Here is a 57,671-nt window from a genome sequence, read left to right as displayed (position 1 = left end):
TGACGAACTACATAGCGCCTACAACCTAACAGAAAACAATCTTGAGCAAGCTCGCATCCAAGCTAGAATTGAACAATTTAAAGCTGCTGAGCAAGAACTCGAGTCGCTAAACTAGATGTATACAAGGAATAAGCATGTCTACTATTAAGATCCTTCATAACCCGCGCTGCTCTAAAAGTCGCCAAACCTTGCAGCTTCTTCAAGAAAAAGGCATCGAGCCAGAAATAGTGCTTTATCTAGAAACTCCGCCAAGCGAAGCGGATATCAGCAAGATGCTCGACATGATGCAACTTGAGCCTCGCCAGTTAATGCGCACTAAAGAGGCGCTCTACAAAGAATTGAATTTAGCTGATGCATCGCTCACTCCTGCTCAACTGGTAGCCGCTATGCACGCAAACCCTAAACTGATTGAGCGCCCAATTGTGATTAATCAAGATAAAGCACGCATTGGCCGACCACCAGAGCAGGTGTTAGAGATTGTCTAAGCTAAGCACATCTCAACTATTGCTAATTGCCAAGAGTAGTTACTTGGCGCTTCTTGCTTGGGTGCTGTTATGGCATTTATGGCTATCACCACCGGTTGATATTAGCCTAGGTTTAATGTTGATCTTTTGGGTCGTGCCATTGCTGTTCCCGCTAAAAGGCATTTTGAGCGGTAAACCTTATACCTATGCTTGGAGTTGTTTTGTGCTGCTGTTATACGTGCTTCACAGCACCACGCTGTTAGTAGTATCCGACACCGAACGCTGGTTAGCGGCAGTAGAGCTAGTATTAGTACTCAGTGCGTTTTGGTTTGGATTACAGTACGCGAAGTTTCGCGGTAAAGAGCTGGGGATAGGCTTAAAGAAGCTAAAAGATAAATCTAAAGACTAAAGCTCTAAGATCTCTTTAACAAAGGGTACGGTTAGCTTACGTTGAGCAGTGATTGAGGCTTGGTCGAGCAGATCAAGCTTGTTCAACAAAGTAGGCATATCACGAGATAATCGTTTCAATAAAAATCTGGCAACTTCTAACGGCATTTTCAAACCACGTAGTTCCGCGCGTAATTGCAAAGCACTTAGCTTTTGCTCATCATCTAGCTCATGCAACTTATAAGTTACGCCCCAATTTAAGCGAGACTGTAAGTCAGCCAAGGCAAAAGACAACTGAGGAGCTGGCGCATTGGCGGTAACAATTAAACGGGTGGTAGACGCTAATTCTTTACGGCGATTATAAAAATCAAAAATAGCCTCTTCCCAAGCCGATATCCCCACTATCGCATCAATGTTGTCTAAACAAACTAAGGCCATGCTCTCGAGACCCTCGAGCATTTTAGGAGACATTGCTGCGTGCATCTCGAGCGGTAAGTAAGCACTTGCCGCCCCCACATCTGCCATTTCGGTGCAGCTGGCATGCAACAAATGGGTTCTACCCGATCCCTCACTGCCCCATAAATAAAGCATCCTCTCGCCTTTATCTAAAGCAAGATTGCGCAGTGCACTTAGTAACTGTTGATTGTCGCCCGGGTAAAAACTTACCAAGGTTTCATCGTCAGGTAGCAGTACAGGAAGTGATAATTGCGGGGAAAAACTCAAAGTGATAAATCAAAGCTGATACAAGTCTAGAGGCATTGTACCAGCTCGTAATTAAGATGAAAAATTTTTGCTACTGGTAATAGTAGTACTTTGTTCGCGTTTCATCCGCTTGCAGGCGCGGAGCGATATCAAGTGAAGATTTAAGGTCTTCCCAAGGGCTAAGCAGTTGCACCTCAAAAGTAAAGGTATCTTGTTTTACATTGTGTAAGGTAACTCTTGCCACACTAGGTTGCTGGTTAAGAAAGCGCTCCAACTCAACATATTTGTTCATGCTGGTTATGTTGGCAAAACTAACTAACATCGCTTCATCAGCATTCTCGCCTAATATCACGCCATAACGCTCGGCCAAACTGGCACTTACCGCACTCATAGCGGCAGCGCTAACGTCTGCTAGTGGCGCTTGTACTTGGCCGCTATCAAGTTGAACTTGGCTTGCACTGTCTAACAATCGCCATTGGATCTGCCAATTTTGACCTTGAGGATATTGGCGAAAGCTCAGGATAAGTGGCACAGAGTAACGCTCGCTAGCCGCATACAATGGGCCATCAAAACCACCCCATACATCATTGACACTTACCGCCATGCTATCTTCTAAATCCATAACAGGGAGGCGAACAGGCAAACCTAGTAGCTGCGCCTGTTGGCGGCCAGCCTCTAACCAATCTTGTTGAGCACTATCAGCTAACAATTCTCGATTAAAATTCTGCTCGTTGGCATACCACAATACGATGTCTGGGCGTTGCTTCCCCCATAAACGCAATTGAGCTTGCATCAACAGTTGATTTACTTTTGCTTCGTTAAATAGCACCGAAATCGCATCGTCGCGATAAGCAAACTGTTGAATATACGGGTTAATATTGGCTCTTGCTTTGGCAACTAATGGATTAGCATTGCTAGCTTGCTCCCCAGTTAAGCGCAGTACCAATAACTCAAAAGCTTGTTGCTGATCTTGTTGGGTATCGCCAGTGGCTTGTGCTTCAACTCGGTAAAGTTCCTCTTGCAGCGAGGCTTGAACCGGCAACATCACAACTGCCAAACTAAGTACCAACAACCACTTTCTAATCACTGCGCTCTCCTAGAGATTCAATTAACTATTTTTGCGTACTATTTAGTACCAAAAATCTTATCGCCGGCATCACCCAAACCAGGAAGGATGTAGCCTTGCTCATTTAGCTTTTCATCAATTGACGCAGTATACAAGACCAAATCGGGGTGTGCAGCCTCCAAAGCTTTTAAACCTTCGGGAGCAGCAACTAATACTAATACTACAATGTCTTTACAGCCTTGCTCTTTAAGTAGGTCGATGGTGGCAATCATTGAGCCACCAGTAGCTAGCATAGGGTCTACCACAAGAGCCAAACGCTCATCAATTTGGCTCACTAGTTTGTGAAAGTATGGAACCGGCTCTAGAGTTTCTTCATCACGATAAATCCCAACCACACTGGTTTTTGCCGAAGGCATATGCTCTAACACACCATCCATCATACCAAGGCCTGCACGTAAAATAGGCACAACCGTAGCCTTTTTACCTTTAATTTGTTCAACCTTCACTGGGCCATTCCAACCGGCAATAGTCACTTCTTCAATTTCTAAGTTGGCTGTCGCTTCGTAGGTAAGTAATGCGGATACTTCGCGTGCTAATTCACGAAAACGCTTTGTGCTAATGTCTGCTTCGCGCATTAGGCCAATTTTATGACGAACTAAAGGATGCTTTACTTCAACAACTTTCATCTCTATTCCTTTGATTTACCGAATTGTGAGCCGCTAGTTTAAATCAGGCTCAATGGAGATATGTTAGCAAATATCAACAAAATGTCTTAGTTATCGTTTATTACTGTTACCGGACCGCTAACACTGCTAAAATATCGCGAAATTTTTTTCCATGTTCGTTGCAAGGTAATCCCGTGACCAAACAAAACACCCCTCTGAGTTATAAAGATGCTGGCGTTGATATCGAAGCTGGTAATGCATTAGTAGAACGTATCAAAAGTGTTAGTAAACGTACCCAGCGCCCAGAAGTAATGGGTGGACTAGGAGGCTTTGGTGCATTGTGTCAATTGCCAACTGGTTACAAAGAGCCTGTATTAGTTGCTGGCACCGATGGTGTAGGTACTAAATTACGCTTAGCGTTAGATTTGGAAAAACACGACACCGTTGGTATCGACTTGGTAGCAATGTGTGTAAACGACCTTATTGTACAAGGTGCTGAACCGTTATTTTTCTTAGACTACTACGCAACTGGTAAGCTTGAAGTTGATACTGCAGCAGACGTAGTTAAAGGGATTGGTCAAGGTTGTGAGCAATCTGGCTGTGCCTTAATTGGTGGTGAAACTGCAGAAATGCCTGGCATGTACCATGGCGACGACTACGACATCGCAGGTTTCTGTGTGGGTGTTGTTGAAAAGTCAGAAATTATCGACGGCACTAAAGTAGCAAGCGGTGACGCGTTAATCGCTTTAGCATCTAGTGGTCCTCACTCTAACGGTTACTCGCTAATTCGCAAGATCTTAGAGGTATCTAATGCCGATCCTAAACAAGTTTTAGGTGATAGCACGCTAGGTGAAACTCTATTAACCCCAACAAAAATTTACGTTAAGTCGGTACTTGCACTGCTTAAGCAATGTGAAGTACACGCTTTATCGCATATCACTGGTGGTGGTTTCTGGGAGAACATTCCTCGCGTATTGCCAGCTGGCGCAAAAGCAGTGGTTGATGAAAACAGCTGGCAATGGCCAGAAGTATTCAACTGGTTGCAAGAGAATGGCAACGTGGCTCGTGAAGAAATGTACCGCACCTTCAACTGTGGTGTAGGCATGGTTATCGCTTTACCAGAAGCTGAAGTAGACGCTGCTCTAGCCTTACTAGCAGAACACGGCGAAACAGCTTGGAAAATTGGCCACATTGAAGATGTAGCTGAAGGCGAAGGCCAAGTAGAATTTAAATAGGGTAAATAATGGCACGCAACATTGTTGTATTGATTTCAGGTTCAGGGACTAACCTGCAAGCCATTATTGATGCCTGTAAAGAGGGGCGTATCAACGCCTCTATTTCTGCTGTAGTAAGCAACAAGGCCGACGCTTATGGCCTTGAGCGCGCTAAGCAGGCAGCCATTAACACGGTAGTTGTAAACCCTAAAGAGTATAGCGATCGCGAAAGCTATGACATGGCCTTGGCCGAAGTGATTGAGCAGCATAAAGCTGACTTAATCGTGATGGCTGGCTTCATGCGTATTCTTAGCCAAGCATTTGTGGAACGTTTTAGCGGCAAGATGCTAAACATTCACCCCTCTTTGCTACCCAAGTACCAAGGTTTAAATACCCATCAGCGCGCCATTGATGCCCAAGACCTAGAACACGGTTGCAGCATTCACTTCGTCACCCCCGAGTTAGACGGAGGCCCGGTAATTTTACAGGCCAAAGTTCCTGTCTTTAGCGATGATGATGCCGAAACACTAGCAGCAAGGGTACAAGTGCAAGAACATGCCATATACCCATTGGTCGTTAATTGGTTTGTTGAAGGACGCTTGAGCATGGAAAATGACAGCGCCCTGCTCGACAGCAATATACTCCCTAGTAGCGGTTACGCTAACTCATAAAAAAAGCGCCTAAAGGCGCTTTTTTTCTATTTGTTTTAGCTTAAGAAGCTTTATTGAACTTCACCGTCTTTAAACAATACATAAGAGCCGCTAGCAATTTTTTGCCATTGCTCATTATTGGTTAAAGGCTGAGTTGCAATCATTGTCACTACATCATTTGGCGTAGTTTCTTTATAAAAGTCGATAGTAACATCGGCATCGGCCAGCTGAGCCTCTCCGAAAGGAGCACGGCGAGTAATCCAGTGCAGATTAGTAGAACAATAGGCCATCACAAACTCGCCGTTGCTCAGCAGCATATTAAATACGCCTTTTGCACGCAGCTGATCGGCTAGGCTCGCCACAAATTTAAACATGGCTTTCATGTTAGCGGGTTTACGTGGGTACTTAATGCGTAGCTGTTCGAGGATCCAACAAAAGGCACGCTCGCTATCGGTTGCGCCAATTGGCCTAAAGAAGCCAGTATCAAGCTGCTTGTATCCTTTTAATTGCCCATTGTGAGCATAGGTCCAATTTTGTCCCCATAACTCACGGGTAAAAGGATGGGTATTCTCTAGGGAGACACACCCGCGGTTAGCTTGGCGAATATGTCCTACTACTGCCTGACTTTTAATCGGAAAAGCCTGAACCAACTCTGCAATTTTAGATTTACAACTTGGTGCAGGATCTTTAAAACTGCGGCAGCCCTTACCTTCATAAAAAGTAATACCCCAGCCGTCTACATGCGGTCCAGTAACGCCGCCGCGCTGAACCAAGCCGGTAAAGGAAAAGCAAATATCGGTAGGAACATTGGCACTCATTCCTAGTAACTCACACATACAACTACTCGCTACTTACAATACTTAGGTAACAGGCTTTTCAGCCATGTATTTTTCGATCAACTGAATCAAAATATGAATCACTTTAATGTGGATTTCTTGAATGCGGTCAGCAAAACCAAAGTGCGGTACTCTAATCTCTACATCCGCTTGGCCCGCCATCTTGCCACCATCTTTACCAGACAAAATAATCACTTTCATGCCTTTGGCTTTTGCTGCTTCTATCGCCTTGATGATATTACCTGAGTTACCACTAGTACTAATGCCAAAGAGAACATCACCAGCTTGACCTAAACCTTCAATATAACGAGAAAATACATACTCGTAGCCATAATCATTGCTCACGCAAGATAAGTGACTAGGATCTGAAATAGCAATAGCAGGGTAAGCAGGGCGGTTTTCACGATAGCGGCCGGTTAACTCTTCGGCAAAATGCATGGCATCACAATGAGAACCACCATTACCACAAGATAATACTTTGCCTTGTTGCTTAAAGCTGTCGGCTAACAAGCGAGCCGCTTGTTCGATCGCGTCAATGTTTTTCTCATCGGCAATAAAAGCATTTAGAACAGTTACAGCTTCTTGTAACTCTTCAACTATCAAATTTTTCATCTAGGTTCCCTTATCTGGGCAAGGCTTATTAGCTGCACACTATAACTTTTTTTTTAGTAAGGATCAGCGTTCTATTCAGCGCATATCTCAATTTGTTAACTAAAAAATACAACTAAACTTATGTTGATATTTTGTAAAAGACTTGAAGTTTGTTAACCACTGCGTTACAAATACACAAAGAGGTCAGACCTCTTACAAGTCCAAGGAGAGATTGATGCAAAGTTACTTACCCCTTTTTGCTGCCATAGGTGGCCTATTATTAATGGGCGGGCTCGCTTATTTTAGAGCGTCGTTACTGGCATTTAGCCTAGTGCTAACCGCCTCACTGGCTGCTTACAGTTTTATCTCGCCATTTAGCGAGCTGTTCTGGCTAGCCTACTTGTTAATTGTTGGTGGGTTGAATTTTAAACCTTTGCGTCAACAGCTGATCTCTAAACCGCTGTTCAAAACCTTCAAAAAAATCATGCCCGAAATGTCGCGTACCGAAAAAGAAGCCATCGAGGCGGGTACCACATGGTGGGAAGGCGAGCTATTTCGCGGAGCGCCTAACTGGAAAAAGCTTCATAGCTACCCGGCGCCACGCCTAAGTGCAGAAGAACAAGCCTTTTTAGATGGCCCGGTTGAGCAAGTATGTGCGATGACCAGAGACTGGGAAATAACCCATGAATTAGCAGACTTACCCGAAGAAATTTGGGACTTTTTGAAAGAGCATAAATTCTTCGCCATGATCATCAAAAAGAAATACGGTGGTCTAGAGTTCTCTGCCTACGCGCAATCTTGTGTGCTACAAAAACTCGCCAGTATTTCAGCAGTATTATCTAGCACAGTAGGTGTGCCCAACTCACTTGGCCCAGGCGAATTATTGCAACACTACGGTACAAAAGAACAACAAGACCACTACCTTCCTCGCTTAGCAGAGGGTAAAGAAATTCCTTGTTTTGCCTTAACCAGCCCTGAAGCCGGCTCAGATGCCGGGTCTATTCCTGATGCAGGTGTGGTTTGTATGGGTGAATGGCAAGGTGAGCAAGTACTAGGTATGCGAATTACTTGGAATAAACGCTATATCACCTTAGCACCAGTGGCCACTATTTTAGGCCTAGCATTCAAATTATCAGATCCCGACAAACTACTTGGCGAGCAAGAAGAGCTTGGCATTACCTGCGCACTTATTCCAACCGACATCGAAGGGGTTGAAGTAGGTCGTCGTCACTTCCCACTTAACGTTCCCTTCATGAACGGCCCTACCCGCGCTAACGACCTATTTGTGCCTATCGACTTTATCATTGGTGGTAAAGAAATGGCGGGCCAAGGTTGGCGCATGCTTGTAGAATGTTTGTCGGTTGGCCGCGGAATCACCCTGCCTTCCAGTGCAACGGGCGGCATTAAAAATGCGGCTTTAGCTACCGGTGCTTACGCCCGTATCCGTCGCCAATTCAAATTACCCATTGGTAAAATGGAAGGTGTAGAAGAGCCTTTAGCTCGACTAGCAGGTAACGCCTATATGATGGGAGCGGCTTCTGACCTAACCGTAACCGCCATCGACCTTGGCGAAAAACCATCGGTTATTTCTGCCATAGTAAAATACCACCTAACCCACCGAGGCCAGCGTGCTAGCATTGATGCAATGGACGTTGTGGGCGGTAAAGGAATTTGCTTAGGTCCTAAAAACTTTTTGGCTCGCTCGTATCAAGGTGCACCAATTGCCATTACCGTTGAAGGCGCAAACATTCTAACTCGTAGCATGATTATTTACGGGCAAGGCGCCATTCGTTGTCACCCATACGTGCTTGCAGAAATGGAAGCTACTCAACACCCCGATTTTAACCAAGGCTTACAACAGTTTGATAAAGCGCTATTTAGCCACCTTGGTTTTGCCACCAGCAACTTTGTTCGCAGTTTTTGGTTTGGCCTAACTAGCAACAGTTTAATTAGCACTCCCTACTCCGACCAAACGGCTGCCTACTACAAACAACTAACTCGTTTTAGTAGCAATTTAGCGCTGTTGTCTGATGTTGCTATGGGAACACTAGGCGGTAACTTAAAACGTAAAGAACGCGTATCAGCTCGCCTAGGCGATATGTTAAGCCAGCTTTACTTGTGCTCGGCCACTTTAAAACGTTTTGACGATGACGGCCGCAAACAAGAAGATTTGCCTTTGCTGCACTGGAGCATGCAAGACTCTCTGTTTCAATTACAGAATGCCCTAGATGAGTTACTGCTTAACTTCCCCAATAAATGGGTAGGTAAAGCAATGCGCTTAGTGATGTTCCCGCTTGGCAAGCCCTTCCATGCACCAAGTGATGTGCTAGACCATAAACTTGCACGTATTCTACAAGAGCCAAGTGAAACTCGTAATCGTGTAGGACAAGGCCGCTTTGATAGCCGAGTAGAAGGCAATGTTTATGGTGAGTTAGAGCAAACTTTAGAGGATGTACTGGCTTGCGAAGCGCTATACGACAAAGTATGTAAAGCACTTGGCGAGAAACGCCCCTTCACTCAGCTAGATAAACTTGCCGACGAAGGTATAAAACTTGGTGTAATTAACGCTGAAGAAGCTGCCCTAATGCGCCGAACAGAGCAAGGCAGGTTGGCTGCAATTAACGTAGATGACTTTGACCATGAGCAATTAGAGAATCGCCCTAACCTAACCAAAACAGACGCAGCTGATTTAGACTCCGTCGCTTAATACAAAAATTCATCAATCAAAAATAAGCGAGCAACAATAGCTCGCTTTTTTTATCAGTATCAGAAGCAAGGCATTGAATTTGAGTCTAAAATACACTTAACTAAAAGAAAAACATAAGCAATGGATAGCGAATGAGCGACGACATCTTTTTACTAGATGACACAGCCACCGAAACTCAAGAGCAACAGGATCAATGGAAACTATTGGTTGTTGACGATGAGCCGGAAGTTCACCACATCACTAGCATGACGTTGTCACAGTTTGTTTTTGACAACAAATCGATATTGTTTCTACATGCCAACTCAGCCCAAGAAGCCAAACTTATATTGGCCGAACACAACGACATCGCCTTAATCCTATTAGATGTTGTTATGGAAACCGACGATGCAGGCTTATGTTTAGTTCGTCATATTCGCCAAGATCTGGATAACCAAAGCGTTCGAATCGTATTACGCACCGGCCAACCTGGGCAAGCTCCCGAAGATGAAGTGGTAGAAAACTACGACATTAACGACTACAAAGACAAAACCGAGCTCACCTCGCAAAAACTACGTACCCTTATTAGAGCCAGCTTACGCTCCTACCGAGATATTTGTTCACTTGAGAAACATAAACTGGGCCTAGAAAAAGTCGTTAAGGCTTCGCGCGGCATATTTGAAAAAAATGCCTTGTTTACTTTTGTGGAAGGCGCCTTAGAACAACTGGCCGTAATACTAAATTTAGAAGACAGCTGTATCTATCAAGTAGAACAATATGCTTATAAAGTTAACTCTACTCAATTGCAGTTATTAGCTTATCAAGGGCAACAACGCCCTAGTAAAGCGCATCAACATTTATCCGAATTCCCCAGTAATCAACAGCAAATATTCAGCCAAGCAATAGATCAAAAAACCAATGTTTTCCAAGATAATGCCTTGGCGATTTACTGTGAAAACAGCGCTTACAATTTATTGTTTTATATCACTAGGAATACGCCGTTTAACCAAGCAGATCAGCATTTCATTAACTTGCTTAGTGAAAACATCGTGGTTGCGTTAGAAAACATTCGGCTTAACGAAGTGATTAGCACCAACCAAAAAGAAGTGCTGTATCGCCTCGGGGAGATAGTTGAAACCCGCTCTAAAGAATCGGGCATGCACGTTCGCCGAGTTGCCCTTTTTACAGCTCTACTCGCCGAGTTACTTGATTTACCAGCCATGAAAGTTGAACAGTTAAAGCTGGCATCCCCTTTACATGATGTAGGCAAGGTGGCGATTCCCGACGCAATACTGCACAAACCGGGCAAGCTTACTCCCGAGGAATGGGAAGTAATGCAAACCCATGCAGCCATTGGCGAAAACATGCTTAAAGACTCAAATATTGAAGTAATGCAACTTGCTTCAGAAATCGCTGGCTCGCACCACGAGAAATGGGATGGTAGTGGATACCCAAGAGGCTTAAAAGGTGAAGAGATCCCAATTAGCGGGCGTTTAACCGCCATTGCTGATGTATTTGATGCCCTAGGCAGCATACGTTGTTATAAAAATGCCTGGAATGACCAAGAGATTATTGAGTATTTAGAACAACAACGAGGTAAACAGTTTGATCCACAGCTTGTGGATGCGCTGCTCAACAACTTTGCTCGATTTGTAAAAATTAGAGATAAGTATCAAGATTAAGCCTACCAATTAAGGCTTTGAGTAAACCTTAAGGCCTAATCACTCAAATTTCAGGCACAAAAAAACCTCGCTTAACGAGGCTCTTGTTTAGTAGTGGCGGAGTGGACGGGACTCGAACCCGCGACCCCCGGCGTGACAGGCCGGTATTCTAACCAACTGAACTACCACTCCGCATATACTAACGTCACGATTGTATTACTACTTTAATGCTGGCGGAGTGGACGGGACTCGAACCCGCGACCCCCGGCGTGACAGGCCGGTATTCTAACCAACTGAACTACCACTCCTACGCATTAAATTGTTTCGTCGTTGGCGGAGTGGACGGGACTCGAACCCGCGACCCCCGGCGTGACAGGCCGGTATTCTAACCAACTGAACTACCACTCCGCTACATCGAAACATTACACACAGACTAAACAGACTTGGCGGAGTGGACGGGACTCGAACCCGCGACCCCCGGCGTGACAGGCCGGTATTCTAACCAACTGAACTACCACTCCGCAGAACCATCTCGTCTGGTGCGGCGCAGATAATACGGTTATGCCTATTACGAGTCAACAAAGAATTGTCTTATTTCTTTAAAAATTCGTTCAAGCGCTGATGTTTTAGCCAAAGCGTCGAGCTTTTAGCCAAACCAGCTTATAAATCACTCCGATGGCATCTTTAAGCTACTGGCTTCATCCATTTTGGGTTCTGCGCTTGGCTCTGCTGCGGGAGCTTCTCTAGCGCCTTTTAATGCAGCCTCAAAGGCCTTACGTTTTCGCCACCATATAAAACCAAAAGCAGCGCCTGCTAACAGCAAAAATCCAAAGACATAAAGTAAAATAACTAGCCACAGCGACATTTCTGGCTCTGGAACAACCACCTCTTCTATTACCACTGGCTCTGGAGGCGGTGGCGGCGGAGGAAGGATCACAAAGTCTTCCTCAGGTAAGTCGATAACTATCTCGCGATTTTGAATAGTGGTCGCCAATAAGGTGCCCATAACACGATAGCGCCCTTGCTCGGTGGGTGTGGGAAGGTCTACGGTAAACTCATCACTTTCAGCATAAGTTTGGAAGTCTTGCTCCCAACCTACATTGTTATAAACCTTACCGCTAATCACTACCGACTCTGGCCTAATTTCGTCGGTATCTATCACCAAGGCCATCCGCGCTTGACGCTCTTCGTCTTTTGGCGACATAACCTTTATTTCTACAGGATTGGGATATATCAGCACCGGAGAGATTTGAGCACGAGTAAAAATCTGGTTTAAGGTGCTAACGATCATTTCGTACTTGCCGGGGCGAGCTTCTAACTTGATAAAAGTAGTGAACACGCCATCGTCGGCATACTCATCATAATCTTTGCCATCGTCAAAAAACTTACCTAACTCGTCGCGACGCACTTCTACAGTTTGGTCTTCGAGCAGTTGCTGACGCATTAATGCAACATTCATTAGTGCTTCTTGAAGCATGACTTCTAAGTCAATCCGCTCGCCTTTACTGCTTAGGCGCGCCGTTACACGCAAACGCTCTCCTTGATAGAGTTGGTGAGGGATTGGATCAACTGTTAAGTCTATATCACTGAGAATACGAATGCGGTTACGGCCTTTGTTTTCAGCCACCGCCTGCCAAGGGCCTCGCATCGGCTTTTCAATAGTTACAATGTCGAGTTCGTCAGTTTCTAACCAACTGACATTTTTGGGCACATCCCAAGCATAAATTTTGCTGCCATCGGGGCGCACCAAAATAGCGGCAGGAGAACCGGGAGAGCGGTATAAAAGAAAAGTCGCCTTATCAATAGTTTGATCGAGACGAAAACGATTATCGATTAAAGGAATATCTCGATTTTCGAAAATGGTTGATGCTTGTACAGGAATCACAATACACAACAACAGCCACAAAAGTTTTTTTATCATCAAGTTTAGTTGCGCCAGCGACACTGGCCTCCCTTTTTCTCGACAAGGTCTAAGCGCTCCTGGTGCTCGCTGAGCTCTTGTTCTGTTGCAAATACTACTTTTAGAGGGGCACGATTAGAATCAATCAAACGAACGCCAACTCCATCCCCACTGCCCTTTTGCTTTAAATTTAACTTATTTTGGCCACCGGTCATTTTTAAGAAAACGTCGGCCAGCAATTCGGCATCCAATAATGCGCCGTGGTAAGTCCGTGATGTGCGATCTACCCCATAGTAGTCACTTAAGGAGTCTAAGTTTTTACGTGAAGGTAAAGGCTTATTGCCCGCCATTTGTACTTCACGTTTATTGTATTCACCACGCCGCGCCACCAATAAAGAATCGGTGATAGTACAGATATCGGCACATTTAGGCATCGCTTGAGCCAAGGTTCGCGACATCATTTCAAACTCGTGATCTAGGAAGCTAATATCGAAGTTTGCGTTATGTGCCACCAACTCGCCACCACGAATAAACTCAACAAAATCATGGGCAATGTCTCTAAATAAAGGCTTATCTGCGACAAATTCATCGGTAATACCGTGAACTTGAATCGCCTCTTCATCAATCAACTGCTCAGGGTTGATATAAACATGAAAGGTATTGCCGGTTAGCTTTCGGTCGATAACTTCAACACAGCCAATTTCAATAACGCGGTGTCCTTGATAGATAGGCCCGCCACTATCATTCATACCGGTGGTTTCTGTATCAAATACAATTAAGCGATGGCTCTTGGATTGGTTCACAACAACTCCTATGCGACACTAAGCAGATAATCCTGCAAGTTTAACAAAAATATGGCAAAAGAAGTCCACTTGTTTACTGATGGCTCATGTTTAGGTAACCCAGGTCCTGGTGGATATGGAGCACTGCTAGTTTACCAAGCTCATCGCAAAGAGCTTAGCCAAGGCTACCGACTCACCACCAACAACCGGATGGAAATGCTAGCGGCCATTATTGGCCTAGAAAGCCTAACCCAAGCCTGCAAGGTGGTGTTAACTACCGATAGTCAATACGTTCGCCAAGGTATTACCCAATGGATCCACAACTGGAAAAAGCGAGATTGGAAAACCGCTGCAAAAGCCGAGGTAAAAAATGCCGATTTATGGAAGCGCTTAGATGCAGCCTGTCAACGCCATCAAGTTGAATGGCACTGGGTGAAAGGCCACGCTGGACACCCAGAAAACGAACGAGTAGACGACCTCGCCCGCGAAGCTGCCACTAACAACGCCAGCTTAATCGACGAAGTGTACGAACAACAAACCTAGCCACTAATTGACGAAGGCACCGGAATGCGTTGTTTCACTCTCCAGGCCTTTTTAACCGGGGTTAGCGGTGCACGGCGTTTACGCGCCACTATAAAATACGCCGATGCGGTAGCGCGAAAATAACGCTTGCCCCAACGCTCAAACCATTGCGGCGCGGGTCGGCTATTTACAAATGAGGTATAAGCAAAACGTTCATCATTAAGCACTTCAAAACCTAATAGGTTTAACCAATCCTTCACCCGCGCAGGGGTAAACATGCGACACGACCAAGGCATTCCACGTTTTCTGAAGGGAAAATAACGACGCATGCCCAATAAGCTAAATGGATTGAAACCGCTGATAATCAGGTAACCATCGGCTGTGAGTACTCGCTCTACCTCACGCAATATCTGATGGGGATCTTTCGAAAAATCTAAACTGTGGGCTAGCAGGCATAAATCAATACTGCTTTCTTGAAAAGGAAGTTGCTCGGGATGAGCACGTAAGCCAATTAAGTGTCCTTGTTTAGCCACATTTAATTGGTGACGTATCATCGAGGCATGGCAGTTTAACTGAGCACTTAAATTACCCAGTTTTAACATGTGATAACCAAAGGCCACAGGCAGGTGCTGGTCAAGCAAACTTTGCTGCTGCTCCATTAACCAATCGCCTAATGGCAGATCTTGCCAGAAGTCAGGGCTTGCAATTACTTCACGAATTTTCGCCGGCTTCATCAATTCCCCGTACCAATCTACTGCAGTTAAGGCAATAATGTGTCATCGACTTTAACGACAGAGATATCATAATGCAAATCATCCATATACCCGCCTTTAATGATAACTATATCTGGTTAATAAAAGAGGTAAGTTCAAACGATTGTGTTGTGGTTGACCCAGGAGACGCTGCGCCAGTAGAACAGCGACTTAAAGATATTGGCGGCCAGTTAAGCGCCATACTTATTACTCATCATCATGCCGATCATATTGGCGGTGTTGAAAGGCTATTGGCCAGTTATCCGCAGGCTAAAGTTTATGCCCCAAAAAACGCTAAATACACGTTTAAACATCAAACAGTAAAACAATCAGATAGCTTCACTCCCGAAGGTTTAAACCAGCCTTTCTCGGTGCTTGAAGTACCAGGTCACACCCTTGACCATATTGCCTACCTAAGCAAAGGTCACTTGTTTATTGGCGATACTTTATTTTCCGCGGGTTGTGGAAGGTTATTTGAAGGCAGCGCCCAACAAATGCACCAGTCTTTAGAAAAAATAAAGGACTTACCAAACGACACCCTAATTTATGCAGCGCATGAATATACTCAAGCCAACTTACAATTTGCACTTAGCGTAGAACCTGATAATGCAGAGTTACTGAGTTACCAGCAGCAGGTAAGTAAACTGCGCCAAATGGGCCTACCTAGCCTGCCTACTAGCTTAAATCAACAATTGGCAATAAATCCCTTTTTACGCTGCAACAATGCAAATATTAAGGCAGCAGTTGAGTTGGCTGAATTACAACCATTAAACAATGAGATAGCAGTATTCGCTGGCCTAAGATCATGGAAAGACCGCTTCTGACTTGCCAAACTAGCTTTAGCTCAATACCATTGAGCACTGAATTTTACGTAAATGGATAAATCATGAAAGCGCTCATTGTTGGCCTTTTTTCTTTATTATTGGGCGCTTGCCAACTCACTAATCCTCAAGTTACTGAACAATTAGTAGATGCTAATGCTGTAGACGCTAACGAGCAGCAAACTAAAGCAGTACAAGCAAAGGAAGTTGAAGAAGCGAAGGTTCAAGTACAACCTAAAGCAGAGCCAGAGCCTCAAGCTCCGGTTTATCACGACGTTTGGGTTAGAATTGAGGACCAACTGGCCATTCCTCTACCAGAGAACAACAAACGCCTACAAGCTCAACTTAACTGGTTTTTAAAACACCCCGACTACATGCGCCGTGTATCAGTTAGAGCCGACCCTTACTTGTTTTTTATTGTTGAAGAAATTGAACGCCGGCAAATGCCTTTGGAGCTCGCGCTTTTACCCATCGTAGAAAGTGCTTTTCAACCCTTTGCATACTCCCATGGGCGTGCAGCGGGAATCTGGCAAATAATCCCTGGTACAGGTAAACGCTTTGGTCTTGAGCAAAATTGGTGGTACGACGGACGCCGCGATGTATATGCCTCTACTCATGCCGCACTCGAGTACCTTGAGTATCTACATAAATACTTTGATGGCGATTGGTTACATGCTCTTGCTGCCTATAACTCTGGCGAAGGTCGCGTTCGACGTGCTATTCGCGCCAACGCTAACGCTGGCAAAGCTACTGATTTTTGGTCGCTAAACCTACCTAGAGAAACCCGCGCTTATGTGCCTAAACTATTGGCACTAAGCCAAATGTTACAACATCGCGATGAGTACCAGCTAAATATCCCTGAAATCGCCAACAAAGCGCATTTTGAAAAAGTTGATACTTATAGCCAAATCGACTTAGCACTAGCGGCCGATTTAGCCAATATTAAACTTGATCAATTACATAAACTGAACCCAGGTTTTAACCGTTGGGCTACAGCACCTAATGGCCCGCACTATTTGTTAGTGCCAAAGAAAAATGTACCTAATTTTGAAGTAGCCCTTGCCTCTTTGTCTAAACAAGAGCGCATGCAATGGGCGCGTTATAAAGTGAAGTCAGGTGACAGCCTTAGTGTCATCGCCAAGCGTTATAACACTACCAGCAAACAGATCCGAGAGCTTAACCAGCTAAGCAGCAATACTATTCGCATTGGTCAACATTTGTTGGTACCAGTATCTTCGCGTAATCAGAATGCTTACACCCTTAGCCAAAGCCAACGTTTAGCTAGCCAACAAAACAAACCTCGTGGCGACATTAAGCTAAATTACACGGTGAAGTCAGGGGATAGCTTTTGGAGCATTGCGCAGAAATATAAGGTGTCGCACCGCAACATTGCAAAATGGAATAGCATGGCGCCAACCGACACTTTAAAACCGGGTAAAAAGCTGGTGATTTGGCAAAAATCTCAAGCCAATAAAAACCATATTCAAACCGTTACCTATAAAGTACGCAACGGAGATTCACTGTCTCGCATCGCCCAAAAATTTAAAGTGTCAGTGACCGATTTATTGAAGTGGAATGACCTAAACAAAAATCACTATTTACAGCCAGGTCAGAAGTTAAAGCTGTATATCAACGTGGCTGAAGTTAGCGCTTAGCAAAACGGAAGTGCACCAACAAGGCATTGTGATCAGAACTCTCGGTCACAATGCTCTCGCTCTGATTCACCCCTAATCCACGATAAAACACGTGATCTAAAGCTTTTCCAAAAAAGCGAGTTCGCCTATCTGGCTTAAACCTCACCGTTTTTAATTGGTGCGCAGTAATAAACTGCTCTAGCACTGCTAAACGCGCACTGCTCCAAGTATTAAAATCACCGGCTAATATCACAGCGTCATGGTACCCCGCCAGCCACGGTCCAAGCTGCTGGAGTTGCCGCAAATAATCTTCTTCACTGAGAGTGAAATTAATACTATGCATGTTGATCAGCAATAATTGCTGCTGTCGCCATTGGTATAACTGCAGTAACGCTGATTTCGGCACTCTTATCCACGGCTCGGTACTTAAGGCCAAACAGTTTTCCTCACTAGCAAACTTGGCTAAGTTCATTACTCCAAGGCCGTCACCAAGCCACTCAAAGGCGATAGCTTGATATTGGTGCCATTGAGGTCCTTCAGACCAAGCCAACATGCGCTCTCTGCTGGCTTCTTGAAGCAGCATGAAATCGGCTTGTTGTGAGAACTGTTCTAGCTGTTCTGTCCAGCCTTGATTTTGGCCTTTATAGCTATTCCAAACTAAAACAGAAAAGTCTGCAGTATCAGGCAAGGCTTGAATATTTTGTATATTCGCAGGGTGGTAATCTAGCGTTTGATTGTCACAAACGGGCAGCTGCGCATAAGCAGCAGAGCTTAATAAAACAAACGAACTGCTTATTAACAGAGCTTGGAAAAACCAACGCATCACTCGCACATTAAACCCTCATGCAAAACTTAGATACAAAAACAAAACGGATAAAACAGCCCGCAAATAGAAAGATATTTTGGCAAAGCCTAGCGGCTTGGCAAATTTGCGACATACTTGAGCTATCATCAAATAATGGATAAGCAAATGCAATCTCAAGAGCCAAGGACACTAGTTCCCATATTTGCTGGCGGTGGCACCCGCCTACCCGCCCATATTGGGATTCTAGCCGGCTTAAAAGAGCTAAATGTTCATTTTTCACATATTGTCGGCGTTTCTGGGGGCAGTATTATCAGCTCCTTATTTGCTAGCGGTATGGATGTAGAGCAAATAAAAGCCATTGCCTTAGATACCGACTTCGAGCAGTTCAAAGGTTTTTCATTGATTAGCTTGCTTCGAAATGGCGGGCTTTGTTCAGGCGACAAGTTTGAAGAGTGGATCGATGACTTACTTAATGGCGTTACCTTTAGTCAGCTGCCAATGCAGTTACATGTAGTAGCCACCGATGTACGCTCTGGCTCACCGGTGGTATTTGATGCTATTCGCACCCCTCACGAAAAAGTATCGCGAGCGGTGCGTTTTTCTATGTCTATTCCACTAATTTTTTCTTTTAAGCCCTACCAAGACCACTTAATGGTAGATGGCAGCATATTATCGGAAGATGCTCTTCATCAAGATTGGGCTGAAGATGGCACCCCTGTCATCTGCTTTAGGCTACGAGGCGACAATGACATAAAGCCATTGCAAACTAATGGAATTTTTCCCCTTGCCGCATACATCTCATTGTTAATTAGAACTTTCATGACCACCATTTCAAGAGAGTATGTTAATGAGAAGTTTTGGCATAGAACCATCGTAGTAAATACTGGCAATACCTCTCCGGTCGATTTTCACCTCAACGATGAAGCAAAGTTACGTTTATTCGACACCGGTTATCAAACTGCCATTAACATCGTGCCGGCTAAAATATGGCACCAACAGCACCCTGCTCCACAAGCTGACAACAAACACATTTAAAACAATGGCTTGATCACGTTTTCAAGCTACTAAAACTGCTTCACAGCCTGTAAAGCGCATAGCCGTCTACACTTAAAAAAACCAAAAAAATAAACTATTCGGAACGTAGACTATGTCACTAACTATTCGCCAACGCTTACTCTTTTTATCACTAGCGCCCGTGCTTATTTTGGCCGTTAGTATTTTGCTCCTGACCATCTCAGAGACCCAAAAACTCACCCAAGGGCAATCTAAAGAAACCCGAGAAAACATGGTTAATATGAAAAAGGATGAGCTAAAAGCCTATATGGGCTTAGCCTACTCTGCGGTGGCCGAAATCTATGAAAATGGTGGAACCTTAGAGCAAGCCTTACCCATATTACAACGCTTAGAATATGGCGAAACCGGATATATGTTCGGTTACACCAATAAAGGTGTTCGGGTATTTATGGGCACATTAGATAAAGGCATTGGCGATAATTTTTGGTCACTGCAAGACAAACAAGGCCAGTACTTAATTCAAGATCTGATTAAAGCCTCGAAAAAAGGTGAGTTTTACACCTACTATTTCCCTAAACCTGGTGGCAGCGAAGCTTTGCCGAAACTCAGCTACGCCATTTACTTAGACCGCTGGGATTTAATGATGGGCACTGGTTTTTACACCGATGATGTAGAAGCGGTAATTACAAGCTTAGAAGAACATGCAAAAGACAGCCTGCAATCATCTCTAATGTTCCTAGGGCTAACAGCAGCTGTCTTACTCGGCTTTGCACTTATCATCGGTTACTTTATTAATCGAAGCATAATGGCGCCGCTGCAAGACTTAAATAATTCCTTTGAAAAACTCGCCAGTGGCGATGCGGACTTAAGCGCCCGACTCGACACCAACTACGTGCATGAGTTTGGTCAACTAGCAACCAACTTTAATTCCTTCATCGAATTACTCCACGAAATCATCAGCATGGTAGGTAACGTTGCCCACGACGTTGCCAAAGAAACCTCTTCCATGTCAGACCGCGCCAATAGCGTTGACCAATTGCTGGTAGAACAACGTGAAGAAACGGAGCAGGTGGCTACTGCAATGACAGAAATGACGGCATCTGCTCACGATGTTTCTGACAATGCTAACCAAGCGGCAAACTCTGCCCAACAAGTTGATACTAACGCTGGCCAAGCAATGAGTACCGTGGGCACCGCAGTAACAACGGTGCAGCAACTAGCTGATGAAATAGGCCAAGCCAGTGAGGTGATAGGTAAGCTTGAAGGGGACGTACAAAATATTTCTTCTGCTTTAGGGGTGATTCAAGGCATTGCCGAGCAAACAAACCTGCTGGCCTTAAACGCAGCCATTGAAGCGGCCCGAGCTGGTGAACAAGGCCGAGGCTTCGCGGTAGTAGCCGATGAAGTACGTCAATTAGCCAGTCGTACCCAACAAAGCACTGGTGAAATTCATGGAATGATTGAGCGCCTCAAGAGCGGCTCCGATGCAGCTGTGTCAGCCATGAATAGTAGCCAAGAGCGCAGTGGTGAAGCCGTAAGCGGTGCTAACGCGGCCAGTGATGCGCTGCAGCTGATTAAAGAATCTATTCAACACATCATGGACATGAATGCCCTCATCGCAACGGCAACTGAGGAGCAAAGCCATGTAGGCCAAGAGATCTCCCAGCGCATTGTGCATATTGCTGACCAATCCAGTCAATCTGCCGGTTTAGCGCAAGAAAATCGTAGTGGCAGTGTTAACCTTAATGAACGCGCAGAACAACTTGAAGAATTAGTAAAACGCTTCACTTTGTAAAGAGTTTTTAGCAAAGCCCCTTAAATTAAAGGGGCTTTTTTATATCTATTGCTAAGTAGCAGAATCAATTCACAAAAAAGCTTAAATCCTTGTGCTAGTCTGCCGATAACAACTCAACAATACCTCTAAAAAATATCAACCGCAGGGAGCGAACTATGTCTCTAACTATACGCCAACGTTTACTTATTTTGGCCTTAGGGCCGGTTCTTATTTTGGCCGCTAGTATGCTTTTTTTAAGCTACTCCGAAACTAAAGCTCTGAGTCAGGCTCAATCATCAGAAACACAAGAAAACATGATGGAGATGAAAAAAGCAGAGCTAAAGGCCTATCTAGATATGGCCTATTCATCGATAGCCGATATCTATGAAGGTGGGGGTAGCCTAGAGCAAGCGATGCCAACGCTTAAACGGTTAAAGTATGGCGAGAGTGGTTACATATTTGGCTATGACAAAACCGGGGTACGAAAGTTACTTGGCGCTAGCGATAAAGGTATTGGCGATAACTTTTGGTCACTGCAAGACAAACACAACCAATACATCATCCGTGATTTACTAAAAGCATCAAAAAACGGTGAATTCTATACTTACTACTTCCCTAAACCAGGTGGTAGTGAAGCATTACCAAAACTAGGTTACGCCATCTACCTCGATAAATGGGACTTATTCATCGGCACTGGTTTTTATACCGATGATGTTGACGCCGTAATTGCAAAACTGGAAGCCGAAGCCCAAGCTAGCCTTGAGTCGTCAATGCTATTTATCTTTATTACCGGCATTGCCCTGCTCGGCTTAGCTGTGGTGATCAGTTACTTTATTAACCGCAGCATTATGGCGCCGCTACAAGATTTAAATCAGTCCTTCGAAAAGCTCGCCAGTGGCGATGCAGACTTAAGCGCACGCCTGCGAACTGACTATGTTCATGAGTTTGGCCAATTAGCCAATAACTTTAATGCCTTCATCTCGCTTCTTCACGACATTATTAGCATGGTAGGTAAAGTGTCTTCTGATGTAGCTAAAGAAACCTCATCGATGTCTGACCGCGCCAACAGCGTTGACCAACTGCTTGTGGAACAACGTGAAGAAACTGAACAAGTGGCCACGGCGATGACTGAAATGACCGCTTCGGCTCATGACGTCTCCGACAACGCTAACCAAGCAGCCAACTCGGCACAAGAAGTTGATAACAACGCAGGTCAAGCTATGACTACGGTAGGCAGCGCAGTTACCACTGTGCAACATCTAGCCGATGAGATTGGTCAAGCCAGTGAAGTGATTAGCAAGTTAGAAGGCGATGTACAGAATATTTCCTCGGCTTTAGGGGTAATTCAAGGCATTGCCGAACAAACCAACCTATTAGCGTTAAATGCAGCTATTGAAGCTGCACGCGCTGGTGAGCAAGGCCGAGGGTTTGCCGTTGTTGCTGATGAGGTTCGCCAATTAGCCAGCCGCACCCAACAAAGCACCGGTGAAATTCATGAAATGATTGAACGATTAAAAAGTGGCTCTGACGCAGCGGTTACCGCAATGGATACGAGCCAAGAACGCAGTAGCGAAGCCGTTAGTGGCGCCAATGCCGCCAGTGATGCGCTGCAGCTGATTAAAGAGTCGATTCAACACATCATGGATATGAATGCGCTTATTGCCACCGCTACCGAAGAGCAAAGCCACGTGGGCCAAGAAATATCTCAACGTATTGTGCAAATTGCCGATCAATCGAGTCAATCAGCTAGCCTAGCTCAAGAGAACCGCGCAGGTAGCCTAAACCTTAACGAGCGTGCCGAGCAGCTAGAAAAGCTGGTAAAACGCTTTACTTTGTAAGCTCAAACAACCTTTCTAATAACAAAAAAGCCACCCTAAGGTGGCTTTTTTATTTAGTGCTGTTTAACCAACATTAACTCGCGCATTACGGAACATACGCATCCAAGGGCTATCTTCGCGCCAGTCATCAGGGTGCCAAGAGTGCGCTACCGTACGGAATACACGCTCTGGGTGAGGCATCATAATGGTTACTCGGCCATCTTTTGAAGAAAGGCCAGTAATACCTAGCGGCGAGCCATTAGGGTTAGCTGGGTATTGAGTTGTAGCTTCGCCATAGTTATCTACATAACGTAGCGCCACAGTACCACTGCTCGCCAAGGCATCTAGATGCGCTTGGCCACGCACTTCCACACGGCCTTCACCATGAGAAACTGCGATAGGCATTTGTGAACCCGCCATACCATTTAGGAAGATAGAAGGTGATTGCTGCACTTCTACCAAACTAAAACGTGCTTCAAAACGCTCAGATTCGTTGCGTACAAAACGCGGCCATAAATCGGCTCCTGGGATTAGCTCGCTCAGATTCGATAACATCTGACAGCCATTACATACACCAAGAGCAAAAGAATCGTTACGCTCGAAGAATGCGCTAAACTGTTCACGCGCTCGGCTGTTAAACAGAATCGACTTCGCCCAACCTTCACCAGCACCAAGTACGTCACCGTAAGAGAAGCCACCACAAGCCACTAAACCTGCGAACTTATCTAGGCTCACTCGGCCAGCCAAAATATCGCTCATATGCACATCTACTGCTGCGAAACCAGCTCGGTCAAAGGCGGCTGCCATTTCGTGATGCGAGTTAACACCCTGCTCACGTAAAATCGCCATTTCTGGTTTTAACCCCTTAACAATGTAAGGCGCGGCCACATCTTCGTTGATGTCGAAACTTAAACCGATATTAAGGCCTGGATCTGCGGCATCAAATTTGGCATCAAATTCTTGCTTGGCACATTCAGGGTTATCACGCAGCGCTTGCATTTGATAAGTTGTTTCAGCCCAAATACCGCGGTAATAAGTGCGCGTATTCGCCAGTACAACTTCACCGTTACGGGTGAAGCGAATCGCGTCATCATCGTTTAGTGAGCCAATAACATGGCTACAAGATGCTAAACCGTGTCCAGCTAGAACGTTTAGTACGGCTTCTTTTTCTTCAGTTTTAACCTGAATCACCGCACCAAGCTCTTCACTAAAGAGCACGTCTAACGTATCACCAGCCAATAAGTCTAGCGCTACGTCTACACCACAATGGCCAGCAAAAGCCATTTCAGCAACAGTAGTGAACAAGCCACCATCACTGCGATCGTGGTAAGCAAGCAGTTTCTGCTCAGCAGTAAGTACTTGAATCGCGTTAAAGAAACCTTTTAGTAGTTCAGGTGAATCTACATCCGGTACTTTATTACCAAGCTGTTTATAAACCTGCGCTAAACAAGAGGCACCCAAGCGGTTTTTACCGTGGCCTAGGTCGATAAGAATTAGGTCGGTATCACCAGCGTCATTACGCAGCTGCGGGGTAACCGTTAAGCGAATATCTTCAACTTTAGCAAAGGCACTAATAATTAAAGAAAGTGGCGAAGTCACCGCTTTGTCTTGGCCTTCATCTTGCCAAGCAGTCTTCATCGACATCGAGTCTTTACCTACCGGAATAGTAAGACCTAATGCTGGACAAAGCTCTTCGCCTACCGCTTTAACTGCAGCGTATAAACCTGCGTCTTCGCCTGGGTGACCAGCTGCTGACATCCAGTTAGCCGACAACTTAATGTTGTTTAACGAACCAATGTTCGTAGCTGCAATGTTAGTTAATGCTTCCGCTACCGCTAAGCGTGCCGAGGCTGCATGGTCAATCAGTGCTGCAGGCGTGCGCTCACCCACCGACATAGCTTCGCCATGATAGGTATCGTAACTTGCCGCCGTTACCGCACAGTTAGCAACCGGAACCTGCCAAGGACCAACCATTTGATCACGCGCCACTAAACCGGTAACACTACGGTCACCAATAGTGATTAAGAAGGTTTTCTCTGCAATGGCCGGTAAACGTAACAATCGTTCTGCGGCTTCTGCTAAATCAAGCTTATCACCATTAAAGGCCGGGCCATTAAACGTTGCGGTTTTGACGTCGCGATGCATTTTAGGTGCTTTTCCTAAAAGTACTTCTAGCGGCATACGAATAGGATCGTTGTTAAAGTGAGAATCGTGAAGAATCAAATCACGCTCTTCTGTTGCTACACCAATAACTGCATATAAGGCACGTTCGCGCTTACAAATGGCGTCGAACACATCCAAATGCTCAGGTGCAACAGCTAGCATGTAACGCTCTTGAGATTCGTTACACCAAATTTCTAGTGGCGACATGCCTGGTTCATCATTTGGCACGCTGCGCAAATCAAAAATACCACCACGGCCGCCGTCATCAACCAGTTCAGGACAAGCGTTCGATAAACCGCCAGCACCAATATCGTGAATGAATGCAATAGGGTTAGCATCACCTAGTTGCCAACAACGGTCGATAACTTCCTGACAGCGACGCTCCATTTCTGGGTTTTCACGCTGTACTGAGGCAAAATCTAGATCTTCACTCGATTGACCAGAAGCCATTGAAGAGGCAGCACCACCACCTAAACCAATGTTCATGGCTGGGCCACCAAGTACAATGATTTTAGCACCAACCGGAATCTCACCTTTCTCAACATGATCTTCACGAATGTTACCTAGGCCACCCGCCAACATGATTGGTTTGTGGTAACCACGTACTTCACTACCGTTAAAGCTTTCTACTTGCTCTTCGTAAGTACGGAAATAACCCAAAATATTAGGGCGACCAAATTCGTTGTTAAACGCTGCGCCGCCTAACGGTGCTTCAATCATTATTTCTAAAGCATCTACAATACGACTTGGCTTACCAAAGTTACTTTCCCAGCTTTGCTCAAAACCTGGAATGCGTAGATTACTAACGGTAAAACCAACCATGCCAGCTTTAGGTTTAGAACCACGACCGGTTGCACCTTCATCACGAATTTCGCCACCAGAGCCGGTAGCCGCGCCAGGGTAAGGAGAAATTGCCGTTGGGTGGTTATGCGTTTCTACTTTCATCAAGATATGAATATCTTCTTGATGGTAGTTGTATTGCTTAGTTTCAGCATTTGGGAAGAAGCGGCCAGCCACTGAACCTGTCATTACCGCTGCGTTATCTTTATACGCCGACAATACGTAATCGCTGTTCAATTCATAGGTATTTTTAATCATTTTGAACAATGATTTTGGCTGTTTTACGCCATCGATTGTCCAATCAGCATTAAAGATTTTATGGCGGCAGTGCTCTGAGTTTGCTTGAGCAAACATCATTAGCTCTACGTCATTAGGGTTGCGCTTCATTTTTTCGAAATTTTCTACTAGGTAGTCGATTTCGTCATCGGCCAAGGCCAAACCTAATTCTTGGTTAGCTTGTTCTAAGGCTTGCTTACCGCCAGATAGAATGTCTACCGACTCAAACGGTGCAGGGCTTGCGTGTTCAAACAATGCGCTAGCTTGTTCGGTTTCTGCAAATACCACTTCCATCATACGGTCGTGAATTAAGCTTTTAAGCTGTTTGCTTTGTTGCTCGTTTAGTTCGCTACTGGTATCTACATAGTAAGCAATACCGCGTTCTAAACGCGTTACATTGGCTAAACCACAGTTATGTGCAATATCACTTGCCTTAGAAGACCAAGGAGAAATTGTACCTGGACGGGGAGCTACTAATAGCAACTGGCCAGTAGGCTGATGCTCGGCAATAGTAGGGCCGTAGGTCAATAACTTATCTAATACTTGTTGTTCAGCATCAGTCAAATCACTTGAGATATCAGCAAAATGCATAAACTCAGCATAGATAGCTGTAACAGGAAGGTCTTGCTCTGCGCAGCGTTTTAACAATTGCGCAATTCGAAACTCAGACAGTGCAGGTGCACCACGTAGTACCAACATATTTATGTGCTCGCTTTTCCAGATGGAGGTGGGAGGGGGAAAATTGCGCGTATTATAGATAAAAACTGCGACAATGGTAAACAAAACGTTAGCTTGACGAGGAAAACAACGCTTAAAGCTAGACAGCCAAGCGTATATCCCTAAAATCGAATAAAAATAATAGCGTGGAAACCAGATTTGATGATTAAACAGCAACGCTTCACCCTGCTTCTAGCGTTGCTCGCTTTGTTTGTATTACAAGGCTGCGAACCCAACCCCTTTGTCTCAGAGCTAGAGCAAATTCGCCAACGTGGAAAACTGCGCGTGGGCACCTTGTATAGCCAGCAAATCTTCTATTACGACCAACATGAACAACCTACGGGCATGGAATACGAGTTATTGGAAGACTTTGCTAACTATTTAGGTGTTGAGTTGCAAATGGTGCCTTTATATAACCAAACAGAGCTTTATCGAGGTTTGCATAACAATCAGGTCGATCTATTAGCTGCAGCGCTATCGCCAACCAATGCGCTACGCGAAAACTTTCGCTTTTCTCCAGAGATATATAAAGTAGACGCCAAGGTTGTTTATAAAAAAAATACTCGCCGCCCGCGTGATATTAGCCAAGTGGATTCTCCATTATGGATAACCACAGGTAGCTATCATCAACCTTTGCTTAAGAGCTACCGCAAAGAACACCCAGAATTAGCCATTGAAGCCACAGACCGCCTAGACAGTAGCGAATTACTCAAAAGCATTGTTGATGAAGACATCCGCTTCGCCTTGGTGGATGACACCACCCTCGCTTTGCATCAACGCTTTTACCCAGACCTAGCTGAAGCTTTTACCTTAAGCGAATCTACGTCTGTAGTTTGGATGGTAAACCGCCTGCGTGATGACAGTTTATACAGCGCGCTAATCGAATTTATTGGTGATAAACACAGCAATGGTGACATTACTCGTTTGTACGAACGCTATTTTGGCCACATTCAACGTTTCGATTATGTCGATACTCGGGCCTTCTTACGCTCTACCAGTACTCGGCTCCCCAAATACGAAGACTGGTTTAAGCAATACGCAGGTAAGTTAGACTGGCGCCTGATCGCGGCAGTGTCTTATCAAGAATCTCACTGGCGCCCGCATGCTAAATCTTTCACCGGTGTGCGCGGTATGATGATGTTGACCCTACCAACAGCTAAATCTGTGGGAGTCACTAATCGTTTAGATCCAGAACAAAGCATTCGTGGCGGCGCTGAATACCTGCAAAAACTAATAAACCGAGTGCCCGATAGCGTCCGTGAAGATGACAAAATATGGTTTGCTCTTGTCTCTTACAACATAGGTTTTGGCCATATGTTAGATGCTAGGCGAATTACTCGAATGCGTGGCGGCGATCCAGATGCTTGGGTAGATGTTAAAGAAAACCTGCCACTGCTTATGCGTAAAAAATGGTACCAACAAACTCGTTATGGTTACGCTCGCGGGCAAGAAGCCTACAACTATGTAAACAACATTAGGCAGTATTATCAAAGCCTTTTGTGGCTAGATGCTCAGAAAAAAGAGTCGCAACGCCGTCAGGAGTTAATGAAGAATCGTGCACCTTATCCAGTGAATAATCCCAGCGTCGAGGCTAGTGAACCAAATAAAACAGAAGTTGATACCATTAACTAAAGAATAATCTTGACGATTTGTCACATAACTGTCATGTTTTATGCTTAATCTGTAATGGAGATTAAAAACTGTAAAGCGTCCTGCCTACGCAATGGAGAGGATAGTATGATTAGAAAGAAACGCGTTACCCTTCACTCGCCACGTCGCCGAATTCAATTGGCTCGTCAGCACCGTAAGGTTTTGTTAAGACAACGTTCTTTTGTTTTGACTGAAATGGGTTTAGTCAGCGTCGCTGAGTAAACCACTGCTCTGTTGTTTTTTTCGCAGCTTGTGTTGTTCACGACGCTTGCGAAAAAAACGACTAATGTTCTCACTGCACTGTTCCGCTAATACTCCCGCTTCTACCTCAGCTCGATGATTTAACTGCTCACAATCAATAATATTAAACACACTTCCCGCAGCGCCTGTTTTAAGATCGCTGGCACCATAAACCAATCGTTTCACGCGTGCGTGCACCATGGCTCCTGCACACATAGAGCAGGGCTCTAAAGTAACGTAAAGCGTGGTATCTAATAGCCGGTAATTGCCGATATTCTTGCCTGCTTCTCGCAGTGCTAGTATCTCAGCATGGGCAGTAGCATCGTTAAGAGTAATCGTTTGATTCCAGCCTTCACCCACTACTTCGTCTTGGTAAACAACCACAGCTCCAACTGGCACCTCTCCTTGTGCTTCTGCTTTATCTGCTAACAGCAGTGCATGATTCATCCAGTCAATATCAGTATTGTCCAAGTACTTATCCTTACCTGTTTTGCTCGCCACATTGTAAACCTGAAAGCTGCCTGACTAAAGCCCCCAACAAGCCCCCTATTCTCTAACAAAAACAAAAAAGCCGGCACAAGGCCGGCTTAGCTATTTATTGAAACGTTTATTCAGCAGGCTTTTCTGCTGGTGCTTCGCTAGGCGCAGCCGCTTCTTTAATACTTAGACGTACACGGCCTTGGCGGTCTACTTCTAGTACTTTAACTTTCACGATGTCGCCAACAGTTAGGTGGTCAGAAACATTAGCAACACGCTCTTGAGAGATTTGCGAAATGTGTACTAGGCCATCTTTACCTGGCAAGATTTCAACAAATGCACCGAAGTCTGCAAGGCGAACAACTTTACCTTCGTAGAATTGGCCCGCTTCAACTTCAGCAGTTAGCTGCTCAATACGCTTAATCGCTTCTTGAGCTTGCGCGTTATCAGTTGCTGCAACTTTCACTGTACCGTCATCTTCGATTTCGATAGTAGTGCCAGTTTCGTCAGTAAGTGCACGAATAGTTGCACCACCTTTACCAATTACGTCTTTGATCTTCTCTGGGTTGATCTTAAGCGTATGGATACGTGGAGCAAACTCAGAAATCTCTTCACGAGAAGTACCGATAGCTTGGTCCATAACACCTAGAATATGTAAACGTGCACCTTGCGCTTGGCGTAGGGCAATTTCCATAATTTCTTTAGTGATACCTTCAATCTTAATATCCATCTGCAATGCAGAGATACCTTCAGAAGAACCAGCCACTTTAAAGTCCATGTCACCTAAGTGATCTTCATCACCTAAGATGTCAGAAAGAACAACGAACTTGTCGCCTTCTTTCACTAGACCCATTGCGATACCCGCAACAGAGGCTTTAATTGGCACACCCGCATCCATAAGTGCTAGTGAGCTACCACAAACAGAAGCCATTGAGCTAGAACCGTTTGATTCAGTGATTTCAGATACTACACGTACAGTGTATGGGAAGTCTTCAGCACTTGGCATTACCGCTGCAACACCACGCTTAGCCAAACGACCGTGGCCAATTTCACGACGCTTAGGTGAACCGATGAAGCCCGTTTCGCCAACACAGTATGGAGGGAAATTGTAGTGAAGCATGAAGCGAGATGTTTGCAAGCCAGCTAGCGAGTCAATCATCTGAGCATCACGTTCTGTACCTAGTGTACATGTTACAAGAGCCTGAGTTTCACCACGGGTGAATACAGAGCTACCGTGAGTACGTGGTAATACGCCAGTCATTACGTCTAGCGCACGAATCATATCTGGTTCGCGACCATCGATACGTGGCTCACCAGCGATAATGCGTGAACGAACTACATTTTTCTCTAACTTACCTAACTCGTCACCAATTTCTTGGCTGTCTAGCGCTTCGTCTTCAGCAGTTAATGCTTCAACAACCGCTTTTTTGATTTCGCCAACTTCAGCGTAACGCTCTGCTTTGTCGGTAATTTGGTAAGCTTCAGTTAACTTAGCTTCTGCTAATGCTGCTACTTTATCTTTAAGTGCAACGTTAACTTCTGGCGCTTCCCATTCCCAAGCTGGTTTAGCAGCTTCTTCACACAGTTCGTTAATGGCAGTAATTACCGCATTTGATTGCTCATGACCATAAACAACCGCGCCAAGCATTACTTCTTCTGAAAGTAATTCTGCTTCTGACTCAACCATAAGAACGGCACTTTCGGTACCTGCTACAACAAGGTCTAGCTTGCTTTCTGGTAGCTCTTCAGTGGTTGGGTTAAGGATGTAGTTACCATCGATGTAACCAACACGAGCAGCTCCAATTGGGCCGTTAAATGGAATACCTGAAAGGCTTAGCGCCGCAGAAGTACCGATTAACGCCACGATGTCTGGTTGAACTTGTGGATTTACAGAAACCACTGTTGCCACAACTTGTACTTCGTTTACGAAGCCATCTGGGAACAATGGACGGATTGGACGGTCAATCAAACGTGCGATTAACGTTTCTTCTTCCGAAGGACGACCTTCGCGCTTGAAGAAACCACCAGGAATTTTACCTGCTGCGTAAGTACGTTCTTGGTAGTTCACAGTCAACGGGAAGAAATCTTGGCCAGGTGTAGCAGTTTTTTTACCCACTACTGATACAAATACTGTTGTATCATCCATAGTAACCATTACGGCAGCTGTAGCTTGACGAGCGATAGCGCCAGTTTCAATGGTGACTGTATTCTCACCGTATTTAAACGTTTTTACGATAGGATTCACGTGAATTTCCTTTAATTTATGTTCTCTTTTCAATTCGCGCTAAAGTATAAAGCAATGGCTTGTCAAAAGATAACTTTATCCTTACTAAAACCACTGTTATCACACCACTTTGTGACTTTTATTTAAGCAACAAAAAAGGGAGCCATTCGGCTCCCTTTCGGTATTCTTTCTTGGCGACGTTAAAATTAACGACGTAGGCCCAATTTAGCGATCAATTCAGCGTAGCTCGCTTGGTTTTTACGCTTCAAGTAGTCAAGTAATTTACGACGCTGGCTAACCATGCGTAGTAGACCACGACGGCTGTGGTGATCGTGGATGTGCTTCTTGAAGTGACCTTGCAAGTGGTTGATCTGTGCAGTTAACAAAGCAACTTGAACTTCAGAAGAACCAGTGTCTCCTGCTTCACGTGCGTATTCTGCAACGATTGCTGCTTTTTCAGTGCTACTTAGTGACATACTAACTCCTAAAAATGTAAATTTACTCTCCGCCAATCACTAACTCAGCGAAGAAGGACGCGCATTATATAGTGCGCCCTAATGAGTTGCAAGCAACTCGCCTAACTATCGCTATTTTGAATCAAGCGTTTAGGTGCCACTAAACCATCATCGTTTAATTGACCAATGCCAACAAAACGATGCTGCTCGCCGATGGTTAACCTGAACACGTCATTTAACGGAGCGCCAGCGACTTGCATCGCTTGGCCTTGCATTAAATATCCACCTAATGTCTCGGGAATATTCACTTCCGCCAAATGGGCGACGGCCGAATCAATTGGCAACAATAAAGGGTCAAGCAACTCTTTAGGAGCAATATCTTGCTCGTTAGCTTGTTCTAATAACGCCTCTAATTGTTCTGGTGTCACCATTCGTTCGCTTGGGTAAGTCGCTACCTGCGAGCGATGCAATTTAACTACATGCGCGCCACAACCTAGCATTTCACCTAGATCATCAATAATGGTGCGAATATAAGTACCTTTGCTGCAATGAACATCTAAGGTCAGCATATCGCCATCTAATGAAATAAAGTTGTTTTCATAAACAGTAATTGGCCGCGCTTCACGTTCAATCGTAATGCCTTCTCGAGCATAAGAATACAAAGGTTTACCGTTATGCTTTAGCGCAGAGAACATAGAAGGCACTTGATTTATCGCACCACGAAATGATGCTAATGCAGCTTCAATCTCGGCTTGATTAACATTCACATCACGCTGTTCAACCACTTCCCCATCGGAATCAGAGGTATTAGTTCGAACACCGAGTTGAGCAGTAACCTGATAACGTTTATCGGAATCTAACAAAAACTGTGAAAACTTAGTGGCTTCCCCTAAGCAAATTGGCAGCATACCAGTGGCAAGCGGATCTAGAGCCCCAGTATGTCCGGCTTTTTGAGCAAAATAAATTCGCTTAACTCGCTGCAAAATTCCGTTTGAAGAAACGCCAGTAGGTTTATTCAGCAGAAGGATACCGTCAATAGCTCTACCCTTTTTTCTGCGTCCTTGTCCCATTACTCGCCCTCTTGCTCTTCACCGTTGCCCAAGCTACGACCTGATGCTTCGGCTTTTTCTTGGTCATCTTTAACTGCTTTAGTCGCCAGCTCAGTCATACGCAAACCTTCACGAAGTGAGCCATCATATTGAAAGCGTAATTCTGGTACAGCACGCAAGCGCATTGCTTTAGCTAACAAATGACGAACGTAACCTACGTGCTCTTCTAGCGCTTCTAAGCTAGCTTTTACCGCTTCTTCACTATCGTCTAAAAAGGTCACAAACACTTTAGCGTAAGCAAGGTCACGGGTTACTTCAACGGCAGATACTGTCACTAAGCTCAAGCGTGAGTCTCGAACTTCTCGCTGCAAAATCATCGCAACTTCTTTTTGAATTTGTTGGGCTACCCGATCTGGGCGGCTAAATTCTCTAGGCATCACATTTCTCCTGATACCACTCCCAAGGGAGTATTGAAAACACAAATGGGGGCGCAAGCCCCCATCTTAGAGATTAATTAAGTGGCGAGCTTACAAGCTACGCTTAACTTCAACAATCTCAAATACTTCGATTTGGTCACCAGCACGAACGTCATTATAGTTCTTAACGCCGATACCACATTCCATACCGTTACGTACTTCGTTTACGTCATCTTTAAAGCGGCGAAGTGACTCTAGCTCACCTTCATAAATAACCACGTTTTCACGTAAAACACGAATTGGGTTAGAACGCTTAACCTGACCTTCAAGTACCATACAACCTGCAATAGCACCAAGCTTAGGTGACTTAAATACGTCACGAACTTCAGCTAAGCCCATAATTTGTTGTTTAAATTCTGGAGCAAGCAAGCCGGTCATTGCACTCTTAACTTCATCGATTAAGTCATAGATTACGCTGTAGTAGTGTAAGTCTACGCTTTCGGTTTCGATGATACGGCGCGCAGTTGCGTCGGCACGAACGTTAAAGCCAAGTACGATAGCGTTAGACGCAGCGGCTAGCGTTGCATCAGTTTCGGTAATACCACCAACACCACGACCGATAATGTTAACTTTAACTTCATCAGTTGAAAGCTTAGACAGAGAATCAGCAATCGCTTCAAGCGAACCTTGTACATCAGATTTAAGTACAATGTTAAGCTCTTGAACTTCACCTTCTTCCATGTTGGCAAACATGTTTTCAAGTTTAGATTTTTGCTGACGTGCTAATTTAACATCACGGAATTTACCCTGACGGTAAAGAGCAACTTCACGAGCTTTCTTCTCATCACGAACAACTGTAGCTTCGTCACCAGCTTGTGGTACACCAGACAGACCTAAAATCTCAACAGGGATTGAAGGACCGGCAGTTTCGATGTCTTTACCGTTTTCATCTTTCATGGCACGAATACGACCGTATTCAAGACCACAAAGAATGATGTCGCCTTTTTCTAACTGACCGTGTTGTACCAAGATAGATGCAATTGGACCGCGACCTTTATCAAGACGAGATTCAATTACCACACCCGATGCTGCGCCAACATGGCTAGCAGTAAGCTCTAGCACATCAGACTGAAGCACAATCGCTTCTAATAAGTCATCAATACCTTCACCGCTTTTCGCTGATACGTGAACAAATTGCACGTCGCCGCCCCAGTCTTCTGGAATAACATCGTGTTGTGATAGTTCAGTTTTAACGCGATCTGGGTCGGCGGCTTCTTTATCGATTTTGTTTACCGCTACAACTAATGGCACTTCAGCAGCACGGGCGTGCTGAATCGCTTCAATAGTTTGTGGCATTACACCATCATCTGCAGCCACTACCAATACAACAATATCGGTTGCTTTAGCACCACGAGCACGCATCGAGGTAAACGCAGCGTGTCCTGGAGTATCTAAGAAGGTGATCATGTTGTCGTTAGTTTCAACATGGTAAGCACCAATATGCTGGGTAATACCGCCAGCTTCACCATCGGCAACTTTAGCGCGACGAATGTAATCTAGTAGCGAGGTTTTACCATGGTCAACGTGACCCATAATAGTTACAACTGGTGCACGAGTTGTTTGCTCACCGGTTGATTCCGCTTCTTGCATTACTTGTTCTTCAAGCGCGTTTTCTTTAACTAGAACCACTTTATGGCCAAGTTCTTCAGCAACCAACGTTGCAGTTTCTTGGTCAATAACTTGGTTAATGGTCGCCATTGCGCCCATCTTCATCATGGCTTTAATCACTTCAGTGGCTTTGATTGCCATTTTGCTAGCTAATTCACCAACTGAAATGGTTTCGCCAATGCGTACTTCACGCTCAACCGGTTGCGCAGGCTTGTTGAAGCCATGCTGCATAGTCGTTGGAGTAGCAACTTGACGTTTATTACCTTTGCGGCCACCGCGACGATTGTTATTGTTATCGTCGTTTTGCTTAGCTTTACGCTTTTTGCGGCGAGGAGCTTCAGCTTTTTGCTCTTGCTCATCTTCTGCAGCACGAGCATAAGTAGATGTAGTTGTGTGGTAATCGGCAGATTCTTCACGCTTTTTACGGGCTTTTTCTTCTTCGGCCCAACGCGCGGCATTTTCTTCTGCTAGCTTCTTCGCTTCTTCTGCTTTTTTCTCAGCTTCGGCCTCAGCTTTCGCAATTGCTGCTTCTTCTTGCTTACGCAAGATATCGGCAGCTTCTTTCTCTGCAGCTAATTGCTCAGGGGATTTTTCTGCGTCAGACTGTTTTTCAGCTTCTTTAGCTTTTGCCGCAGCGGCTGCTGCAGCTGCCGCTTTTTCTTCTCGCTTCACTTTCTCTTCTGCTTCACGCTTAGCTTTATCTTCAGCGGCTTTCTTTGCAGCGGCTTCAGCTTCAACACGAGCTGCTTCTTCAGCTTCTAGGCGTGCTTTTTCTTCAGCTTCTTGCTTCGCTTGTTCTTCTACAGCGCTGCGTTTAACGTAAGTTTTCTTTTTACGCACTTCTACTTGAACTGCGCGAGACTTACCGCCAGTACCAGACACACTTAGGGTGCTCTTGGTTGTACGCTTTAAAGTCATGCGGCTTGGCGAGCTTTCTTCACCATGCTGTAATTTTAGATGCTCAAGAAGCTTAGTTTTCTCTTCTTGAGTAACATTGTCGGTTAAAGACTTTTTAATACCAGCATCTGCAAATTGCTGAATTAATTTATCTTCGTTTGTTCCCACGTCGGTCGCGAGTTGTTTAATTGAAACTTCTGTCATCGGGCTATTGTCCTCCGTCGACCTTATTCTTCGTCGCCAAACCAGCAAATCTGTCTGGCGGCCATAATCAGTTCGCCGGCTTTCTCTTCCGACAACTCTTCAATATCTTCCAGCTCGTCTACACCTTGCTCTGCAAGATCTTCTAAGCTAATCACGCCTTTACTTGCCAGTACAAACGCTAGGTGACGTTCCATACCTTCAAGAGCAAGTAGCTCTTCACTTGGCTCGGCGTTATCTAAAGACTCTTCTTTAGCTAGAGCTTCGGTTACTAGTGCCGCTTTAGCACGTTCACGCAACTCGTTAACGATATCTTCATCTAGGCCGTCAATGCTGAGTAGTTCGCTTACTGGTACGTAAGCAATCTCTTCTAAAGAAGTGAAACCTTCTTCAGCAAGAACGGTAGAGAACTCTTCATCAATATCTAGGTATTGAACAAACGTATCGATAGCCTTTTGAGCTTCAGCTTGGTGTTTATTGTTTGCGTCTTCAACAGTCATTACATTTAGTTCCCAACCAGTAAGTTGAGACGCTAGACGTACGTTTTGACCGTTACGACCAATAGCTTGGGCAAGGTTATCAGCTTCAACAGCGATATCCATTGAGTGGCTATCTTCGTCTACGATGATTGAAGCAACTTCAGCTGGAGCCATGGCGTTAATAGCGAATTGAGCTGGGTTATCGTCCCACAACACAATATCTACACGCTCGTTATCAAGTTCACCTGAAACGGCCTGAACACGCGCACCGCGCATACCAACACAAGCACCAACCGGATCGATGCGGCGGTCATTACTTTTCACAGCAATTTTCGCACGTGAACCTGGATCGCGAGCAGCAGCTTTAAGATCAATCATCTCTTCAGCAATTTCTGGCACTTCGATACGGAACAACTCGATCAGCATTTCTGGGCGAGTACGGCTCATAAACAATTGAGCGCCACGAGCTTCTGGTTTCACTTCGTACAGCAAACCACGAACACGGTCACCCGGGCGGAAAGCTTCACGAGGAAGTGATTCTTCGCGATGAATAACTGCTTCAGCATTGTTACCTAGGTCAACGATGATATTTTCACGGCTTACCTTTTTAACAACACCTGTTACCAATTCATTCACTTGGTCAAAATATTGTTCAACAACTTGAGCGCGCTCTGCTTCACGTACTTTCTGTACGATAACTTGCTTAGCAGTTTGCGTAGTAATGCGGTCAAACACTACAGATTCAATTTGCTCTTCAACATAATCACCAAGTTCAATTTCTGGCTCTTCGTATTGGGCTGCTTCTAAAGTAATTTCACGGTATGGATTTTCAATCGCTTCTTGATTTTCAACAACCATCCAGCGACGGAAGGTATCAAAACTACCGTCTTTGCGATCGATATCAACGCGAACTTCAATATCGCCTTCATACTTTTTCTTGGTTGCCGTTGCTAAAGCAATTTCCATAGCTTCAAAGATTTTTTCACGCGGTAGAGCTTTTTCGTTCGATACCGCATCAACAACCAACAAGACTTCTTTGTTCATTCCTGACCCTCTTTAGTCAAACTGGGGAACCAGATGCGCTTTTTGTACATTACCTAGCGCGATCCGATGTTGTTCTTTGTCTACTGCTAAAACGACTGTGTCGTCTTCAACAGCAATAATTTCACCCTGCCATTTACGGCGATTGTTTACAGGCATACGTACCTGTAGAAAAGCAATCTCACCAATAAAACGTTGATAGTGTTCCGCTTTAAAAAGAGGGCGTTCTAAACCAGGAGATGACACCTCAAGGTTGTATTCAGTGCTAATTGGATCTTCAACATCCAAAATAGCGCTAGCTTGTCGACTTACGTCGGCGCAATTGTCGACATTAATGCCGTTTTCGTGGTCAATAAACAAACGCACGATCGAGTGCTTGCCAGCACTAACATATTCGATACCTAAAAGCTCAAAACCCAGCGCTTCAACCGCTGGAGTAAGCATGTCAGTTAATCGTTGTTCTACAGTTGCCAAGGTTCCCCTCCAGAAACAAAAAAAGGGCGTAAAGCCCAGTTCTAGCACCTAAGGTGCGGCGAGAAAATAACAAAAAGCCCCGATGAAGCGGGGCTTTAAAATTTCTGAGCCTTTAACACTATCACTACCTAAGTATTTGATAGTTGGTTGCGGGAGCCGGATTTGAACCGACGACCTTCGGGTTATGAGCCCGACGAGCTACCAGACTGCTCCATCCCGCGTCCGATTGCCGAGGATTATATCAATCACTCTGACAGGATGCAAAAATAACTATTGGTGCCGAGAGCGGGACTTGAACCCGCACGTCCATAGGACACTACCCCCTCAAGATAGCGTGTCTACCAATTCCACCACCTCGGCTAAAATTAGTTAGGTACGTCGCTACCAGGGTTTGCTGGTGATGCTGGAACATCAGCATCTTGAAGCACTTGTTCAGCAGCAGGCTGAGACAAATCGCTCCATTCATCAACTTGTTGGGTTTGTTTGGCTGAAAGGTTGCCTAACACCAAGCTGATTACAATAAACAACGTTGCACAAATAGCGGTTGCTCTAGTTAAGAAGTTACTTGAACCAGAAGAACCAAATACTGTGTTAGATGCGCCAGAGCCAAAAGATGCGCCCATATCAGCACCCTTGCCTTGCTGAATTAACACTAGACCAATCAAAGCCAGTGCAACAACTAAATAAACTACTAATAAAATTTCGTACATTCTCTTTCACCTAAGTGTGGGTCGGTCTTCATTCCGACCGTCATTTAGTGAAACACAAGTCACCAAAGCGGGCGAATATTAGCGAACCTCTGCTACTAATACAAGCGCCAAGCTCAAAAAACTTCTACTCTGTGTTCAACCGTTTAATTATTGTTCGCTTTAGTTGCAAGCAGCTCTTACAGCATCAGCGATATCGTTAGCGCATTGTTCTACTAGAGCAGAATCCGCCCCTTCGACCATTACGCGCAGTAATGGCTCTGTACCAGATTTGCGAAGCAATACTCGGCCTGAGTCACCTAGTTGATTCTCGGCTTTAGCTTGAGCTTTTTTCACTAAGTCACTGCTTAATGGATCGCTATCACCTTTAAAGCGCACATTGACCAGTAATTGAGGATAAAGCGTTAAATCACTTAGTAAACCTCGCAAACTCTGTTTTTGTGCCAACATAGCAGCTAGAACCTGCAGTGCAGCAACGATACCATCACCTGTTGTGGTATGACCCAAGCAAATAATATGACCAGAGTTTTCGCCGCCGTAAGTCCAGCCGCGCTCAGATAATTGCTCCATAACGTAGCGGTCACCAACTTTAGCTCGGCTAAACGGAATATCCATTTCGGCAAAGGCTTGCTCTAGCGCCAAATTGCTCATTAGTGTGCCAACAACACCGCCACTTAAGTGATTACTTAACTTAGCGTCTTTGGCCAAAATATAGAGAATCTCGTCACCATCAACTTGTACACCATGTTGATCGATCATCATGACACGATCACCATCGCCATCGAGCGCGATACCAAGATCTGCTTTGTGTTCTAAAACTTTTTCAGCTAATAAGCCGGTATCGGTAGCACCACATTTCTCATTGATATTCAGACCGTCAGGCTGGTTACCAATAGCAACTACTTCTGCACCCAACTCGCTAAATACTTTTGGTGCAATGTGATAAGTGGCACCGTGTGCGCAATCCACTACAATCTTAAGGCCTGATAAGTTGTATTTATTAGGAAAAGTACTTTTACAAAACTCAATGTAACGACCCGCTGCATCTTCAATACGGCGAGCTTTACCTAACGCAGCTGAATCTACACAGGTCATTGGATTATCCAACTCAGCTTCAATCGCTAACTCCACTTCATCTGGTAACTTAGTGCCATTAGCAGAGAAAAACTTAATACCATTGTCGTAGTAAGGGTTATGAGAAGCACTAATCACAATGCCCGCTTCAGCCCTAAAAGTACGAGTTAGGTAGGCAACTGCTGGTGTAGGCATAGGGCCTACAAAGCTTGCTTGAACACCCGCGGCGGAAAGGCCTGCTTCTAGGGCTGATTCCAGCATATAGCCAGAGATTCGTGTATCTTTACCGATTAGTACCTTACGTGTTCCCGTGCTCGACAAGACCTTACCGGCTGCCCATCCTAGTTTTAAAGCGAATTCAGGGGTAATTGGGTACTCACCCACCTTACCGCGAACGCCATCCGTGCCAAAATATCGTCTTGTCATTACTTACTCATCTGTACTTTTGAATAAACGTTTAGTGCATCAGCCGTTTCTTGAACGTCATGTACACGAAATATGTGTGCTCCCTGTTGAGCAGCTAATACAGCACCAGCTACACTAGCTGCCATTAAGCTATCTGGAGATTTACCCAGCAGCTTACCAAACATGCTCTTGCGGGAGACGCCCGCCAAAATCGGTAGGCCGAGCTGCTTAAACTCATTTAATTGGGCAAGCAGCTGAAAATTGTGGTCAAGAGTTTTACCAAAACCGAAACCTGGGTCAACTATTATATTCGATTCAACAATGCCTGCAGCTACACAGCTCTCAACTCGTTGCTTTAAGTAAGTAATTACTTCGCTCACGACATTATCGTATTGAGGGTTAGCTTGCATACTTCTAGGTTTACCTTGCATATGCATAATGCACACTGGCACCCCTGAATCAGCCGCAACCTCTAGCGCCCCTGGATTAGTTAAGGCGCAAACATCGTTAATAATATCAGCGCCCGCTTCAACAGCTTGCTGCATCACTTGAGCTTTATTGGTATCTATCGAAACCAAGCAATCAAAACGCTGTTTAATAGCCTTAATCACACCAACGGTTCGTTGTAGTTCCTCGGTTAATGAAACATCCGCAGCGCCTGGTCGCGTAGACTCTCCGCCCACATCAATTATATCAGCACCTTCTTTAAGCATTTGCTCTACACGTGCTAGTGCTTGCTCATGAGAAACATAAGAGCCGCCATCGGAAAATGAATCAGGCGTAACATTGAGAATGCCCATAATCACCGGGCGTTTGAATTGATGAGGACCAATATTGAGTGTAATAGTCATTTTTCTTTACTTACAAAAAAGCCCTGTAAGCGACTTACAGGGCTAACAACTTAATTTAAGCCTTACTGAGCAGGATCTTCACCTATGGTTTTAGGTGGCTCAGGTGCATCAGTTTTTGCTTCGTCAGCTTTAGCTTCATCACCTTTGTCATTAGATTCGGGTGGTGTTGGCTTGTCTGAGTCATCCCAATCAGCCGGTGGACGAGGAGTTTTACGCTCCATCAAATCGTCTATCTGTCGAGCATCAATGGTTTCGTACTTCATTAACGCATCTTTCATGGTATGAAGAATATCCATGTTTTCGGTCAACAACGATTCAGCGCGCTGATAGTTACGATCAATGACGGAGCGAATCTCTAAGTCGATGGCCTTGGCGGTATCATCAGACATATGCTTAGTTTTAGCAGCACTGCGTCCTAAGAATACTTCACCTTCTTCATCAGCATAAAGCAGCGGCCCCATAGACTCTGAAAGACCCCATTGAGTAACCATCTTACGGGCAATTTCAGTTGCTCGCTCAATATCATTGCTAGCACCGGTAGATACTTTCTCATCACCGTAGATAATACGCTCAGCTAAGCGCCCACCGTACAAGCTAGAGATCATGCTTTCTAAATGCTGTTTGCTATGGCTCACTCTGTCTTGCTCAGGCAAGTACATTGTTACACCTAAAGCGCGACCACGCGGAATAATACTCACTTTATATACAGGATCATGCTCTGGTACTAAGCGACCAACAATTGCATGGCCTGCTTCGTGGTAAGCAGTCATCTCTTTTTCGGCTTCAGTCATAACCATCGATTTACGCTCTGCGCCCATCATGATCTTATCTTTAGCTTTTTCAAATTCTTCCATCGAAACAGTGCGCTTACTGCCGCGAGCGGCAAACAACGCGGCTTCGTTAACGAGGTTTGCTAAATCTGCACCAGAGAAGCCGGGAGTACCACGTGCAATTACCGCGGCATCTACACCATCTCCCAAAGGTACTTTACGCATGTGCACTTTTAGAATCTGCTCACGACCACGGATATCTGGCAAGCCTACCGTTACTTGGCGGTCGAAACGACCAGGGCGCAATAACGCTGGGTCTAATACGTCTGGGCGGTTAGTTGCAGCAATAACAATAATGCCTTCATTACCTTCGAACCCATCCATTTCAACTAGCATTTGGTTTAGTGTTTGTTCACGCTCATCGTGCCCACCACCTAAACCGGCACCACGTTGGCGACCTACTGCATCAATTTCATCGATGAAAATGATACACGGAGCAGACTTTTTAGCTTGCTCAAACATGTCACGAACACGTGAAGCACCAACACCTACGAACATTTCTACGAAGTCTGAACCAGAAATGGTAAAGAAAGGTACTTTTGCTTCACCAGCGATAGCTTTAGCAAGTAAGGTTTTACCGGTACCTGGAGGACCAACCATTAATACGCCAGTCGGAATTTTACCACCAAGCTTTTGGAACTTAGTTGGATCTCGCAAGTAATCGACTAACTCACCTACTTCTTCTTTGGCTTCATCACAACCTGCAACATCAGCAAAAGTGGTTTTAATTTGGTCTTCGCTCATTAAGCGCGCTTTACTCTTACCAAAAGACATAGCGCCTTTACCACCACCGCCTTGCATTTGACGCATGAAGAATATCCATACACCGATTAGCAATAGCATCGGGAACCAAGAAATGAAGATAGAAGTTAATAGCCCCTGCTCTTCGGGTTGCTCACCCAATACCTTTACATTGTGGTTGATAAGATCATTAAGTAGGTCTTTATCGTGCAAGGGAATGATAGTGCTAAATTGCTCACCAGTACGCTTGATGCCTTTAACATCTTGCCCACTAATACGCACTTCGCGGATCTGTTCTTGATTCACTTCCTTCACAAAGGTGGAATAGTCCATTTGCCGACCACTGCTTGAATCAGGGCTAAAGCTTTGGAATACAGACATCAAAACCACAGCTATTACCAGCCACAGAATCAGATTTTTTGCCATGTCACTCAAGACGAAAACCTCACCGGTTATTTTTAAATAAGAATTATTATCTAGCGTACTATAGTTTAAAGCCACTAGCCACTATATAGACTTCTCGAGAGCGAGCCCTTGAGGAATCTGGCTTACGAGTTTTCACACTGGTAAACATAGAACGTACTTGCTGGAGATATTGATCAAAGCCTTCTCCTTGGAATACCTTTACTGCGAAGCTGCCTTTTGGCGCAAGCACTTCACGACACATATCTAATGCTAGTTCAACTAAATACATTGCACGTGATTGGTCAACATTATTGTTGCCACTCATATTGGGCGCCATGTCTGACAACACAACATCAACTTTCTTCTCACCCACTCGTTCGAGCAAAGCGTTTAGCACTTCTTCTTCGCGAAAATCGCCACACAGAAAGTCCACGCCAGCAATTGGATCCATAGGTAAAATGTCACACGCAATCACATGGCCATCTAAACCGACTTGCTCCACGCAGTATTGAGACCAACCACCAGGTGCAGCACCAAGGTCAACTACGGTCATGCCCGGTTTTAGCAACTTATCTTTATTTTGAATCTCTTCAATTTTAAATACCGCTCTTGAACGCAAGCCAAGCTTTTGGGCTTTTTGCACATAGTGGTCATCAAAATGTTCAGTTAACCAGCGTTTAGAGCTGGCAGTATGTTTTTTATTGGTCACAAATAGTTTCCACTATAGTTACAAAACCGCACGGTATCATGATTATAAAATAGTATTAGTGATTAGATGGCGCTAGAATGTGCTTTTTTCAACCCCGAGTAAGCAGAAAGTTTCATGCAACTAACCAACAAACAAAAACAGCACCTGAAATCCTTGGCTCATAACCTAAAGCCAGTGGTAATGCTTGGCTCAAATGGATTGACCGAAGGAATTTTGGCTGAGATTGAAGTCGCCATTGCTCATCATGAATTGATTAAGGTAAAAATTGCTACCGACGATCGTGAAATGAAGCAGCTTATTGCCGATACCATTGTAGATAAAGTTTCAGCGGTGAAGGTTCAGGTGATTGGCCATATATTGATTATCTATCGCCCTAGTGAAGATAAAAAGATTGAATTACCACGCAAATAAAAAAAGCGGCTTTAGCCGCTTTTTTTATATCTAAATTGCAATAGAAACTGGCTGATAGGGCTCCGGCTGAGGGTCTGAACCTGAACTACCACCATACTTGGCATAAAACTCAGCAATAGCTAATTGCTGATTTACTTGCTTTTGCTGCTCTAAATTACTGTTAATGCTCTCTAACGCTTTATAGCTTACCGGATTGCTTTCACTACTTTTGGTTTCGTTACCCGTAGAGCTGGTATAGTAAATATCTAATAAATTTTGCTGATGATTAACCGCTGAAACACCAACAACAGTGTTACGCTTAGCATCTATTTCGGCTTGTTGCTTTTGCTGATAGCTCTCAACTTCTCCACCAACATATAGCCGCGCATTACGTTGCTCTTCTGGAGACAATTGATCATATTCATCGGAGATTTTATCGACAATATCGCCATAACTTGGCTTATTTGAGGTACTAGATATAGCGGTTGAGGTCGATGTAGCAGCGGGAGAATAAGCATACATCGAATTGGAGTTTACTTGCATAGACATTAAGCCACCTCTAAATCAGTTAATAAACAACCAATCCATGGTGAACTTTTATACTATAACAAACATCAACTTCGCACACAATTAATCATCTGCATATCTAAAATAAGCCAACAGAATAACTAAACTAAATAACTTTTTAGCAGACGTTTAAACCAAGGTTAAGCCAAAGGTAAAAACTCAGCCAGTTGGAAATTTTTCACAACTACACAATCCATTCCCGCATTGTGCGCCGCTTGAATACCAAAAGGAGTGTCTTCAAACACTAAACAGCGCTTTGGCTCAACCTTTAAAAGTTGCGCTACTTGCAAAAAGGTGTCCGGTTCTGGTTTGTGCGCCGCCACGTCTTCAGCACACACCATAGCCTGAAAATAGTCAGTAAGCTTTAGGTTATTGGTAATTCGGTCCATGTTAACGCGCTCAGCGCCAGTGCCTAAGCCCAGCTTTTTGCTGCTTGCGAATTCAGCCAGTACTTCACAGCTTGCAGGTATCCTCTCGACCTTATGCCACAAAGCGTCAAACCCCGCGCGTTTGTCGTTTAATAGCTTAGGGCCATCAATATTTACTTGGTAATGTTGCTGATATTGCTCTGCAATTTTGAGTGTTGGCATACCACCGCGCTCAGCTACAAAATGAATATGAATAGGTAAACCTTGCTTATTTAAAGCGTCTTCCCAAGCTGCTAGGTGCGCTGGCATTGAGTCAACCAAGGTGCCATCCATATCAAAAATGAAGGCGTCATACTTCGCGTAATCTATTGCTAACAAGGTGCTTCTCCAATAAAAAACGCAGCATAACGCTGCGTTTTTTTAACAAGTTCTGAATCTAAATATATTCAACCGCTACAATTTCGTACTCAACTTCACCACCTGGTGTAACCACGGTGACTTCGTCTTCTACATTTTTACCAATAAGTCCACGGGCAATAGGCGAATTAACAGAAATACGATTCTGCTTAATATCAGCTTCATCATCACCCACAATGCCGTAGGTAACCTCTTTATCTGTATCAAGGTTTAACAAGGTAACTGTACAACCGAAAATCACCTTACCGTTGTTGGTCATTTTGGTCACATCAATAACTTGAACGTTACTTAACTTACCTTCAATATCTTGAATACGCCCTTCACAAAAACCTTGCTGTTCTCGTGCAGCGTGGTATTCAGCGTTTTCTTTAAGATCGCCATGCTCACGAGCTACCGCGATATCGTCAATAATTTTTGGACGAACCACTGTTTTTAAATGCTCTAACTCTTCACGTAATTGCGTTTCGCCACGCACCGTCATAGGAACTGGTTTCATACTTAATAACTCAACAAAACTAGAAAAACAGAAAAAAATTTGGCTGTCGATGACAGCCAAATTTACTTGTACTAATAATTGCAGTGTAACGCTATTTTACGCTGCGGTGAAGATCTTCGCCGCTTTGCTTATAACGATAATTGCTAATTAGCTGATACGTTTATGCAAATCTTGAACAGAAGTCACAGTGCCGCGATCATCAGCATTATGAGCCTGGCAAGTCGCAAAGGCACCGTTAAGCGTAGTCGTGTAATTAACTTTTTGCGCTAACGCAGCTCTACGCAATTGACGTGAATCTTCAATAGATTGACGACCTTCAGTAGTGTTAATCACGTAGCTATATTCACCGTTTTTCAAACGGTCAAGAATATGCGGGCGACCTTCATGAACCTTGTTCACCAAGCGAGGGTTAATGCCAGCTTCACCTAAAGCAACTGCGGTACCGTGAGTAGCGTCTAATTCGTAGCCAAGCTCAAGCAGTTTAGCAGCCAGCTCTGCAACTCGTTTCTTGTCTGAGTTACGAACCGAAAGCAATACTCGACCACCTTTAGGGCCATCGTTACCAATACCTAATTCAGCTTTCGCGTAGGCTTCAGCAAACGTAGCACCTACTCCCATCACTTCGCCAGTAGAGCGCATTTCTGGGCCCAAGATTGGATCTACACCATGGAATTTGTTAAACGGTAATACCACTTCTTTAACTGAGTAGAACGGCGGGATAATCTCTTTAGTTATTCCCTGCTCGGCTAAAGAAATGCCGGCCATTACACGTGCCGCTACTTTGGCAATTGGTACACCCGTTGCCTTAGATACAAACGGCACAGTACGTGCTGCACGTGGATTTACTTCAATTAAGTAAATCTCGTCATCTTTAACCGCAAACTGGGTGTTCATTAAACCAATTACACCTAATTCTAATGCTAGCGCACGAACTTGCTCACGCATACGGTCTTGAATTTGTGGGCTTAGCGTATAAGCAGGTAATGAACAGGCCGAATCACCAGAGTGAACGCCCGCTTGTTCGATGTGCTCCATAATGCCGCCGATAACCACATCTTTGCCATCACAGATAGCATCGATGTCAATTTCAACCGCATCATTTAGGAAGCTATCTAAAAGAACTGGTGAGTCGTTAGACACACTTACAGCCTCTTTAAAGTAGCGACGTAAATCTTGCTCATCGTAAACAATTTCCATTGCTCGGCCACCTAGTACATAAGATGGACGAACAACTAATGGATAACCGATACGCTCTGCTGAGATAACAGCTTCTTCAGTAGTTGAAACCGTATCGTTTTCTGGTTGCTTAAGCTTCAAGCGATCAACTGCAACTTGGAAACGTTCGCGGTCTTCAGCGCGGTCAATCGCATCTGGAGACGTACCAATAATAGGCACGCCAGCCGCTTCCAATTCACGCGCCAATTTTAGTGGCGTTTGGCCACCATATTGAACAATAACACCGGTTGGCTGCTCTACACGTACAATCTCTAGTACATCTTCAAGCGTTACCGGTTCAAAGTACAAACGGTCTGAGGTGTCGTAGTCTGTTGAAACGGTCTCTGGGTTACAGTTAACCATAATGGTTTCGTAACCGTCTTCACGCATCGCTAGCGCGGCATGTACACAACAGTAGTCAAACTCGATACCTTGACCAATACGGTTAGGTCCGCCGCCCAACACCATGATTTTCTTCTTATCAGATGGTTGAGCTTCACACTCTTCATCGTAAGTTGAATACATGTAAGCAGTGTCGGTAGCAAATTCAGCAGCACAGGTGTCCACTCGTTTGTATACTGGCAACACTTCTAAACGATGGCGTAACTTACGGATCTCTTTATCCGATACACCAGTTAATTTAGCTAAACGAGCATCGGCAAAACCTTTACGCTTTAGCTTACGCAGTGTTGCTTCATCTAAACTGGCTACGCCTTCTTTAGCTACTTGGTTTTCTAGCAATACAATGTCTTCGATTTGAACCAAGAACCAACGGTCGATGTTAGTAAGAGAGAATACATCTTCAACAGACATGCCAGCACGGAAAGCATCAGCGATATACCAAATACGGTCTGCACCAACATTTTGTAATTCGTGGCGAATAGTTTCCATTGCATCAGATGCATTTAAATCAACAATTGGGTCAAAACCATCAACGCCAACTTCTAAGCCACGCAAGGCTTTTTGTAGCGATTCTTGTTGGTTACGACCAATCGCCATAACTTCACCCACCGACTTCATTTGAGTGGTTAGGCGATCGTTAGCACCAGCAAATTTCTCGAAGTTAAAGCGAGGAATTTTTGTTACAACATAGTCGATTGAAGGCTCAAACGAAGCAGGTGTTTGGCCGCCAGTAATGTCGTTTTGCAATTCATCAAGCGTAAAACCTACTGCCAATTTAGCTGCAATTTTAGCAATTGGGAAACCAGTCGCTTTAGACGCTAGCGCAGATGAACGAGATACTCGAGGGTTCATCTCGATAATAACCATACGGCCAGTATTTGGACAAATACCAAACTGTACGTTAGAACCACCAGTTTCAACACCAATCTCACGCAGAACTGCAAGCGACGCATTACGCATCAATTGATATTCTTTATCTGACAACGTTTGTGCTGGTGCTACGGTAATTGAGTCACCAGTGTGCACACCCATTGGGTCGAAGTTTTCAATGGCACAAACGATAATACAGTTATCGTTTTTATCACGAACCACTTCCATCTCGTACTCTTTCCAACCGATTAAGCTTTCATCAATCAACAGCTCACTAGTTGGCGAAAGATCTAGGCCACGGGCACAAATCTCATCAAACTCTTCTTTGTTATATGCAATACCGCCACCGGTGCCGCCCATAGTGAAAGAAGGTCGGATAATACATGGGAAACCAACTTCTTCTAATACGCCGTAGGCTTCTTCCATTGAGTGAGCAATACCCGCATTTGGACACGCTAAGCCAATGCTTTTCATCGCTTGGTCGAAACGATTACGATCTTCTGCTTTATCAATCGCGTCAGCAGTCGCACCAATCATTTCAACATTGTATTTCTCTAGCACGCCTTTGCTTTCAAGCTCTAGCGCACAGTTCAAGGCGGTTTGGCCACCCATGGTCGGCAATACTGCGTCTGGGCGTTCTTTTTCAATAATTCGCTCTACCACTTCCCAGTGAATTGGCTCGATGTAAGTTGCATCAGCCATCTCTGGGTCAGTCATAATAGTAGCGGGGTTAGAGTTAACCAAGATGACTCGGTAACCTTCTTCACGCAAGGCTTTACAAGCCTGAGCGCCAGAATAGTCAAATTCACAAGCCTGGCCGATAACAATTGGGCCTGCGCCCAATATTAGAATACTTTTTATATCACTACGTTTTGGCATAAGTTCTGCTGCTCTCTACCTACGCTTGGCCGTTAAGGCGCTGCTCAATTAATTCAATGAAGTGGTCAAACAATGGCGCTGCATCATGCGGACCAGGGCTGGCTTCTGGGTGACCTTGGAAGCTAAACGCTGGCTTATCTGTGCGATGAATGCCTTGCAAGCTTTGATCGAACAATGAGAAGTGAGTCATTGTTAGATTTTCTGGCAAGGTTTTTTCATCTACTGCAAAACCATGGTTTTGCGCAGTAATCATTACGCGGTCATGTTTGATATCTTTAACCGGATGGTTACCGCCGTGATGGCCAAATTTCATTTTCACTGTTTTAGCACCACTGGCTAAAGCGAGAATTTGGTGACCTAAACAAATACCAAATACTGGGATATCTGTTTCAAGGAAGGTTTTGGTAGCTGCGATTGCATAATCACATGGCTCTGGGTCACCAGGGCCATTAGATAAGAAGATGCCATCAGGGTTTAAGGCAAGTACCTCTTCAGCTGATGTTTTAGCCGGAACTACAGTTAGTTTACAACCACGGTCCACTAACATACGCAAAATATTGCGTTTAACACCAAAATCATAAGCAACTACGTGAAATTTACTATCTTCACTATCGGCGGGAAGCCCAGCTTTAAGATCCCAAGACCCCTGTGCCCAAGTGTAAGTATCAGCCGTGGTAACTTCTTTGGCGAGATCCATCCCTTTTAGGCCGGGGAAGGCTTTTGCTTCAGCTAAAGCTTGTGCTTCATCTAAATCTTCACCCGCTACAATACAACCCGCTTGCGCACCTTTTTCACGAAGAATACGCGTTAGCTTACGGGTGTCTATGTCCGCAATACCAACTACGTTTCTTGCTTCCAAATATTCACTTAAGCTTTGTTGGCTTCGAAAGTTACTCGCCACTAAAGGCAAATCACGAATAACTAGACCACAAGCGTGGATAGCGTTCGATTCTTCATCTTCTGGGGTAGTTCCGTAGTTTCCGATATGGGGGTAAGTGAGGGTGACAATTTGGCGAGCATATGAGGGGTCAGTTAAAATTTCTTGGTATCCGGTCATCGAAGTATTAAAAACAACTTCTCCAACGGCAGAACCATTGGCTCCGATTGCGGTTCCACGGAACACGGTACCGTCTTCTAATACCAGCAGCGCTGATTTGCTCAAGGCAACCTCCTAACAAAGAACTGTCGACACGACAAAGTTGAACTAAAGGGTAAACTTTAGCCCAATACGATAAAATTTTGGCAAATTCCGCGGATTATAGAAGAGATATTGAGAAAGGTCTATCAATTTTTATACAAACTTATAAAAACAAAGCACTAACAAAAAAAAATGGATATACACCTTAAAAAAGCATATTTACCTAGCAGGATAGAGTTTCTTGGCATAGCCGCAAGATGAAGAATCTAATCGGCAAATTATCATAAAAAAACCAGCTCCGAAGAGCTGGTTTTTATCACATATAACTTACTCGTTTATGGCTTATTCACCACTACATTCCTGAATAATGAAGTCACCAGCAACACCAGACTCAACAGAAGTATCAATCATCATCTTAAATGACCAAGTTCCATCTTCTAATGTCACAGTGTTGTTGCTTTGACCACCATCACCTTTAGTAAGAGCGTAGTTAAGCTCCGCTTGCAATGCAGCTGGAATACCTTCGCCATCGGCTACAAAGTATTGGCTAGTCCAACTTCCGTCACCAGAAGCAATCTTGAACTGAGCTGAACCGCTGTGAGCAACAACAGCTTGGTACACTTCTTTGTCACCGTCCATGCCTTTGTATAGCATTTGGTAAGCAGAGTCAGCTTCCCAGCCAGTTAAGTCACCACGTACATAGTGCGGCTCAGAAATTGTACCACCTTCCTGTACAGGTAAATCAGTACAAGCTGCAGCAGGCTCTTCATAAGTCACGGTTACGATAGGGTTGTTAACATCACTCGCATTGAAGTTAATATGGTAAATACCAGCCTCAGTGAAGTTAGCAGCAATATTGCCGTTAGCATCGCCAGTACAAATAGTTAGTGCTTGATCAACGGTAAGTTCGTCATCACCGCTACAAACAGAGTACTTGTTGTCCCAAGTGTCGCCATTGGTGAATACCAAACCATGTTCAGCAAATGGAGTCTCTCCGCCGTCGTAGTTCACACTGATTTTGTAGTTACCGTTAGCATCAAAGCTAAGCGCATTGTCAAGATCCCAATGGCCGGTATAGCCGCGCAAGTAAACAACATTGTCACCAAATGGTGGGATTGCACTTAAGTCTTTGTTAGAAGTATCAACTGGAAGACCCGTGCCTCGATCACCATCTCTTGGCTGCACAAATACTGCTGTAGTACGAGCAGGAACAGTAAAGGTTGCATCAGCAAAGCTTGCGCCCATTACAACAGAGTCAGCGGAGTTTTGTTGTACTTCATGCAACTCAAAGCCAGCTGTTCCAGCAATCGGGAACTCTTGCTCTTCATCAGTGGCATTTAGTACAACCACAATAGCGTCATTGTTTTCGTCTAAATCTTCTCCGGCACCCGTGCCGTTGTCGATAGACATTACAATTAAGCCCTGTACTTGATCTTCACCAACGTTGCGGAAGTCAACACGTGCTTGTACTTCTTCAGCGGTAGTTAAGCGGAACAAGTCACTGCTAGAGCGGATGGTTAACAACTCTAAGAACTGCTCTTTAGCAAGTTTAATATCAGCTTGGGTAGGTTCAGCCGTTTCGTCAGCAATAATGGTCTTGATTAAATCCCAGTTACCGCCATCTTTATCTTCACGTGGTAGACCAACGTTCCAGTTATTGTCTGAGCCGTCAAATCTTACACGGTTGAACCAATCGCCAGAGTCGTAGCTATCACGTTGCATAGATTTAGAACGAAGCAGTTCTGAACCCATGTGAATGAATGGAATACCTTGACCTAGCATAACGGTAGACAAACTCACTACTTGCATGCGTGAACGGTCTGCAGCACTTGTACCAGTTGTAGCTTTATAGGCATTGTTGTCCCATAAAGTTTGGTTATCGTGCTTAGACACATAAGAGATATTCTCTGATGGGTTTAAGGTGTAACCAGCTGGAGCACCATTGTAGTTAACGTCCTGACCACGTTTGGTATTACCTTTTGAATCAAGCAAAATGAATTTTTGCAAGTTACCAGCCATACCAACACGAATTAAGTCTTGGTTATGAAGAGCATCTACTCGGTAAGCTTCTGCATCAGTATTTAGCTCATTTAGGGTATCTGCGTTACCAAAACCTTGGGTTTCGCGAATACCATTACCACTATCAAATGGGCTACCACCGCGAACAGCATCACGTAAACGGTCTGAGAAGGTACCAATTTCTGTACCAGCCATGTTCCACTGAGTGGCTTGCTCAAAACGCGCGTTGTTGGCTACTTCACCAAAGTCCCAACCTTCACCGTAGAACAAGGTATCTTCATCAATTTCACGAACAGCGGCCAATGACTCTACCATTAGATCTTTTGGTTGGTGACCCATTAAGTCAAAACGGAAACCATCAACTTTGTATTCCTTCGCCCAAGTAACCAATGAATCAGTCATTAGTTTACCCATCATAAGGTTTTCTGTTGCGGTATTATCACAACAAGTTGAGGTTTCTACGCCACCGGTATTTGCATCACGACGGTGGTAATATCCAGGGACAATCTTGTCTAGAACCGACTTATCATTCACACCTGAAGCATTGGTATGGTTGTATACAACATCCATAACAATCTTAAGACCCATGTCATGTGTAGCTTTAACCATTTCACGGAATTCTAAGATACGCGTAGTACCTTCAGCGTCAGTGGCATAGCTGCCTTCTGGCACAGTGTAATGGAATGGGTCGTAACCCCAGTTAAAGCTATCTAAACCGCGCAGATCATTCATAAGTGATTGAGCATCACCTGTAGTCGGGTCGAAGCTTTCTAATTTAGCTTCAATAGTACCTGAAGCATCTGCACAGTAATCATCAGTTTTCTGAATTTTGTCACATAGGTCAGATAGCGGTGCGTCAATATCAATAGCACCTTCTTCATCTACTGTTGCTATATCAAAAGCAGGAAGAATGTGTAATGTGGTTAAACCAGCATCTTTTAACTCTTGCAGATGAGTAACCGACTCACGCTCTGGCTCTGTTAACGCAAGGTATTTACCACTGTTTGCTGCAGTACCTTGAGTATCACTAACACTGAAATCACGTAGATGTGATTCGTATAAAACGTGGTCTACATCTTCAGCCATTTCAGGGCGTGCGTAACTATCCCAATCAGCAGGCTTAAGCTCATCGGCATCTAAGTCAACAACTAAAGAGTAAAGAGAGTTAGTTGAAAGCGCTAGAGAGTATGGGTCAGTAACCATACGGGTTTCAACAGTTTCTGTGGTTGGGTGGTAAACAGTCACTTCGTAGCGGTAGTATTTACCCACTGCACCAGTTTGCTCAGAAGACCAAACGCCGTTTGCCGCTTCTTCCATATCAAATGAGCCGGCAGAAGTTAAACCTTCTTCGCCATCATTGTACAAGTACAATTTAACGCTTTGCGCTGTAGGAGCCCAAACTTTAAAGCTTACGTCATCACCGCTAACAATAGCACCTAGCTCTTCTGCTAGTGCACCACCTTCACCTTCTACGAATACTTTATCAATTACACCAGGTTTTTGAACTTGAGTGGCTGCAGTTGCAACGCCTTCAGCGTCCATGGCAACTACAACAATTTGGCTTTTAAGAATTGCTTTTAAAGTTGCATCATCAACTTCAATTTCTGCTGCACTCAAACCAGATAAGTGTGGGAAACGCGCTTTAGCTTCATCAGTTAAGCTGCCAGTAGAAAGTGCAACCGCAGTACCACCGGTAACTTCTTTAGTCTCTGGGTCCATGGCAATGCCATTTTCAGGATCGTAACGAAGTTCTAGCTGAGTAGCATTGCCCGCAGCTTCCCAAGCAATGGTGTTGGCATCAACCCAATGCGCTTTTGCGCCATCAATGGCGACTGGGCGCTCAGCAATTGGTGCGTAAAATAGCTCGCTGCTACCGTGGAAACCAAAAATACCTTTATCATCTTCAAGTTTAGTTAATTCAACTTTTGAGTTTGCACTACCAAAGGCTTTATCGTCACCATTGTGCAAAATGAAGTTCATACATTCATGTGGGTCAGAAGCATCAGGGTCAACGGTTAATACGTAATAAGCGCCGTAAGTTTCACTAATACCAGTTGCAGGATGAGGTGATCCCCAATCAGTACCGCCATCGGCAATACCCATAGCTTCTAGGTCGGTACTAGTACAACCTTCGCCATTCCAGAGGTGTAAGCCCCAGCCTTCATAGGCAGACTCATCTACACGCTCATGAGCTTCATCTCGCTTATAATAAATTACAACTTCATTTTCGCCTGCAGTGTACAGTCCATCAATGACGTTACCACCGCCGCCACCGTTACCATTGTCGTCGTCGCTACCACAAGCAGCCAGCAAAGCTGTCGCTAGAATGGGCATGGTAAGCTTGGCTAGCTTATTAATTTTTATATCCATGTCAGCCTTTCCTTTCCTTTTACTGAACCGATATTCAGTAAATTACTGTTTTTATGTTTGGGTTTTAATTACTCTCGCCTTCCGTTGGACGAGATGCACATAAGGTAGGATTTCGCGACAAAAAGGACTGTGACGGCAACGTTACTTTGAGTAACACAATATTACATTAGTGTGTTTTTTATAGGCTTTGTGAGACTGCTCAAAGAACATAATTCTTGAAAACGATTTCAAAGAAAACCTTGATAACGTTTTCAAGATCTTTTTCAGGATAAAGTACTGCCATTAAATTTAGGGAATAAAAAAACGCCGCTTAGCGACGTTCACTATTGAAGACAAATAAAGCTTATTTCTTAATCATTCAAATCGAGTACATCTCGCATGTTGAATAAACCATTAGGCTTATCTTGTAACCAAGATGCGGCACGTACTGCGCCATTAGCAAAGGTCATTCTGCTCGAGGCTTTATGCGTGATCTCTACGCGTTCACCAATATCAGCAAACATAGCGGTATGCTCACCTACTAAGTCACCGGCGCGAATAGTAGCAAAGCCAATAGTGTCTCGATCACGCTCGCCAGTAATGCCTTCGCGGCCATATACAGCTACTTTTTTAAGATCACGCCCCAGTGTATCGGCAATCGCCTCTCCCATACCCAGGGCCGTTCCTGAAGGAGCATCTACTTTATGGCGATGGTGGCCTTCAATAATCTCGATATCAGTGTAATCGCCCATCACTTTAGCGGCGACTTCCAAAAGCTTAAATACTAGGTTAACGCCAACACTCATGTTAGGCGCAAACATAATAGCTATATCTTCGGCTGCATCTTTTAACTGCTGCTTTTGTTCATCACTAAATCCGGTTGTGCCAATAACCATCTTCTTGTTGTTGGCGCGTGCCCACTCAACATGAGCCAAAGTAACAACAGGTGCAGTAAAATCGATGATTACATCGATATCATCCTTTGCTTGCTCAATGTTATCCACAATGGCGATATCTAATTTGCCTAAACCAGCTAGCTCACCAGCATCAACACCGATTAAGCTTGAACCAGGGCGTTCTGTTGCCGCACCTAAGGTTGTGGCCGAACTTTGATTTACTGCTTCGAGTAAATTCTTACCCATTCTTCCGTTACAACCAACAATTGCCACTCTAACTTGCGACATGTTTATTCTCCTTTGAAACCGGCCACACCCGTCTTAATTTGTGGCTCGACTATAACAAAGCAAGCTATATAAAACGAGGTTTAGCCTAAATATGAACCTCAAGTGCTTAAAAACCTATTTGTTCTATTGAGAAGCATGCGCACTAAAAAGGCCACTATCTTTAAGTAGTGGCCTTTCTTGTTAGGAAAAAACTGAGTAACAGCGGTTTAAACAGTAATAATTACGCGGCTTCACCTGATTTAACCAATTTCGGTTTAGCTTTCTCTGTAGCTTGTGCCGGGTTACGTTGACGCTCATAAAGAAACTTAAGCACTTGCGAGCGATAATGGTTGTACTCTTGGTCATCAGCGAGAGCAACTCGATCACGAGGTCGCTCAAGTTTAACATCAAGCACTTCGCCAATGGTTGCCGCTGGCCCGTTAGTCATCATCACAATTTTATCAGACAACAATACCGCTTCATCTACATCGTGAGTAATCATGATTACCGTGTTGTTTAACTCTTGTTGGATTTCCATTAAAGAATCCTGCAAATGAGCACGAGTTAGTGCATCTAGCGCGCCAAACGGTTCATCCATTAACAGTACTTTTGGTTGCATGGCTAATGCGCGAGCAATACCAACACGCTGCTTCATACCACCCGAAATCTCATCAGGGCGTTTATGCAAGGCGTGGCTCATATGAACAAGCTCTAGGTTGTGCTCAATCCAGTCTTTCATTTCAGCCTTAGATTTTTGCCCCTTAAACACTTCTTTTACTGCTAACTCAACATTTTGGTAAGCAGTAAGCCAAGGCAGCAACGAGTGGTTCTGAAACACTACAGCGCGGTCCGGACCCGGTTGGTAAACCTCTTTACCTTCTAATACCACACCACCTTCTGTTGCGTTATATAGACCCGCAACAATGTTTAACACCGTAGATTTACCACAACCTGAGTGGCCAATTAAGGATACAAACTCACCCTTTGCAATTTTTAAGTCCACCCCATTTAACGCTCGGAAAGGACCATTTTTAGTTGGAAAATCAATGCTAACGTGATCGATTTCTAAATACTGAGACATAATGTTTTCCTTATCCTATCGAGCACTTTCTGGGCTTGAATGAGAAATGATTTTTTGTAGGCTTACCATTAACCAGTCAAGTACATAACCAATTAAACCAATCACTACTACTGCCACCATGATACGGCCCAGTGAGTTAGAGCTACCGTTTTGGAATTCATCCCACACAAATTTACCTAGACCAGGGTTTTGCGCGAGCATTTCTGCTGCAATAAGCACCATCCAGCCGATACCTAGTGAAATACGTAAGCCGGTGAATATCATTGGCAGAGAAGCTGGAATGGCGATTTTGGTCACTTGCTTAGACCAATGTAACTGAATCACTCGTCCAACGTTTAACCAGTCTTTATCAATAGATGCAACGCCAGTCGCGGTGTTAATTAGTGTTGGCCATAGCGAACATAAGGTTACTGTAATGGCCGAAGTCACGAATGACTTAGAAAACATTGGGTCACTGCTTACATAAACCGCACTCACCACCATGGTAACTATTGGTAACCATGCTAACGGCGAAACCGGTTTGAGAATCTGGATAATCGGGCTAACCGCGCCATAGAGTTTTTTATTCAAGCCACAGGCAACCCCAAT

The 57,671-nt window shown here is 44.5% G+C and carries 48 protein-coding genes and 6 tRNA genes (2 of these 54 cut by a window edge); 16 read left to right on the top strand and 38 right to left on the bottom strand.

Annotated features, from left to right (window positions below; genetic code table 11):
* The 3 genes in view from bepA to K5620_RS06245 are tightly spaced (at most 19 nt apart) and all read left to right on the top strand, a layout consistent with a single transcriptional unit that may run on beyond the window.
* Positions 1–115, top strand: the 3' end of a protein-coding gene (gene bepA / locus K5620_RS06255) for a beta-barrel assembly-enhancing protease (RefSeq protein ID WP_016403651.1). 1,325 nt of this gene lie to the left of the window's left edge; 115 of the gene's 1,440 nt are visible here — the last part of the coding sequence; the start codon falls outside the window, past its left edge; the stop codon is at positions 113–115.
* A gap of 19 nt (positions 116–134) precedes the next feature.
* Positions 135–485 (top strand): arsenate reductase (glutaredoxin), encoded by a 351-nt coding sequence (gene arsC / locus K5620_RS06250; RefSeq protein WP_016403652.1) that lies wholly within the window; start codon positions 135–137, stop codon positions 483–485.
* Positions 478–873: a DUF2069 domain-containing protein gene (locus K5620_RS06245; RefSeq protein ID WP_016403653.1), complete on the top strand. Its 396-nt coding sequence runs from the start codon at positions 478–480 to the stop codon at positions 871–873. Before arsC ends, K5620_RS06245 begins: the two co-directional genes overlap by 8 nt.
* Here K5620_RS06245 and hda read toward each other — a convergent pair.
* The 3 genes from hda to upp all read right to left on the bottom strand — a co-directional run bounded on the left by hda (position 870) and on the right by upp (position 3,305).
* The gene (gene hda / locus K5620_RS06240; RefSeq protein ID WP_016403654.1) at positions 870–1,574 is read right to left on the bottom strand and encodes a DnaA inactivator Hda; all 705 of its coding nucleotides are present in this window, start codon (positions 1,572–1,574) and stop codon (positions 870–872) included. The two genes, K5620_RS06245 and hda, sit on opposite strands and share 4 nt — an antisense overlap.
* Before the next feature lie 70 nt (positions 1,575–1,644).
* A complete protein-coding gene (locus K5620_RS06235; protein ID WP_016403655.1) occupies positions 1,645–2,640 on the bottom strand; it encodes a DUF2066 domain-containing protein in 996 nt (331 codons plus the stop codon).
* Positions 2,641–2,678: 38 nt separating this feature from the next.
* Positions 2,679–3,305 carry a uracil phosphoribosyltransferase gene (upp, locus tag K5620_RS06230; RefSeq protein ID WP_016403656.1) on the bottom strand — a complete coding sequence of 209 codons (627 nt, stop codon included), beginning with the start codon at positions 3,303–3,305 and terminating at the stop codon, positions 2,679–2,681.
* Positions 3,306–3,478: 173 nt separating this feature from the next.
* Here upp and purM point away from each other — a divergent pair, with 173 nt between their 5' ends.
* Positions 3,479–4,519: a phosphoribosylformylglycinamidine cyclo-ligase gene (gene purM / locus K5620_RS06225; RefSeq protein ID WP_016403657.1), complete on the top strand. Its 1,041-nt coding sequence runs from the start codon at positions 3,479–3,481 to the stop codon at positions 4,517–4,519.
* A gap of 8 nt (positions 4,520–4,527) precedes the next feature.
* A complete protein-coding gene (purN, locus tag K5620_RS06220; RefSeq protein WP_016403658.1) occupies positions 4,528–5,169 on the top strand; it encodes a phosphoribosylglycinamide formyltransferase in 642 nt (213 codons plus the stop codon).
* A gap of 50 nt (positions 5,170–5,219) precedes the next feature.
* Here the strand turns inward: purN and K5620_RS06215 are convergent, their stop codons facing one another.
* On the bottom strand, positions 5,220–5,984 hold the full coding sequence (locus tag K5620_RS06215; RefSeq protein ID WP_016403659.1) for a class II glutamine amidotransferase: 765 nt from the start codon (positions 5,982–5,984) through the stop codon (positions 5,220–5,222).
* A gap of 24 nt (positions 5,985–6,008) precedes the next feature.
* Positions 6,009–6,596, bottom strand: a complete 588-nt coding sequence (gene lpcA / locus K5620_RS06210) for a D-sedoheptulose 7-phosphate isomerase (RefSeq protein ID WP_016403660.1) — start codon at positions 6,594–6,596, stop codon at positions 6,009–6,011.
* Positions 6,597–6,810: 214 nt separating this feature from the next.
* On the opposite strand from lpcA, the gene fadE reads away from it, so the two are divergent.
* Positions 6,811–9,282 carry an acyl-CoA dehydrogenase FadE gene (gene fadE / locus K5620_RS06205; RefSeq protein ID WP_016403661.1) on the top strand — a complete coding sequence of 824 codons (2,472 nt, stop codon included), beginning with the start codon at positions 6,811–6,813 and terminating at the stop codon, positions 9,280–9,282.
* 131 nt (positions 9,283–9,413) lie between these two features.
* Positions 9,414–10,940 (top strand): HD domain-containing phosphohydrolase, encoded by a 1,527-nt coding sequence (locus tag K5620_RS06200; RefSeq protein WP_016403662.1) that lies wholly within the window; start codon positions 9,414–9,416, stop codon positions 10,938–10,940.
* A gap of 94 nt (positions 10,941–11,034) precedes the next feature.
* On the opposite strand, the gene K5620_RS06195 is transcribed toward K5620_RS06200, so the two are convergent.
* The 6 genes from K5620_RS06195 to dnaQ all read right to left on the bottom strand — a co-directional run bounded on the left by K5620_RS06195 (position 11,035) and on the right by dnaQ (position 13,622).
* Positions 11,035–11,111, bottom strand: a tRNA-Asp gene (locus K5620_RS06195).
* A gap of 39 nt (positions 11,112–11,150) precedes the next feature.
* Positions 11,151–11,227 (bottom strand) — tRNA-Asp (locus tag K5620_RS06190).
* Positions 11,228–11,250: 23 nt separating this feature from the next.
* Positions 11,251–11,327: transfer RNA gene (locus K5620_RS06185), tRNA-Asp, on the bottom strand.
* 36 nt (positions 11,328–11,363) lie between these two features.
* A tRNA-Asp gene (locus K5620_RS06180) sits at positions 11,364–11,440 on the bottom strand.
* Between the two features lie 146 nt (positions 11,441–11,586).
* The gene (locus K5620_RS06175) at positions 11,587–12,840 is read right to left on the bottom strand and encodes a TIGR03503 family protein (protein ID WP_040307326.1); all 1,254 of its coding nucleotides are present in this window, start codon (positions 12,838–12,840) and stop codon (positions 11,587–11,589) included.
* A gap of 5 nt (positions 12,841–12,845) precedes the next feature.
* Positions 12,846–13,622: a DNA polymerase III subunit epsilon gene (dnaQ, locus tag K5620_RS06170; protein WP_016402358.1), complete on the bottom strand. Its 777-nt coding sequence runs from the start codon at positions 13,620–13,622 to the stop codon at positions 12,846–12,848.
* Positions 13,623–13,673: 51 nt separating this feature from the next.
* Here dnaQ and rnhA point away from each other — a divergent pair, with 51 nt between their 5' ends.
* A complete protein-coding gene (gene rnhA / locus K5620_RS06165; protein WP_040307318.1) occupies positions 13,674–14,144 on the top strand; it encodes a ribonuclease HI in 471 nt (156 codons plus the stop codon).
* On the opposite strand, the gene K5620_RS06160 is transcribed toward rnhA, so the two are convergent.
* On the bottom strand, positions 14,141–14,857 hold the full coding sequence (locus K5620_RS06160) for a methyltransferase domain-containing protein (protein WP_016402360.1): 717 nt from the start codon (positions 14,855–14,857) through the stop codon (positions 14,141–14,143). The two genes, rnhA and K5620_RS06160, sit on opposite strands and share 4 nt — an antisense overlap.
* A gap of 71 nt (positions 14,858–14,928) precedes the next feature.
* Here K5620_RS06160 and gloB point away from each other — a divergent pair, with 71 nt between their 5' ends.
* Both gloB and K5620_RS06150 read left to right on the top strand, forming a co-directional pair.
* A complete protein-coding gene (gene gloB / locus K5620_RS06155; protein ID WP_016402361.1) occupies positions 14,929–15,699 on the top strand; it encodes a hydroxyacylglutathione hydrolase in 771 nt (256 codons plus the stop codon).
* 62 nt (positions 15,700–15,761) lie between these two features.
* Positions 15,762–17,351, top strand: coding sequence for a lytic transglycosylase (locus K5620_RS06150; protein ID WP_016402362.1), 1,590 nt, complete (start codon positions 15,762–15,764; stop codon positions 17,349–17,351).
* Here K5620_RS06150 and K5620_RS06145 read toward each other — a convergent pair.
* Positions 17,341–18,153 (bottom strand): endonuclease/exonuclease/phosphatase family protein, encoded by an 813-nt coding sequence (locus tag K5620_RS06145; protein ID WP_215426425.1) that lies wholly within the window; start codon positions 18,151–18,153, stop codon positions 17,341–17,343. The two genes, K5620_RS06150 and K5620_RS06145, sit on opposite strands and share 11 nt — an antisense overlap.
* A gap of 147 nt (positions 18,154–18,300) precedes the next feature.
* On the opposite strand from K5620_RS06145, the gene K5620_RS06140 reads away from it, so the two are divergent.
* From K5620_RS06140 to K5620_RS06130, 3 genes are all read left to right on the top strand, one after another.
* Entirely contained in the window at positions 18,301–19,170 is an 870-nt protein-coding gene (locus tag K5620_RS06140) for a patatin-like phospholipase family protein (RefSeq protein WP_152779731.1), read from the top strand.
* 112 nt (positions 19,171–19,282) lie between these two features.
* Positions 19,283–20,944, top strand: coding sequence for a methyl-accepting chemotaxis protein (locus K5620_RS06135; protein WP_016402365.1), 1,662 nt, complete (start codon positions 19,283–19,285; stop codon positions 20,942–20,944).
* 155 nt (positions 20,945–21,099) lie between these two features.
* The gene (locus K5620_RS06130) at positions 21,100–22,761 is read left to right on the top strand and encodes a methyl-accepting chemotaxis protein (protein WP_016402366.1); all 1,662 of its coding nucleotides are present in this window, start codon (positions 21,100–21,102) and stop codon (positions 22,759–22,761) included.
* A gap of 63 nt (positions 22,762–22,824) precedes the next feature.
* Here the strand turns inward: K5620_RS06130 and purL are convergent, their stop codons facing one another.
* On the bottom strand, positions 22,825–26,718 hold the full coding sequence (gene purL / locus K5620_RS06125) for a phosphoribosylformylglycinamidine synthase (protein WP_016402367.1): 3,894 nt from the start codon (positions 26,716–26,718) through the stop codon (positions 22,825–22,827).
* A 180-nt stretch (positions 26,719–26,898) separates the two neighbouring features.
* Between purL and mltF the strand changes: the two genes are divergently transcribed.
* Positions 26,899–28,368: a membrane-bound lytic murein transglycosylase MltF gene (gene mltF, locus K5620_RS06120; RefSeq protein ID WP_016402368.1), complete on the top strand. Its 1,470-nt coding sequence runs from the start codon at positions 26,899–26,901 to the stop codon at positions 28,366–28,368.
* A gap of 105 nt (positions 28,369–28,473) precedes the next feature.
* Complete coding sequence (locus tag K5620_RS21800; RefSeq protein ID WP_016402369.1) at positions 28,474–28,608, top strand: hypothetical protein; 135 nt, start codon at positions 28,474–28,476, stop codon at positions 28,606–28,608.
* Here the strand turns inward: K5620_RS21800 and tadA are convergent.
* The 15 genes from tadA to rlmE form a co-directional block, all read right to left on the bottom strand.
* Complete coding sequence (tadA, locus tag K5620_RS06115) at positions 28,588–29,097, bottom strand: tRNA adenosine(34) deaminase TadA (protein ID WP_016402370.1); 510 nt, start codon at positions 29,095–29,097, stop codon at positions 28,588–28,590. The genes K5620_RS21800 and tadA overlap by 21 nt on opposite strands.
* Positions 29,098–29,233: 136 nt before the next feature.
* Complete coding sequence (gene pnp / locus K5620_RS06110) at positions 29,234–31,348, bottom strand: polyribonucleotide nucleotidyltransferase (RefSeq protein ID WP_016402371.1); 2,115 nt, start codon at positions 31,346–31,348, stop codon at positions 29,234–29,236.
* Positions 31,349–31,533: 185 nt separating this feature from the next.
* Entirely contained in the window at positions 31,534–31,803 is a 270-nt protein-coding gene (gene rpsO, locus K5620_RS06105) for a 30S ribosomal protein S15 (protein WP_016402372.1), read from the bottom strand.
* Between the two features lie 101 nt (positions 31,804–31,904).
* Positions 31,905–32,852: a tRNA pseudouridine(55) synthase TruB gene (gene truB / locus K5620_RS06100; protein ID WP_016402373.1), complete on the bottom strand. Its 948-nt coding sequence runs from the start codon at positions 32,850–32,852 to the stop codon at positions 31,905–31,907.
* A complete protein-coding gene (rbfA, locus tag K5620_RS06095; RefSeq protein ID WP_016402374.1) occupies positions 32,852–33,268 on the bottom strand; it encodes a 30S ribosome-binding factor RbfA in 417 nt (138 codons plus the stop codon). Before rbfA ends, truB begins: the two co-directional genes overlap by 1 nt.
* 90 nt (positions 33,269–33,358) lie before the next feature.
* On the bottom strand, positions 33,359–36,016 hold the full coding sequence (gene infB, locus K5620_RS06090) for a translation initiation factor IF-2 (protein WP_016402375.1): 2,658 nt from the start codon (positions 36,014–36,016) through the stop codon (positions 33,359–33,361).
* A gap of 23 nt (positions 36,017–36,039) precedes the next feature.
* The gene (nusA, locus tag K5620_RS06085) at positions 36,040–37,536 is read right to left on the bottom strand and encodes a transcription termination factor NusA (protein ID WP_016402376.1); all 1,497 of its coding nucleotides are present in this window, start codon (positions 37,534–37,536) and stop codon (positions 36,040–36,042) included.
* A 12-nt stretch (positions 37,537–37,548) separates the two neighbouring features.
* Entirely contained in the window at positions 37,549–38,007 is a 459-nt protein-coding gene (gene rimP / locus K5620_RS06080) for a ribosome maturation factor RimP (protein WP_016402377.1), read from the bottom strand.
* 144 nt (positions 38,008–38,151) lie between these two features.
* Positions 38,152–38,228: transfer RNA gene (locus K5620_RS06075), tRNA-Met, on the bottom strand.
* A 53-nt stretch (positions 38,229–38,281) separates the two neighbouring features.
* Positions 38,282–38,367 (bottom strand) — tRNA-Leu (locus K5620_RS06070).
* Between the two features lie 5 nt (positions 38,368–38,372).
* Positions 38,373–38,717, bottom strand: coding sequence for a preprotein translocase subunit SecG (secG, locus tag K5620_RS06065; protein ID WP_016402378.1), 345 nt, complete (start codon positions 38,715–38,717; stop codon positions 38,373–38,375).
* Positions 38,718–38,876: 159 nt separating this feature from the next.
* On the bottom strand, positions 38,877–40,214 hold the full coding sequence (gene glmM, locus K5620_RS06060; protein WP_040307319.1) for a phosphoglucosamine mutase: 1,338 nt from the start codon (positions 40,212–40,214) through the stop codon (positions 38,877–38,879).
* Positions 40,214–41,044 (bottom strand): dihydropteroate synthase, encoded by an 831-nt coding sequence (folP, locus tag K5620_RS06055; RefSeq protein ID WP_016402380.1) that lies wholly within the window; start codon positions 41,042–41,044, stop codon positions 40,214–40,216. The genes glmM and folP overlap by 1 nt, the downstream gene beginning before the upstream one ends.
* A 62-nt stretch (positions 41,045–41,106) precedes the next feature.
* A complete protein-coding gene (gene ftsH / locus K5620_RS06050; protein ID WP_040307330.1) occupies positions 41,107–43,050 on the bottom strand; it encodes an ATP-dependent zinc metalloprotease FtsH in 1,944 nt (647 codons plus the stop codon).
* Positions 43,051–43,099: 49 nt separating this feature from the next.
* Positions 43,100–43,729, bottom strand: a complete 630-nt coding sequence (rlmE, locus tag K5620_RS06045) for a 23S rRNA (uridine(2552)-2'-O)-methyltransferase RlmE (RefSeq protein WP_016402382.1) — start codon at positions 43,727–43,729, stop codon at positions 43,100–43,102.
* A 114-nt stretch (positions 43,730–43,843) separates the two neighbouring features.
* On the opposite strand from rlmE, the gene yhbY reads away from it, so the two are divergent.
* A complete protein-coding gene (gene yhbY, locus K5620_RS06040) occupies positions 43,844–44,140 on the top strand; it encodes a ribosome assembly RNA-binding protein YhbY (protein ID WP_016402383.1) in 297 nt (98 codons plus the stop codon).
* A 30-nt stretch (positions 44,141–44,170) separates the two neighbouring features.
* Here the strand turns inward: yhbY and K5620_RS06035 are convergent, their stop codons facing one another.
* The 9 genes from K5620_RS06035 to K5620_RS05995 form a co-directional block, all read right to left on the bottom strand.
* A complete protein-coding gene (locus tag K5620_RS06035) occupies positions 44,171–44,668 on the bottom strand; it encodes a hypothetical protein (RefSeq protein WP_016402384.1) in 498 nt (165 codons plus the stop codon).
* Positions 44,669–44,826: 158 nt separating this feature from the next.
* Entirely contained in the window at positions 44,827–45,432 is a 606-nt protein-coding gene (locus K5620_RS06030; protein WP_016402385.1) for an HAD family hydrolase, read from the bottom strand.
* A 58-nt stretch (positions 45,433–45,490) separates the two neighbouring features.
* A complete protein-coding gene (gene greA / locus K5620_RS06025) occupies positions 45,491–45,967 on the bottom strand; it encodes a transcription elongation factor GreA (RefSeq protein ID WP_040307331.1) in 477 nt (158 codons plus the stop codon).
* A gap of 147 nt (positions 45,968–46,114) precedes the next feature.
* Positions 46,115–49,333 (bottom strand): carbamoyl-phosphate synthase large subunit, encoded by a 3,219-nt coding sequence (gene carB / locus K5620_RS06020; protein ID WP_016402387.1) that lies wholly within the window; start codon positions 49,331–49,333, stop codon positions 46,115–46,117.
* 19 nt (positions 49,334–49,352) lie between these two features.
* A complete protein-coding gene (gene carA, locus K5620_RS06015) occupies positions 49,353–50,495 on the bottom strand; it encodes a glutamine-hydrolyzing carbamoyl-phosphate synthase small subunit (protein WP_016402388.1) in 1,143 nt (380 codons plus the stop codon).
* Between the two features lie 318 nt (positions 50,496–50,813).
* Entirely contained in the window at positions 50,814–54,860 is a 4,047-nt protein-coding gene (gene pulA / locus K5620_RS06010; protein ID WP_016402389.1) for a pullulanase-type alpha-1,6-glucosidase, read from the bottom strand.
* 350 nt (positions 54,861–55,210) lie between these two features.
* Complete coding sequence (gene dapB / locus K5620_RS06005) at positions 55,211–56,023, bottom strand: 4-hydroxy-tetrahydrodipicolinate reductase (RefSeq protein WP_016402390.1); 813 nt, start codon at positions 56,021–56,023, stop codon at positions 55,211–55,213.
* Positions 56,024–56,243: 220 nt separating this feature from the next.
* The gene (locus K5620_RS06000; RefSeq protein WP_016402391.1) at positions 56,244–57,083 is read right to left on the bottom strand and encodes an ABC transporter ATP-binding protein; all 840 of its coding nucleotides are present in this window, start codon (positions 57,081–57,083) and stop codon (positions 56,244–56,246) included.
* A gap of 15 nt (positions 57,084–57,098) precedes the next feature.
* Positions 57,099–57,671, bottom strand: partial view of an ABC transporter permease gene (locus K5620_RS05995; RefSeq protein WP_016402392.1) — the 3' portion only. Its footprint extends 450 nt past the window's final position; 573 of the gene's 1,023 nt are visible here — the last part of the coding sequence; the start codon falls outside the window, past its right edge — the gene reads right to left on this strand; the stop codon is at positions 57,099–57,101.

This window comes from Agarivorans albus, assembly GCF_019670105.1.
Lineage (GTDB): Bacteria > Pseudomonadota > Gammaproteobacteria > Enterobacterales > Celerinatantimonadaceae > Agarivorans > Agarivorans albus.
This window is presented reverse-complemented; position numbering and strand designations above follow the sequence as displayed.

Excerpts from the sequence above, each read along its gene's own strand:
- infB (WP_016402375.1), bottom strand. The coding sequence starts at position 36,016 with ATGACAGAAGTTTCAATTAAACAACTCGCGACCGACGTGGGAACAAAC.
- K5620_RS06145 (WP_215426425.1), bottom strand. The coding sequence starts at position 18,153 with ATGCGTTGGTTTTTCCAAGCTCTGTTAATAAGCAGTTCGTTTGTTTTA.
- K5620_RS06140 (WP_152779731.1), top strand. The coding sequence starts at position 18,301 with ATGCAATCTCAAGAGCCAAGGACACTAGTTCCCATATTTGCTGGCGGT.
- upp (WP_016403656.1), bottom strand. The coding sequence starts at position 3,305 with ATGAAAGTTGTTGAAGTAAAGCATCCTTTAGTTCGTCATAAAATTGGC.
- purL (WP_016402367.1), bottom strand. The coding sequence starts at position 26,718 with ATGTTGGTACTACGTGGTGCACCTGCACTGTCTGAGTTTCGAATTGCG.
- greA (WP_040307331.1), bottom strand. The coding sequence starts at position 45,967 with ATGAAACCAGTTCCTATGACGGTGCGTGGCGAAACGCAATTACGTGAA.
- K5620_RS06000 (WP_016402391.1), bottom strand. The coding sequence starts at position 57,083 with ATGTCTCAGTATTTAGAAATCGATCACGTTAGCATTGATTTTCCAACT.
- rbfA (WP_016402374.1), bottom strand. The coding sequence starts at position 33,268 with ATGCCTAGAGAATTTAGCCGCCCAGATCGGGTAGCCCAACAAATTCAA.
- K5620_RS06215 (WP_016403659.1), bottom strand. The coding sequence starts at position 5,984 with ATGTGTGAGTTACTAGGAATGAGTGCCAATGTTCCTACCGATATTTGC.
- mltF (WP_016402368.1), top strand. The coding sequence starts at position 26,899 with ATGATTAAACAGCAACGCTTCACCCTGCTTCTAGCGTTGCTCGCTTTG.
- nusA (WP_016402376.1), bottom strand. The coding sequence starts at position 37,536 with ATGAACAAAGAAGTCTTGTTGGTTGTTGATGCGGTATCGAACGAAAAA.
- yhbY (WP_016402383.1), top strand. The coding sequence starts at position 43,844 with ATGCAACTAACCAACAAACAAAAACAGCACCTGAAATCCTTGGCTCAT.
- fadE (WP_016403661.1), top strand. The coding sequence starts at position 6,811 with ATGCAAAGTTACTTACCCCTTTTTGCTGCCATAGGTGGCCTATTATTA.
- gloB (WP_016402361.1), top strand. The coding sequence starts at position 14,929 with ATGCAAATCATCCATATACCCGCCTTTAATGATAACTATATCTGGTTA.
- K5620_RS06135 (WP_016402365.1), top strand. The coding sequence starts at position 19,283 with ATGTCACTAACTATTCGCCAACGCTTACTCTTTTTATCACTAGCGCCC.
- K5620_RS06160 (WP_016402360.1), bottom strand. The coding sequence starts at position 14,857 with ATGAAGCCGGCGAAAATTCGTGAAGTAATTGCAAGCCCTGACTTCTGG.
- rnhA (WP_040307318.1), top strand. The coding sequence starts at position 13,674 with ATGGCAAAAGAAGTCCACTTGTTTACTGATGGCTCATGTTTAGGTAAC.
- secG (WP_016402378.1), bottom strand. The coding sequence starts at position 38,717 with ATGTACGAAATTTTATTAGTAGTTTATTTAGTTGTTGCACTGGCTTTG.
- K5620_RS06150 (WP_016402362.1), top strand. The coding sequence starts at position 15,762 with ATGAAAGCGCTCATTGTTGGCCTTTTTTCTTTATTATTGGGCGCTTGC.
- lpcA (WP_016403660.1), bottom strand. The coding sequence starts at position 6,596 with ATGAAAAATTTGATAGTTGAAGAGTTACAAGAAGCTGTAACTGTTCTA.
- K5620_RS06035 (WP_016402384.1), bottom strand. The coding sequence starts at position 44,668 with ATGTCTATGCAAGTAAACTCCAATTCGATGTATGCTTATTCTCCCGCT.
- truB (WP_016402373.1), bottom strand. The coding sequence starts at position 32,852 with ATGGGACAAGGACGCAGAAAAAAGGGTAGAGCTATTGACGGTATCCTT.
- purN (WP_016403658.1), top strand. The coding sequence starts at position 4,528 with ATGGCACGCAACATTGTTGTATTGATTTCAGGTTCAGGGACTAACCTG.
- arsC (WP_016403652.1), top strand. The coding sequence starts at position 135 with ATGTCTACTATTAAGATCCTTCATAACCCGCGCTGCTCTAAAAGTCGC.
- carB (WP_016402387.1), bottom strand. The coding sequence starts at position 49,333 with ATGCCAAAACGTAGTGATATAAAAAGTATTCTAATATTGGGCGCAGGC.
- K5620_RS06175 (WP_040307326.1), bottom strand. The coding sequence starts at position 12,840 with ATGATAAAAAAACTTTTGTGGCTGTTGTTGTGTATTGTGATTCCTGTA.
- K5620_RS06130 (WP_016402366.1), top strand. The coding sequence starts at position 21,100 with ATGTCTCTAACTATACGCCAACGTTTACTTATTTTGGCCTTAGGGCCG.
- pulA (WP_016402389.1), bottom strand. The coding sequence starts at position 54,860 with ATGGATATAAAAATTAATAAGCTAGCCAAGCTTACCATGCCCATTCTA.
- folP (WP_016402380.1), bottom strand. The coding sequence starts at position 41,044 with ATGACTATTACACTCAATATTGGTCCTCATCAATTCAAACGCCCGGTG.
- dapB (WP_016402390.1), bottom strand. The coding sequence starts at position 56,023 with ATGTCGCAAGTTAGAGTGGCAATTGTTGGTTGTAACGGAAGAATGGGT.
- glmM (WP_040307319.1), bottom strand. The coding sequence starts at position 40,214 with ATGACAAGACGATATTTTGGCACGGATGGCGTTCGCGGTAAGGTGGGT.
- K5620_RS06200 (WP_016403662.1), top strand. The coding sequence starts at position 9,414 with ATGAGCGACGACATCTTTTTACTAGATGACACAGCCACCGAAACTCAA.
- rpsO (WP_016402372.1), bottom strand. The coding sequence starts at position 31,803 with ATGTCACTAAGTAGCACTGAAAAAGCAGCAATCGTTGCAGAATACGCA.
- K5620_RS21800 (WP_016402369.1), top strand. The coding sequence starts at position 28,474 with ATGATTAGAAAGAAACGCGTTACCCTTCACTCGCCACGTCGCCGAATT.